Raw genomic sequence first — 57,671 nt, 5'->3', positions numbered from 1 at the left:
GAATCGCATTTGCACTCAAAAATACTGAAAATGTAACCTACAAAAAGCGACTTTGAAGAGCGCTAAAAATCGTCCGATCGTACCGCGCTGAAATCAGGTTTAAATGCTCATTTACCATTCGTAACCAACATTTTTACCTGATTTCGTCTTTTCAGATTTTTTTAAGCCGCAGTTCCTGATGCTTTCTTGCGGCTGTAAAAGTAATAGCCTGCACCACCACCGACAACCAGCAGCAACAGTGCAATTTCCATCACACCCAAGCCGCCGCCATGACTGCCGTGACCGCCACCTTTACCGACATTCAGCGGGATACTCACAACGGTTTTCATGTTGCCAGCACCATCGTCTCTTTCCAGCAGGATATTATATCTGCCGCGTTCGGTCAGATTGGTGGCAATCACAATAATTCCGGATTTATGAATCATCGGTGGCAAGTAATAATTGTCATGTTCCATGGCGCCATGCGTTGGATCCGCATGTTTGTCACCCACATGCGTACCGTGATCCATGCCTTCATGATCGGAATGATCCATACCTTCATGATCCGAATGATCCATTTCTTTTTCAGGCGCTTTCTGCTCAGCAGCGCCATGCTTGCCACCATGTCCGCCATGCCCTCCTCCGTGCCCTTCCAGAACGACCCGGACAGCCAGAGGCGTATCACGCGCACGCTGATCACGCGGCAATTCAATCGTCAAATTCACTTTACCGGGGCTGGGTAAGTTCTCGCAATAAGAGTGCATCGGCGGAATATTGCCTTCCGGAACTTCATAGGCGCTGAACGTCACCGGAAACTCCCCGGTATTAATCGTACAACCACCCGCATCATGATGTCCTTCGTGCGCAAGCATCAATTGTGCCTGCGCCGGCAATGCAAATAATGAAACCAGAACTGCACTGCCTAATTTTGTAGCCCAACCCGTTTTAGAACCTAACTTCATATTTTCTCCAAATATTCAAATAAAATAATCTATTAACCACCACACTATCGTATGCTCAGCTTTTCCGCCCGAACAATAAGCTCGGGATTGTATAACAAATAATTGAGAATATTAAATGAAACGAGCTTTATCCAATCTGCAATCAGCATCCGCTATAGTGCTGATAGCCGTTGGTCAATCAGCTCGATCCAATGCTTCACAGAAATCGCCGCGCCATTTTGCAGATGCGTCAAACAACCGATATTGGCGGTTGCAATTTGATCCGGTTGACCGGATTGGAGCGCGTCCACTTTATTCTTCAGCAATTGTTGTGAAAGCTCCGGCTGCAGAATGGAATAAGTTCCCGCTGACCCGCAACAAAGATGCGCATTAGGCACAACCGTCAAATCAAAGCCGGTCGCTACCAGTATTTGTTCAACTGTGCCGCGGATTTTCAGGCCGTGCTGCAGCGTGCAAGGCGAATGAAACGCCAATTTTGTTTGATTTCCGTCTTTTTTTGACTCGATCAATTTCTGCAACCTGTCTTTCTCGGTAAGCAGTATTTCGCTGATATCTTTGGTCATAGCCGAAATTGTCGCGGCTTTTTCCGCATATTCCCGGTCATGACTCAGCAAATGACCATAATCCTTCACCGTAACCCCGCAACCGCTGGCGGTCATCACGATCGCTTCGGCTTTTTCTTGCTCGACATACGGCCACCACGCATCGATATTGCGCCGCATGTAATCCAGGCCTTCCGTTTGCGCATTCAAATGAAAAGTCACTGCGCCGCAACACCCCGCTTTTTCAGCCTTGATCAGCGATATTCCCAGACGATCCAGCACCCGCGCGCAAGCTGCGTTGATATTCGGCGCCAGGGCTGGTTGCACGCAACCGTCGAGCACCAGCATGGCGCGGGCATGCCGCGCGGCCGGCCAGGTTTGAGCAGTACCCAGTCTTGCCGGGATTTTCTTCTTCAGACTGGATGGCAGCATGGGGCGCACCAACTGTCCCGCCTTAAACAGCGTATTGAACAGCAATGCATTAGGCAATACCTTGCGCAACGTAAAGCGCATGACCTCGGAATATAAATTGCGCTTCACTTGTTTCTCAACGATGCCTCGGCCAATATCGACCAGCGCGCCGTAACGCACACCCGACGGACACGTGGTTTCGCACGCGCGGCAAGTCAGGCAGCGATCCAGGTGCAACTGAGTTTTCTCGGTCACCGGCTGCCCTTCAAGCAATTGCTTCATCAAATAAATCCGTCCGCGCGGACTGTCCAGTTCATCACCCAAAAGCTGGTACGTCGGACAAGTGGCCAGACAGAAACCGCAATGCACGCAACTGCGTAGAATTTCGTCGGCTTCCTGTCCTTCCGGAGAATTCTTGATGAAATCGGCAAGCTTGGTTTGCATTTATAAATCCGGATAAAGTCTTCCGCGGTTAAAAATCCCCGCAGGATCAAATTGTTGTTTCAGCGAGCGATGAATGGTCATCATAGCCGGTTCTAGCGGATGAAACACCGCTTGGCGCGCTCTGTTGTTTCGAAACAATATTGCATGCCCGCCCGCATCTTTCGCCAATTTGCGAGTCGTTTCCACGTCTAAACCATCATCGCTCGATAACCAGCGTAAACCGCCGTTCCATTCCAGCAATTGTTTTCCCGGCAATGCCAGCGGCGCGGCGGTGGGTCGAACCGACAAGCGCCACAGCGGCTGGCCGGATTGGAAAAAACCGTGCGTTTGCTCTCGCAGTGATTGCCAAAATGCTTCACCATCCGCCATTTCCTCGCCGCCCAGCTTGACACGAGCAGCCCGCACCGTCGATTCCGCGCCGGACAGGCGCACGAACAATTCACCGTCGGCATGGCAAGTCGCGGAAACCGGCAGCGGTTTACCGGCCCATTGATTCATTTGCTCGATGGCCGCCGCTTCGTTCATTGAAAATTGCAGCGTCATTTCAGCCGGCGGATTCGGCAGCACTTTGAGCGATACCTCCAGTATCACGCCCAAAGTCCCTAATGCACCGGCCATCAAACGCGACACATCGTAACCGGCGACATTCTTCATTACCTGTCCGCCAAACCGTAAATCCTTCCCGGTTCCATCGAGTAGGCGCAAACCCAGCACAAAATCGCGCACCGCTCCGGCAGTGGCGCGGCGCGGTCCGGACAAACCGGCGGCAACGCAACCGCCAAGCGTCGCAGCCGCGCCGAAATGCGGCGGCTCAAATGCCAGCATTTGCCCATGCTGCGCCAATAATGCTTCGACATCCGCCAGCCGGGTACCGGCGCGCGCGGTCATCACCAGTTCGGTCGGTTCATAATCGACAATGCCGTGATACGCGGTGGTATCGAGGAATGCACTCGGTTGCACGGCTGGCGCGTTGCCATAAAAATGCTTGGTACCGCCGCCGCGGATTTGCAGCGGGGATTTGTTGTCCGCTGCGGTGCGAATGGTGTCCTGATACTGTTCGATGATTGCTTGCATGATTGTTAGAATCGCGGCAAATCCGCGAATTTCAGCTCGCCGTGGTGCACGTGCATCGCCCCCAGTTCTGCGCAACGATGCAGCGTGGGCACCGCCTTGCCGGGATTCAGCAGCCCTAATGGATCGAATGCCGCTTTCACCGCATGAAATAGCTGCAGCTCACCGGTTTTGAATTGAATGCACATTTGATTGATCTTTTCCATGCCCACGCCATGTTCGCCGGTAATCGTGCCGCCGGCATGGATGCACATTTCCAGGATTTTACCGCCGAATTCTTCGGCTTTTTCCAGCTCACCCGGTTGATTGGCGTCGTACAAAATCAGCGGGTGCAAATTGCCGTCCCCGGCGTGAAACACATTCATACACCGCAGTCCATATTGCTGCGACAACTGATCGATGCCGTGCAACACCTCCGCCAAGCGCTTGCGCGGTATCGTACCGTCCATGCAGTAATAATCGGGCGACACCCGCCCCGCCGCCGGAAACGCCGCTTTGCGTCCCGCCCAGAGCTTGAGCCGTTCGGCCTCGTCGCGGGAAGTGCGCAGGCCGGTCGCGCCGCTTTGCTGCATGATGGCATGAATACGCTCGATCTCATCGGCGACCTCCTCGGCGCTGCCGTCGGATTCGCACAGTAAAATCGCTGCCGCGCTCAAGTCGTAACCGGCGTGCAGAAATTCCTCGACCGCGTGAATGGTGATTTTATCCATCATTTCCATGCCGGCGGGAATAATCCCGTCAGCGATGACATTCGCCACCGCATTGCCCGCTTTCAGCACGTCGTCGAACGCCGCCATCACCAGTTGCGCTTTTTCAGGTTTCGGAATCAGTTTCACCGTAATTTCGGTGACAATACCGAGCATGCCCTCAGAACCCGTCATCAACGCCAGCAGATCGTAACCGGCGCTGTCCAGGCTGTCACCGCCGATCTCCAGACACTCGCCGCCGATGGTCAGCACGCGCAGTTTAAGAATATTGTGCACCGTCAGCCCGTATTTCAGGCAATGCACGCCACCGGAATTTTCCGCGACGTTACCGCCGATCGAGCACGCGATTTGCGACGAAGGATCGGGCGCGTAATACAAACCGTGCGGCGCAGCCGCTTCGCTGATCGCCAGATTGCGCACGCCGGGCTGCACCCGCGCGGTGCGCGCCAGCGGATCGATGGCAATGATGCGATTGAGCTTGGCGAGCGACATCAGTACGCCTTGCGCATGCGGCAACGCGCCGCCCGACAAACCGGTGCCCGCGCCGCGCGCCACCAGCGGCGTTCGGGTTGCATAGCAAAGCTGTAAAATTTTGACGATCTGTTCCTCGGTTTGCGGCAACACCACCACGCCCGGCAATTGCCGGTAAGCCGACAAACCGTCGCATTCGTACGGCCGCAAATCTTCGGCTTCGAACAACACCGCTTCGCGCGGCAGAAACGAACGCAATCGATCGGCTAGAGCTTGAGCAGACATGCAGTTATTCCGGGTGTTGGTGAATTTCGTGATTGGCCAGTTTTTCCAGCATTTTGACAATGGCGGAATTATCCCATGTTGCGCCGCCGTGCGCGAGACAAGCGGAAAACAATTCACGCACCGCCGCCGTGTTCGGCAGGCTCACGCCCAATTCGGCGGCGCTTTGCAACGCGATGTTCAAATCCTTGTGATGCAGCTCGATGCGAAAACCCGGTTCGAAGCGCCGTTCGATCATGCGCTGGCCGTGCACTTCCAGCGCCTTTGACGCGGCAAATCCGCCGAGCAGCGCTTGCCGCACCTTGGCCGGATCGACACCGGCCTTCGACGCGAACAGCAACGCTTCCGCCACCGCTTCGATCGCCGACGACACCACAATCTGGTTGGCGACCTTGCACACCTGGCCGGAACCAACGTCGCCGATACGCGCCACGCTTTTCCCCATCAACACGAGAATCGGCTGAATCCGGTCAAACACCGCTTGGCTGGCGCCGACCATGATTGTCAATGTCGCATCCCGCGCGCCGATATCGCCACCCGACACCGGCGCGTCGGCGTAATCATGCCCGAGTGCGTTCACCCGCGCGGCAAATTCGCGCGTCGCCAACGGTGAAATCGAACTCATGTCGACAATCACTTTGTTCCCGCCTGTCGAAGCCTGCAAACCGCTCGCTACGCCGTGCTCGCCGAATAGCACCTTTTCCACATCCGGCGTATCCGGCAGCATGGTGATGATAATCTCCGCCTGCTGCGCCACCGCCTGCGGCGAAGTCAAAGCGATCCCGCCCGCCGCGACCAAATCCGCCGGCACGCCGCTGCGCGACTGTAAAAACAGACGATGTCCGCCTTTGATCAAATGCCCCGCCATGGGCTTGCCCATGATACCGAGACCGATGAAACCGATAGTAGTCATAGTTGTCATTTTTTATTTAATAAATTTCGTACGATGGCGGATGGCGCTACGCTTATCCGCCCTACAACCCTCAAAAAATCAAACCCGCAGGGGCTACGCCCCTGCACCCCGCAAAGGGTAAAAGCACAAAGAACAAAGGTCAAAAATCCCTGGCGATCCGAAAACCCTGGAAAATATTTGAGACATCCAGGTAACTCCAGAAGCGATGGGCCGACCTCAGATTCTGAGGAGCATTGCTCCAAGAACCACCTCGAATCACACAACGATTGCAGTCGCCTCCATTCTTTTCCAGCCACGCCGAACCATCATCAGGCGCATTATCGTAATTATCATGCCAACAGTCCCGCACCAATTCCCACACATTACCAGCGGTATCATATAAACCAAACGTATTTGCCTTAAACGAACCCACCGGCGCAGTTTTTCGTTCATCCCATCGACTGCCACACCCAACGCAATTCGCGTTGCTCACTCCAATGTCATCACCCCACCAGTAGCGGGTTTGCGTACCCGCCCGTGCAACGTATTCCCATTCTGCCTCGCTCGGCAGACGGTATTTTTTACCAGTTTCCACGGATAACCATTCGGCATAAGCTTTTGCATCAAGAAACGTCACATTGATCACCGGTCGTTTACCGCGTATCCAGTCATGGTCATCCGGCAATTTGTGACCGGTCGCCTTAGCAAATATATCGTATTCGTCGAACGTCACCTCGTATTTACCGATTTCAAAGGCGTGGTCGATATTGACTTCGTGAACTGGCCGCTCACCCAAATCACCATCATTGGAACCCATCAAGAATTTTCCGGGTGGGATGCGTACCATTTCCGGCTCAAACGGCAATCGAATAGCACGAGAATGTTGACTGGCATGTGAATGTTTTTGGGGATGTTGGATACCCGGGATTTTATCCAGTGCCTTTATCAATTTCTCGGCATCCGCATGAAAACGATGATCGGTGATTTCAATCGCTTGGCGTCGCGTCAACGGTCCCAGGCATTCGGGCAGTTGCGTCGATTTCGGCATCGTGGCACCACCCACCAGCACCGGGATGACGCGGATACCGCGTTCGAGCACTGCGGCAATTTCGAGCCGCACCCAATCATCGGGATCGTCCAAGCGCCGCTGCCCGTTGGCATCGGTGATATCCAGCCAGTGCTCGCCGATCAGCACCACCGCCGCTTGCACGGCTGCCAGTTTGTCCTCGATCACTTGATCGAATACTTCACCCGGTTCGATCTGGTCGATATCCATGAACACATGATCATAGCCGAAATGACCGGCCAGGCGGTCGTACAGCCGCCCGGCATACGGTGCGCTATCCTTGCGGCGATAGTTGATGAAAATTTTGGCCATGAAACGATTCGATCGGATATTTTTTCAAAGCGCTCATCATACTGGCAATCGATTTTGCCGGTCAAAAAATGCGCTGCGATCTTTTAACCATCACATCAACTGACGGTGGAAATACCTTGATTTGTTTCAATGAATGGTTGTGCCATCGTTCAAAACCTTGTAAATTTGACCCCTGTGGGTCACGCCACTTTTTTATAATTTCATTGATTTTATGCATAAAAATAAATTTTCATACCTGCGTGACGGCCTTGCCTACGGTTTTTGCGCCAGTGTTTTTCTGTTAAGCGGTTGCCAGACTTTCAGCACGCATCCAACACCGCCTCCCGCCCCCCGGGTTCAATCGCTGCCGATGCCGGTTGCCAGCCATGAGTTCAGTTTCGATGCAACGCGCGACGATGTCGTCGGCGCCGTGCAGATCGTTACTGCGGATCAGGAAGATACGTTGTCCGACATCGCGCGGCGGTTTAACGTCGGTTATGAAGAAATCGTCAGCGCCAATCCCGGTGTCGATCCGTGGTTGCCGAAAGCCGGTACCCGCGTCGTCGTGCCGACGCAGTTCGTGCTGCCCGATGCGCCGCGCCAGGGTATCGTCATCAATTTGGCTGCAATGCGGCTGTTTTATTTCCCGAAAGCCAAGCCCGGCGAACTTCAGCGCGTGATCACGCATCCGGTCGGCATCGGCCGGGTGGAGTGGAAAACGCCGATGGGCGTGACCCGCGTTGCATCGAAGAAAGCCAATCCGGCATGGATCCCGACACCTTCGATCAGAAAAGAGCACGCCAAGAACGGCAACCCGTTACCCGCGATCGTGCCGCCGGGACCGGATAATCCGATGGGCACGCATGTGTTGAAACTCGATTGGCCGAACTACGCCATCCACGGCACCGACAAGCCGCCGAGCATCGGCTTGCGCGGCAGCCACGGTTGCGTGCGCATGTACCCGGAAGATATCGTCGGTATTTTTAACAACGTGCCAGTCGGCACGCCGGTCCGCGTGGTGAACCAACCGCGCTTGCTCGGCTGGCGTGGTGATGATTTGTACCTGCAAGCTTATCCGGCTCTGGAAGACGACAGGCGCGATCACGGTCAGTTGCTGAAAAAATCACTGCGCACCGTGCGCACCACCGCCAAAGCAAAACGCAACGCCCGGCCGCAAGCAAAAATCAATCAGGCTTTACTGGCGGAAGCTTTAGCCAATCCGCGCGCAGCCGCTGTGCCGATTACGCAATCCGAAATAACGTTGCAAGCCTATCTCAATCACGCCAAGCTTGTGCAAAACACGCTGCCGTTCAACGCTACCTGGGACGGTAATAGGGAAGGACAATTGACGGCAAGTCAGGTATTGGAGATGGCCAGCGAAGAGCCACGGCAGATCCGCTGACGTTTCCCTGCTGAATGAGCGGTGACACCACTTCCCGATGCAAACGATCGTACGATTGCGCAGCGTCCACACGATACGATTAACGCTGCGCAACGAATACGGCAAAATACTGAATTCCCGCGATCAGCTTACCCCTTCGCACGCTGATTTGCAGTATAAATCAAACAAAGTTTCCATGACCTTGATGGCTTCCTTACTCGCCAGCGTGTAATAAATATATTTGCCTTTGCGTTCCGTTTCAACCAAATTCTCTTCGCGTAACACGGTCAATTGCTGAGACAAAGTCGGCTGATGTATCCCCAGAATTTCCTCCAGTTCCCCTACATTCCGGGTTCCCCTGCTAAGCTCGCACAGAATCAGCAATCGATCCTCATTAGCCAGAATTTTCAGCAAAGCGCATGCATCCGAGGCTGACGCATGCAATGCTGCCATATCGTTTAATACCGGTTGTGTTTTCATATTTAGTTATCATTATGATAGTAATTATTAACGAGACCACGAATCCTACAATGACTGCAAGGGCATTTATGCTAATTTATTTTCAGGTGATTGTCAGTAGAATCTTACCGATGTTTTTTCTCGACAATTTCAAAAATCCCCATACCCAGCAACATTGGTATTAAAAATACAAAAATCTCCGTTTTTCCGGACCCGGCCAGCACCAGCGCCGGTCCCGGACAAATGCCGGCAATCCCCCAGCCGATACCAAATAGGAAACTCCCTAATAACAAACGCTTGTCAATCTTTGCCGCAGCAGGCAATTGCATCGGCACCCCGAGAAAGCTGGTTTTCTGCCTTTTTGCCAAAGCAAACGCAACGGAACCGGCTGTAACAGCGCCGCCCATTACCCAAAGCAGCGAAGCATCCCAGTCGCCCGCCACATCCAAAAAGGCCAGAACAATGGCCGGGTTGACCATCCCGGATAGAATAAGTCCCATGCCAAACACAAGACCCGCCAGCAACGCCGTGATCATCATCATGTTATATCCTCACTTTAATCCCATGTTAAAACCACACGTGACGCATCCAATAAACCGTTGCAAAACCCATGGTCATAAAAACAACAGTCGCTGCAATCGATCGCGGCGATCTCCGCGATAAACCGCAAACACCGTGACCGCTGGTACATCCGGAACCCAGCCGTGTACCGTAACCCACCAGCAAGCCAGCCAGCGCTAACATACCGTAACCGGCCTCGATCTTTATTTCCGGCAGAATCCAGAAAAGTTTCCAAATGGCCACGGACAGAACAAGCCCTGCTATAAAGGCTACCCGCCAGCCGATGTCGCCTTTCGGCATCCGCAACAACCCGCCAACAATTCCGGAGATACCGGCAATGCGCCCATTAAAGAGCAATAACACCGCAACCGCCAAACCGATTACCGCGCCACCGGCGGCGGCATGCCATGGCACCGATTCCAATAAAATATTCACAGTCAGCTCCTCGAAAACTATCAGTCAGTAAGAATATGGACTCGCCATTTAGCTATGATTGATATTGGTATATTTCAATATATACTATCAATTATTGGAGTAATAATGAATCTTTAAATGATGCCGGTTATTTTAAAATTCCAATCGGCTTGATTCGAACCATCATTACACGGCCTAGCCATAAAAAATACCGGCACATTCGATTCGTATCGGCAATTCAAACTTGCAGCGACACGAAATTGCCTCGCCGCTGATCGAATCTCGCCGCCAGAAACCGTGTGCCGACCGAAAACCCGCCGTTTTCTTGCCGTGTATGCGTGACTTCCGCCACTGCTTGAAAATTGGGAGCGTCGATTTTGATAATATCGCTTCGATCCAGCATCACGTTCGTCAAAAAACGAATTCCGGCAGGCGACAAATCTTGAAAAATGCCCTGACATGGCCTCCCCGGCCAGAACAAATAAAATGTCAATTCCCCCCGCACATTGATGCGGGTCAGCATTCGATAGGGTGAATCCAGTTGGTCTTGCTGGAATGCCGCCAACGGGCTGGAGCACTCCAGGCAATTGCCGCTTTGATAAAAGCCGGTCTGCGATACATGCGGCGTTTTACAAAAAGAGCAGTAATGCGTGATCACTGCCTGATAAGGTTCGATTGCAGATTGCGCGGGTCTAAAAAAATTCGCAAACAACGCCGGAAGCTGATCTTTTTTGATTTCCATTTCCTTTTTGGCCGCCTGCCACATATCGCCGGCCAATAACGCGTCATAATGTTTGCGCGATGCCGGATTGGATAAAATCCGGTAGGCCTCATCAAGCATGGCATGATCGTGCGGTGAATTCTTTCTTAAAGCCCAGTAGCTTGCGGTAATTGTGGTTATTGGCGCATCCGCCTGCACCTGCAAAATCCGGTAATAATTGCGCTGCTTAAAATTCGCAGTCCCTTCAGCACGCGAATTTTCCGCATCCGGATTCACCGCCGCGGCACCCAACGCTCCTTGGCTCAGTATCCGGATATGGTAGCGCTTCAATAATTCGCGGTCATATCCGGCGCGCTTATCAGGATCCCGCAAGGTATCATAAGCAATCTTCAGCAGATCGGCATTCCAATCCGCGCTTTCCAGATCCGGATGTGTTTTAAGCTTATGCATCAGCATCCGGTAACTCTCGCTAATCACCGCCATTGGCGCATCGGGCTGCACATGAAGAATGCGATAATAATTGCGCCGCTCAATCATGATAGCTGGAAAAAATGGATCTCGGGTTTATCGGCAAGTGATTCTATTACTAAGTCACTTCCATTGTTTATCAATGGCTTGCAATGATAATCGAAAGTTTATTCACAGTATATAGGCATCTGCATTCTATTTGCGTGATTCGCACCCCCTTTCGTCGGCAGGACAGGGATAAGCAGGATTTAATGCAACATTCCGCTACTACCGGGCCTCCATTCAAAATGGCGTTTTCCCAACCTTCAAAATACCGGCAAGAACTATTTTTAATCCTCAATTCAGTCCGGCGCCAAACATGTTTTACTGTACCCGTCACCCTATCCCTGAAATATGGAGGTTTGTTATGCACGGCAAAAAACTCTCTGCCGGAAAACTTGACGGTGCTCAATCCGATGATACCGCTATCGTCGACGAAGGTGTCTTAGCCGATGGCATGATTCCCGACAGCAGGATCGTGAAACTGATCGATGAGTTGGAAATCAGCAGTGATGATTGCGGTGGAGAAACATCATCCGGGATCGCGCAAAACCATTTAAAACCGGATCATTTCAACGATCAATAATCTTTTCAGATCATGATTTCCTGAGTCACGATCACCGGTTTCAGGAAAAGTCCGCACACACGCAATTACGCCCTTGTTTTTTAGCGCGATATAACTGCTGATCCGCGTTGGCAATCAACTCATCCAGTAACACATAATCGTCTTGATTGCTTGCAACGCCAAAACTAGCGGAAATTGCAAGCTTTTCACCTTTCGCGGATGACACTTGCATCGAGCCGATTTTGTTACGCACTCTTTCCGCAATAGTCACGGCGTCTTGCAATCGTGTCTCCGGTAAAAAAATCAGAAATTCCTCGCCTCCCCAACGGGCCAGAATGTCGCCGCTTCGAGCTTCTTTTTGCAAGGCTTCCGCTAATTTCACTAAAACCCGGTCGCCCAAGGCATGGCCGTAACTGTCATTGATGAGTTTGAAATCGTCGATATCCAACATGATGACCGACGTATTGCTTTTACTGCGCAAGCTTATGGACCAGATCGGCTGTACATATTTATAAAACGAACGCCGGTTGTTCAAATTTGTCAGCAAATCAATTCCGGCCATTTTCTCGGCAGCCAGTTTTTCGCCTTGTGTGATATTGAACCGCGCCGCAAGCGCAAGCGCCAGCAAAACTGCATCGAGTGTCATACCGATATCCGCAGCGCGGTAGGTCAACTCGCTAAACGGAATAACGCCCCACACGGCATTGGCCGTAATAATGCCGCCGCATATTGTAAGAATCGAAGCGATCAAGAAATATTTCGCAAATTCATTGCCGATCCGCAGCGAAACTATTCCGAGAATGACCGCTGCCACATAGAAACTGAAGATGAAAACAATCGATATCAATAAGGCAATAACCAGTTCGTCAAGCAGCATCGCTACCAATACCGAGACACAAAAACCAATGCAGCCAATGACAATAAGACGATACAGGCGCGGCCAAGTCTGTTTGATATCCAGAAACTGCAGCATGAATGCAAATCCGCCAGTGGCGCCCGCCGCCATTAGAATGGCACTGGCCCAGCGCTGCCAGAATGGAGATTCCGGCCACAACCACTGATAACCGTGACCGGTATAAGCCAGATTCAAAGCGATAAAACTCAACAGGAAGATCGAATACAGCAGATACGTGTTAATGCGCAAACCGACATACAGCACCAGATTGTATGCAACCAGCGCGAGAATGGCGCCGTACATCAAGCCGTAGCTATAGGCATCCAGCAAATCCTTGTTTGCCAGTTGCCCGGCATCGGTAAAGTAAATAGGGAGAACCATCGCATCATCCGCTTCCACGCGAATCAGAACCAAAGTCTCGCCGTGAGTGAATGCATGTTCGATTACGAAGAAACGGTGATCGACCGGCCGTTGCGCAAATGGCAGGCTGTCTCCGGTATGGAAACTGTTGACCAATTGCGCTTCACGCAAAAAAAATACATCGATTTTATCCAGCCAGGCATTTTCAACTAACAGCTTACGCGCCATCGGCTCCGGCTGCGCATTGATGATTTCTAAAGCAAGCCATACCGGCCTTGCTCCAATACCGAAATTCATCACCTCGGATTGCGATGGCCTGAAGCGGCCGCTCTTGAAAGCGCGGAGCGCGTCGTGCACGTTAAAATCGCTGCCATCAGGCTGAAATATTTGAATATATTGACCGATCGCCGCAGGATATACTTCAGTCGCTTGAATGGCAGCCTTGGCGCTCAAACTTGAGATCATCGCCACAAGCGCCAGGCTTAGCAGCAGGAATGTGCGTTTCATGAAAGATTGAAATAGGACCGGAACAATAAAAAGCTATCTAATCGCTGAATCAACAGGTTAATCAAACAACCCCATAGACAAAACTGGCGGTGGATCATTCGAGAAGCCATACGAAAAAAATCCTAATACAATTGCACATCTTCACCAAGACCAGTAAAAATTGCAACCACAATTCATTTTTTCTTATCAATCATGAAACCGATAAAAAACAAAAGAAAAAGTATTCCCGCACAACCGACGCCAGTCATCAGCAAACAACGGCCTGATTTGACCGCCCGAAGCATGAGAACGGCGGTACTTGCCGCCACCCTTGCCTTGCTCGCGATCATTTGCCACCGTCTGGGTCTGATCGATTACCGTGCGGCTTTGTTAGGACTCCTTCTAAGCGCCGCCAGCGGATTGTTCGCGATTTTTTTTGGGGCAGTCGGAACCTGGCGCGCCAAGCAAGCCAAGGAACCGGAACTTGCCGCAACGCTTGGCGGCTCGACGCTTGCGTTATTGATCGTGGTTCCGCTGCTTGCAACCGTTTTGACCGGTATTGGCAAGCCGATGATCCATGATATCTCCACCGACTTGCAAAATCCCCCTGAATTTATTGCCATTCCAGCGCTTCGATCAATCAGCGACAATTCGCTGGACCGTTCCGATCCGGAAAACTTGATCAGTCTGCAACAAGAATATTACGCCGATCTGAACACGTTATTCATTGACCGGCCCTTCGAGCAAGTATTCGAGCAAGCGGTTATGCTGGTAAAACAACGCGGCTGGGAAATCGCTTCGGTATCTGCCGCCAATGGCCGGATCGAAGCGACCGACACCACCCTTCTGATGGGATTTAAAGATGATGTGGTGATTCGGATTCAAACCGAAGGCAATCGAACACGCGTTGATATGCGATCCGTTTCCAGAGCCGGCAAAGGCGATCTGGGCGTAAATGCTGAACGTATCCGGTCTTTTTTGGCAGCACTGAAACAACAACTCTCATGATAAAGAAACGTTAACAGGCCGTTGAAAAACGTTGGCAGCCGATACAAGGCAAAAACAGGCGAAAAAGCGCAGTTTATGCGGTATAAATGAGCATTTTAAGCTTGTTTTTAGCACCGTAACGGCAACGCAGATAGTTTTTCAACGGCCTGTTAAGGAATCAAATGCCGAATACGCAATTGGCTTGAACAATAATGGTATCATTAGCCGCATTGCATTTCCGGTTCGATCGGATTGCAAGCAATACCCGAAAAAACAATGCGAAGCTGATCAATCATGCAATAAGAAAGATCCATACCGGTCATGATAACCATCGTTCTATTGTAGCTATCGAATGAAATCTCGTATGTTGAACAGACCCGCTTTCAGCAAGCCGGTTTATCCATTTTTATGAATTTACTGCTAGTTGCTCTAATCCCCTTTGCCGGAGGCATTTTTATCGCTTCCATCTCACGCTTCGGCCGCTTGTACTCAGCATGGGGCGCCGGTGCTGTAACGTTACTTGCGCTGGCTTTTTTATACCCATCAATTGCCGATGTTTTTGCTGAGCAAACAGTCACACAACGCTGGCGCTGGATACCCATGCTTGGGTTGGATCTCGCGTTCCGGCTCGATGGATTGGGCCTGCTGTTTTCCTTGCTGATCCTCGGTATCGGCATACTGATTATTATCTATGCGCGATATTACTTATCCGAGCGCGATGACATGGGCCGGTTTTATGCATATCTGATGATGTTCATGGGCTCCATGCTGGGTATCGTTTTATCTGAAAACGTCATCCAATTGTTGATTTTTTGGGAATTGACCAGCTTATCGTCTTTTCTGCTCATCAGTTACTGGCAGCAGCGGCATGAATCCCGCAGTGGTGCACGCATGGCATTGGCCGTGACCGGTGGTGGCGGACTGGCTTTGCTGGGCGGTTTTTTGTTGCTGGGAGAAATCTGCGGCAGCTATGATTTGTCTGTGATTCTGGCTTCCGGCGATAGCATCTCGCAGCATCCATGGTATCTGCCGATGCTAATCCTGGTTCTACTGGGCGCATTCACAAAATCCGCGCAATTCCCGTTTCATTTCTGGCTGCCGAATGCGATGGCGGCTCCCACACCGGTATCCGCCTACTTGCATTCAGCCACCATGGTAAAAGCAGGTGTGTTCCTGCTGGCTCGCTTGTATCCGGCTTTATCGGGCACACCGGAATGGTTCTGGCTGGTCAGCATGACCGGTTTGGCAACCCTGCTCATCGCCGCCTACATTGCCATGTTCGAACACGACCTGAAAGGATTGCTCGCTTACTCGACGATCAGTCACTTGGGTTTAATCACTTTGTTATTTGGCATGGATACGCCGCTGGCGGCGGTAGCAGCGGTTTTTCATATTATCAATCATGCCATTTTCAAAGCATCTCTGTTCATGGCCGCGGGAATTATCGATCATGAAGCCGGTACACGCGATATGCGCCGCCTGCGCGGGCTATGGCAATTTATGCCGCATACCGCATCGCTGTCTATGGTAGCTGCAGCTTCCATGGCCGGTGTTCCGTTATTCAACGGTTTTCTTTCCAAAGAAATGTTTTTTGCTGAAACACTGCACCATATCAATCACCCGTGGGGTTGGTTGATGCCCGTCGCAGCTACCCTCGCCGGTGTTTTCGCCGTAGCGTATTCGTTGCGGTTTATCCATGCGGTGTTTTTCAGCGGCGCACCGGTCGATCTACCGAAAACGCCCCACGAACCGCCCCGTTGGATGAAAGTGCCAGTGGAGCTGCTGATTGCCTTATGCCTGCTGGTCGGGATGCTGCCGGCGCTTACCGTTGAACCCATCTTGGGTGTAGCGGCTATGGGAGTCCTGCAGGGCCCGCTCCCCGATCACGACCTCGCAATCTGGCACGGTTTCAATCCGGCGGTATGGATGAGTATCATCGCGCTGACCGGCGGTATCCTGGCTTACTTGGGACGCAAACCGCTGTCGGTGTTGCATGATCACATGGGAAGCCGTATTGATTTCAAGTTATTTTATAATTCCCTGATTGATTGGCTGTTCCGGACCGCCAGTCAGATAACCCGATTCCTCAATGCCAATTCTTTGCAACGAATGGTGCTGGTGTTCATGCTTTTCATCATGGCGCTCGGAGTAACCAGCTTTATTGATAGCCCATCCGCTTTAACTGGCGATCGCCAATTGTTATCCATGGATGCCGTCAGCTTGCTAATAACCATTATCTTGATTATCGCGGCGCTTGGAACCGTCATCATGCACCGGCAACGCCTGGTGTCGTTGATCTTGCTGGGTGCGGTTGGTTTGGGCGTAGCGCTGGTTTTTATCAAATTTTCTGCGCCGGATCTGGCCTTAACGCAGTTATCCGTAGAAGTGGTGACTATTGTGTTGATGCTGCTGGCGCTCTATTTTTTACCGCAATATTCACCCAAAGAATCCAGCAACCCGGCGCGCTACCGTGATGCTCTAATCGCGATAGCAGCCGGCACCGGTGTGAGTTTGCTGGTATGGGCGATATTAACCCGGCCTTATCAGACGATTGCGGATTACTTCCTGGAAAACAGCATGCCCGGCGGCGGGGGCGCCAATGTCGTAAACGTCATTTTGGTCGATTTCAGGGGTTATGACACACTGGGCGAAATCACTGTACTGGCATTAGCCGGATTGGGCATCTATGCAATGCTGCATCAGTTGAAGCTATCCGGTGCGGAAGCAGATCAGCAAGGACGTTCCTGGGATAACGACATGCACCCCCTCATCATGGCATCATTTGTGCGCTTGCTGCTACCACTGGCTCTATTGGTGTCGGTGTATATCTTGTTACGCGGTCACAATTTTCCCGGCGGCGGATTTATTGCCGGGCTGATTACTGCAGTGGCATTGATCATGCAATATCTGGCCAATGGCGTTAGCTGGGCGCAAGCACGTTTGACCGTCAACATGCACACCGTGATTAGCGCCGGCTTACTGATCGCAGCGTTGACAGGTCTGGCAAGCTGGGCATTCGATCATCCCTTTCTGACCTCTACTTTCGGTCATCTGAATTGGCCGGTAATCGGAGAATTTGAGCTGGCTTCAGCCATGGCCTTTGATTTGGGCGTTTATCTGGTTGTTGTCGGCACCACGCTGCTGATACTGATTTACTTGGGCCTTGTTCATAAAGAGAGTCATACGACTCACGTCAGAAAGAGAATCCGTTAATGGAAGCACTGGTATCGATATTGATTGGAACACTCACCGGTTGCGGTGTTTATTTGATTCTACGGAATCGCACGTTTCCGGTTGTTTTGGGCTTAACGTTTTTATCTTATGCAGTGAATCTATTCTTACTGGTAATGGGCCGGCTTACAATCGGCAAACCGCCAATCATTGCAGAAAATATCACGGAATACGCGGATCCGTTGCCGCAGGCATTGGTACTCACCGCCATCGTAATCAGTTTTGCCATGACTGCCTTTGTCATCGTGCTATCCCTCAAGGCGTATCTTGAAATGGGAAACGATCATGTCGATGGAAAACATAAATCATGATCAGTCATATTGCGATTCTCCCCGTTATCTGGCCGCTATTGATGGGTGCGCTATTATTGTTGCTGCAGAAACAGGGTTTGCAAACGGTACGCGCCGTGAGTATTGCGTCGGTCAGTATTCTGACAGTTCTGGCGGGGTATCTGCTCAATATTGTCAATGATGGCGAGATTCTGGTTTACGAACTCGGAAACTGGCCGCCGCCTTTTGGCATCGTTCTGGTTGCAGACCGCTTGGCCGCCTGGATGCTGCTTATTACAGCGCTGGTTTCCGCGTTTGCGCTACTTTACGCAATCCAAGGCACGGATAGCGATGGTCCGCATTTTCACGTGTTATTTCAGTTGCAATTATTCGGTTTGAACGGTGCGTTTCTTACCGGTGATTTGTTTAACCTGTTTGTATTTTTTGAAATTCTGCTGCTTGCCTCTTATGGATTATTGCTGCATGGCGGCGGGCGGCTGCGCACGATAGCCGGATTGCATTTTGTCATCATCAATCTGGTAGGCTCTACGTTGTTTTTATTTGCCGTAGGTACGCTATACGGCTTGCTGGGAACGCTAAATATGGCTGATCTCGCCGTTAAGGCCGCCGGAGCCGTTGACGACGATGTTGCGTTGATTCGCGCGGCGGGTTTACTGCTTTTCGCCGTATTTGCGCTTAAAGCTGCCTTATTACCGCTTTATTTGTGGCTGCCGGCTGCCTATGCACATACCACGGCACCGGTTGCCGCCTTATTTGCTATCATGACCAAGGTTGGAGCTTACAGCATTTTGCGGGTTTATACCCTGATCTTCGGTTCACAAGCCGGCAGCGTTGCCGACTTGATCGCTCCCTGGTTACTGCCATTGGCCCTGGCAACGCTTATCGCGGGCGTGCTCGGTGTTCTGGCAAGCACGCATCTACGGCAGCAGATCGCCTATTTGGTGATTGCATCGATCGGCACGCTGCTCATTGCTTTTGGTATCAATACCCATACCAGCATCGCTGCCGGGTTGTTTTATCTGCCTCATTCCACTTTTGCAGCGGCGGCGTTCTTCTTGCTCGCCGATATTATCGCTACGCGCCGGTCAGAGATGAGCGACCGGTTCGAACCTGGTCCGGTAATTGCGCATCATCGAATTACCGGTGTTCTCTTTTTTATTGCCGCGATCCTGATCGCGGGACTGCCGCCGTTATCCGGCTTCGTCGGAAAGCTGCTGATTTTGCAAGCAGCAATACCCCATGCCGCTTTGCCGTGGATTATGGGCGCCATGCTGATTACCAGCTTACTCACGATCATTGCGCTGGCACGCAGCGGCAGTATGCTGTTTTACCGCGCGCAATTACCGCAAGCACCCCATACCGCCGGTGGCGATGACGGTAGCGGTTCTCAGCATATTTTAACCCCCGGTTTCAGCGGCTTGGCGATAGTAGTTTGCTTGCTGGCTTTATGCGTGGTTTTAACGATTGGAGCCGGTGCTGTAAGTGAATTTGCATTGGCTACGGCCAATCAGCTGTTACAGCCTGAAGACTACGTACAATCCGTATTAGGCACTGCAAGATGAAAGCGCGCTCCCGTTTTTTGCCTCATCCAATCTTATCGCCGCTATTGGCTGGTCTCTGGTTATTACTGACAAACAGTATTGCGCCCGGGCAAATTCTTCTCGGATTATTGCTGGGTTGGGCAATACCTTTATTGACTCTGCGTTTCTGGCCGGAACGAATCACCATTCGTAAGCCATTCGCTTTAATCCGGTATATCGGTGTGCTGTTGTACGATATCATCGTTGCTAACTTTACCGTCGCGCGATTGATCCTGGGCAATCCGGACCGGCTCAAGCCGGTTTTTATTGAATTGCCCTTGGACTTGACCTCCAGTCTGGCTATCGGTCTACTCGCCAACAGTATCACGCTGACACCCGGAACTGTATCGGCGCGCCTGTCTGAGGATCGTCGCTATTTATTGGTTCACGCGCTCAACGAAAACGATCCGGATAATCTGATTGTGGTCATTAAGCATCGCTATGAACGTCCATTAAAGGAGATTTTCGAACAATGCTAGATTTCGCAATTACCGTGGCGTTTGGATTCGTGGCGATAGCTGTCGGCATGTGTTGCTGGCGCCTGCTGCGCGGCCCCAGTACGCCAGACCGGATTTTAGCGCTGGATACTTTATACGTGAACGCCATCGCATTATTAATGCTGCTGGGAATACATCTGGGCAGCGCGCTGTTTTTTGAAGCAGCGTTGTTGATCGCTTTAATGGGTTTCATCGGCACGGTCGCGCTATGCAAGTATTTATTACGCGGCGATATTATCGAGTAAGCTATGCTGGAATATTTTCTATCATTTTTGATTCTGACCGGTGCTGCCCTTACATTCATAGGCTCTCTCGGTCTTTTGCGGTTAAAGGATTTTTATATGCGTCTGCACGGACCGACTAAAGCAACAACTTTGGGAGTCGGCAGCCTTTTAATCGCATCGGCGGTATTTTTCAGCAGCCGCGATGCCGGCATCAGCCTGCACGAAGTTTTGATCACACTATTTCTGTTTATTACTGCACCAGTAAGCGCGCATTTGCTTGCCAAAGCAGCACTTCATCTGAATCTGCACTCGCACGCAAGAATACCTGTCAATCCGGCGCGCCCGGTAGAAGATAAAGATTCGGAAATTGCCGGTGCTGGCTCAACCGCGCCCGCGAAAGAAAACAGCTCAACTGATATGAGTTCGCCACATAAACCTGTCTGATTTAATCAAAATGACTGCAGATGAAAGCAGATCGGCAAGCAAGCACCCTGTTTTGTATGTGGCGCAATTTAACGCTGCAAGATAAGCCTGCCGATCAACTCATAGCGAAGGGATTTTTTCGACTGGATCGGATGGCCGGGATTTTGGCTCATCATCAAACCAGCGGTAGAGCATCGGCATCACCACCATGGTCATCATGGTTGCGGTTGTCAGACCACAGATCACCACAATCGCAAGCGGTTTCTGAACTTCCGATCCCAGTCCGGTGGCTGCGAGAAACGGCGCCAGGCCGAGTACCGTGGTAGCGGCGGTCATCATCACCGGACGGAAGCGCTGCGAACAGGCTTTTCTAACGGCTTCTTCCACACTGAATCCTTTCTCGCGCAATTCACGCACAAACGAGATCAGCACCACGCCGTTCAGAATCGATGTACCCCACACCGCAATAAACCCCACCGAAGCCGGAACGGATAAGTACTGACCGGTAACAAATAAGCCAACCACGCCGCCGACCGATGCAAACGGCAATACCAGATAAATCAGTACCGCCAGCTTGACTGAGTTGAACAGCATGAACAACAGAAAAAATATCGCCGCCAAGGTAATCGGCACAATCACCCCAAGTGTCGCCATCGCGCGTTGCATGTTTTCAAATTGCCCGCCCCAGACGAAATAATAACCGGATGGCAATTTAATTTCTTTTGCAGTCCGTTGCTGCAATTCTTCAACAAACCCGCCCATATCGCGGCCGTAGACGTTAGCGCCGACGACTACGCGCCGCTTGGCGAATTCTCGCGAAATGATCGCAGGCCCGTCGACCACTTTGATGTCGGCTACCGCACTAAGCGGTACTAGTGCGCCGCCTTGCGCCATACCGTTTTGCGCTGCCGCATTGACCGGTCTCAATAACAGATCCTTAATCGCTTCAACGTCATGCCGGAAATGTTCGGGAAAACGCAACAGCAGCGTAAAGCGCCGTTCGCCTTCAAAAACCTGCGTCACCGCTTTACCACCGATCGCCGCGGAGATTAATTCATTGACATCCGACACGTTGATACCGTGGCGTGCAATAGCGCGCCGGTCGATGTTGATGGTCAATTCCTGTTGGCCGGACAAGCGCTCAATACGGATATCCCTGGCGCCGGGTGTCGATTTGACGATACGCGCGACTTGTTCGGAGAGTTTGCGCAGTTGTTCCAGATCGTCGCCAAAAATTTTGATCGCCACTTGTGAACGCACACCGGTAACCATTTCGTCGACACGTTGCGCGATTGGCTGCGATAACACGATATTCACACCCGGCAACACGCTGAGCGCCTTACGGATATCCTCTTCGATTTCATCCTGAGTGCGGCCCGATCCTTCCAAATCCAAATCGGCAATCGGGTCGGATTCGTTTTGCGAAGCGGGATCAGCGGGCGTATCACCGCGCCCGAGTTTGGAAACCACCGATTTCACACCCGGCACGGCAGCAACCAGTTTCATCGCTTCGGTTTCCAGCTTGATCGCTTCTTCCAAAGAAATCGACGGCGCGCGAATGATCACCGGCGTGGTAGCGCCCTCCTTCATAATAGGAATAAAGGATGTTCCCAGGAACGGGAATAACACGAAAGCGCCCATCAAACAGGAAATGGCAATGATCATGGTTTTTTTCTGGTTGCGCATGGCCAGATTGAACACACGCAAATAAGCGCCTTTGAGCACGGCAACGATTTTGGTATCCTGCTCGCTGCCGCCCTTGAGGAGGTAATCGCTCAATACCGGGGACAGCAGCAACGAGACAAATAGCGCAACCAACAGCGAAATGGCAATGGTAACCGCCAGCGGACTGAAAGTTTTTCCTTCCATGCCTTCCAGCGTCATCAGCGGCAGAAATACCAGGATGGTCACGAAGACACCGAAAATAACCGGCGTACCCACCTCTGAAACGGCATCGACGATCACCTGGAACTTGGATTTTCCGGTATCTTTCGCTTCGCCAAGGCGTTGGTAGATGTTTTCCACTACAACCACAGTCGGATCGACCATCATGCCTAAGGCGATGGTCAATCCGCCCAATGACATTAAGTTGGCGGGCATGCCGTAATAATTCATCACCATAAAAGTGACCAGCGGGGTGATAATGAGCGTAAAACAGACGACGATACTGGTACGGACAGTACCCAGAAAAATCGACAACACTACGATCACCAGAATCAACGACTCCATCAAAGTACTTTGCACCGTCGATAAGGCGCCGTCGACCAAATCAGTGCGATCGTAGAACGGTACGATTTGCAAACCATCCGGCAGTATTCCGCGCTCATTAATCTCGGTCACCTTTTCTTTGATGCGTCCGACAATTTCCTTGGCATTGCCGCCGCGCAGCATCATCACAATACCGGCGACCGATTCGGTATCGCCGTTTTTAATGCTCGCGCCTTGCCTTACCTCACCGCCAAAAGTCACTTCGGCAACGTCACGCACGTAAACCGGAACACCATCCATTTCGCGCAATACAATGTTGCGGATGTCGTCCAAGGTAGCGATCAAACCGACGCCACGGATCAAATATTGTTCATAATGCAAAGCCAGAATATTACCGCTGGCGTTAGCGTTGTTACTGGCCAAAGCGCGATCCACATCGGTCAATGTCAAATCATAATGCCGGAGTTTATTAGGGTCGGCATAGACTTGATATTCCTTGACATGCCCCCCCATCGAGTTGATTTCCGCCACACCGCGGATCGCGCGCAGCATCGGACGCACCACCCAGTCTTGTATGGTGCGCCGTTCCATCAGTTCTTCGAACGTCAATGCGCGCTTACCGTCGTCGGGATGTTCAATCGTATATTGATACACTTCGCCCAAACCGGTTGAAACCGGACCAAGAACCGGGGTAATGCCTGGGATCAAACGCGGCGTCACGTCGATAATACGCTCCATCACCAATTGCCGCGCAAAGTAGACATCGGTTTGATCGGTGAAAACCAGCGTAATCAAAGACAATCCACTCTTGTTCATGGAGCGCATTTCGACCAAACCCGGTAACCCGGTCATCGCGATTTCGACCGGAACCGTCACCAGCCTTTCCATTTCTTCGGGGCTGCGGCCGATCGCCACGGTCGCGACTTGCACTTGAATATTGGTGACATCGGGAAATGCATCAACGGACAAATTCTTCGCCGCGAAGCCGCCAGCCACGCAAAGCATGATTCCGATGATCAGAACCAGCAAACGCTGGTTTAACACGGCTTTTACAATAGCGGACATGGTAATTATTCCAATTCAGCAAGCTTGCGCTCGCTATCCAAATGAAAAGCGTTATCCAGCACAATGTGATGGTGGATCGTCAATCCGGCAAGTACCGGGCGGAAATCCGCCACTTCCGGACCAAGCTCTACGGGCACCCGCTGAAAATGATTGTCTCCAGTTGCAACAAAAACATAATCCTGGTTTAACTCACGCACCACGGCTGCTTCCGGCACCACCAGGGTTTTCTGCTGCGAGTCGGTAATGTGCATATTCGCCAGCATATCCGGTTTTAATTTGCGTTCCGGATTTTCCACCATGACACGGGTCATCACCGTGCGTGTTAACCGGTTCACCGTATCGGAGACAAAAATGATGATACCGTCAAAATCGGCATCGCCGATTGCCGGCACATTGATTTCCACATGCTGATTCAACCGTACATCGCGCGCGATCTGCTCCGGCACATCGCCGACTACCCACACATGAGAAAGATCTGCGATTTGAAAAAGCGCATCGGCGGGCTGCACCACTTGCCCGACGATCACGTTACGAGCGATCACATAACCTTCCCGTGTCGCTTTGATATCCAGCCAAGGCAGTACTTTTCCCTTTCGCCTCAGCTCTTTCAATTCCACATCCCCCATCCCGAATAACCGCAGTTGATCGGCTGCTGCAGCCAATTCTGCCTGCGCAATCTCGGCATCGGATTGACGTCTCTCCACTTCTGCCAACGGAATGGCGTCAGCTGCCAACAGATGGCTTGCCCGTTCCAAAGCTTTCGTAGTGACAACGACTCGAGATAAAGCACGTAAAAAAGCCAATTGAGAATTCGTCAAATCCGGACTGGTAATCCGCGCCAGCGGCTGACCAGGTTTGACATAGTCGCCTAAAATGACAAATAGTTCGATGATCCTTCCGGTAACATAAGAACCGATTTGCGCGGTTCTTTCTTCATCGACTTGAACCCGGCTGGGCACCAGTATTTTGTCGGTAAGATCGACCAGAGACGGGTTGCCGATTTTTAACCGGCTAAGCAATTCCGGCCGCACTTCAATCGTGTTAATGTCCCGCTCTTCATCAGATTGCCGGGAAACTTGTCCGTCGTCTTTTCCTCCGCAAGCGGATAGCCACAATGCCGCTAACAACGAGCCGACGATTATCGGGTTGATTTTCATTCTGGAACTAACTCCTTAGGATAATGGGCGCGCAGGCGATCGATTTCGGCTGCTGCTGCGTGAAGATCGAAACGGGCTTGCAAGGCATCGAACAGAATTCCCCGGAGGATCCGCTGCGAATCGAGGAACTCGATCAAACTGCGCTCGCCGAATTTATACGCTGCTTCGGCGACCCGAACCGCATTCTCCGCTTCCTTGATCAAACCGCCGTCAAACATCGCAACCCGTTGCATAGCAATTTGGTAAGCCTGCCAGGCTGCTTCGAATATTTGTCCGATTTCGTAACGGCGATATTCAAGCGATTCGCGGATTCGTGCGGAATCGTGAATTGCGGTATCGATTTCACCCTTACGGCGGTACCAGATCGGGATTCTGACGCTCAAACCGGCAGTGTTGGAGTGAAATTGCTGGTCCTGATAATTGGAATACATCACGTTCACCGACGGCAAAATCGAGGCTCGCTCCTGGCTGATACGTTGATTGGCGCGTTCTTGCTCGGCTTCCAAACGCACTACATCCGGATTGACTTTGACCACTTGCTGACGTAGATCGTCGAGCAATGGTAATTCAATCGGGTCTTTGAGCGAACCTTTCACTTGAAAATTGGCGGGTAAAACTCCGGCTGTAAGCTGCATCAAAAAAACCTTAGCTCGTTCTGCATTCAGCCGCGCCGCTTCCTTGCGATTGGCCGCACTCTGCAGCTCGGTATCGGCGCGAATCAGTTCAAAGCGGGCTACTTCGCCATGCTCCACATTGGCCGCAATACGCTGCCGGACAACGTTCAATAAGTCGTAGATCGATTGTTCCAGCTCGGCTTGATCTTGCCGCAATAACAACTCGTAAGCACGGACGCGCAGCAGCGCCGCCAGATCGGTGCTGACTTGACCTAGGCTGGCTCGACTGGCGTCGACGATGGCTTCCGAAGCGGCGATACGGGCGTTACGCATGTACGGATTTTCGATGGGCTGAATCACCGTGACCGATCGCTGATCATTGGAAGGTCCCGTCAATTCAACCGGCAGCCGTCGATCCATCGGTCCCATCATAAACATCACTTCAGGATTGAGATAAGCCGTAGCGGCGATAACGCCGCCTTTCGCCATACCCACTTGCGAGCGCGCCGCGAGGACTAAACCATTCGCTTGCAAACCCAATCGCTGTATCTCTTCGATGGTATAAAGCACAACCGGCCCTTGCGGTACACCTGCCGGCAACGGCACATCCGATTTAGGTAGCTCACTTCTGAACGGCGCCATGGATGGCGTTACTTCTCGAACGGACGGTGATGACGATTCAGGTTGTCTTAATGAATCCGCCCCTAAAGGAAGAGGAGCCATCGGTTGCGCTACAGTGATCTTTGATGCGATTATGACAATTAAGCCTAAAAACAGATGCTTAAATAAATAAGTTTGCATAACATCCTTTGAAAAAACTATGATGCTCTTCACATTCTCTTCACACAAAATAAGCTGATCATCATATATGAAATCAACAATTTCATAGTATTAATATCAGCTTAAATAGGGTCTTTTATCGTTGCTTAGAAACAACACATGAACTTCGGAAACAATGGCCCAGCAAAAATTGCACTGGATTTAAACAAACGAAACCTGAACGTTTGCTGAACAATGACACCAATCCGATATGAACCTCAGACTTAGCCGCAATCGCTTCTCAAAAAGATTATCATTAACAATCATGGTATTAATGATTACATGGCTAGTCATTGGCATTTCCTGGCGTTTGTATGAATTACGCGACAGCGATACGGAACGGGGAGCGATTACGAACGGAACGGACAAATTCGGCAATCATTTTTCTCGAACCGTTTATCTTGATCAAGGTTGGTCAGCAGCCGATAGCCTATGGTTCTATACCGTCACACAAGGCTCCAATTTATTGCCGTACAGCTTTTTCCTGGTATTAGAACAGCCCGGTTCGTCTGAGTTATTCCGTGACGATAGCAGCATGGATCGTTACGGTTATCTGCCGCAGCGGCCAACCGCCAGCAATCCGGATGGCCTTCCTGCCGGTATGGTGCGTGACGAATATCAAGGTAAAGCTTATATGGGATTCACTTGCGCGGCTTGCCACACCACTCAGATCAATTATCAAGGCACTGGCATTCGCATCGACGGTGGCCCTGCAAATTCCGATATGGAAACCTTCATGGTTGATCTGGCAACCGCCATGCAGGTTACATTGGAAAACCCTGAAAAACGTGACCGCTTCGTGGCTAATGTATTGAAACACGGCCATTACAACAACGCCAACGATATCCTGGCCGATCTCACGAAATACGCGCAGCGCATTAAAACATACACCATTGTCAACTCCCCGCGAGATAGCAAGCGTCCGCTGACGCGTTACGGCTACGCCCGGCTGGACGCGTTTGGCCGTATTTATAATCGTGTGTTGGAACATATTATGAGCGCGCAACAACTGCGCGAATTGCTGGCTGACATTCTGTCCGAGGATGAACTGACAACGGTTATGTCCAATGTTGAACCGGTTTTAAGCAGCCATGATCGCGATCACATCATTGAGAAAATTCAAGATTATCTGACCAGCAAGCAACTCATCCGGTTACGCAACAAAATCTATAACCCAGCCGATGCACCTGTCAGTTATCCGTTCCTTTGGGATATTCCGCAGCATGACTATATCCAATGGAATGGCCGGGTTGATAATAGCGGATTAGGACCTATGGCTCGCAACGCCGGACAAGTCATTGGCGTTTTCGCGACATTGGATTGGCAGGAAAAGGACGGCTTCACTTTATCTTCGGTATTAGGCGGACAAGGATTCGGTTCTAAACATATCGACTTCCAGTCCTCAATCGATATCCGCAATCTGCGCCGGGTGGAAAATCATTTGCGCAAATTAACTTCCCCGTCATGGCCTGAGCATATCCTGCCTGCAATTGATAAAGTACGTATGGCTCGAGGCGCGGAAATTTATTCGGAGTACTGCGCCGCCTGCCATAGCCTTATCAAGCGTAACGACCCGGAACGGCGGATTGTCGCTAGAATGATCTCGGTTCATTCGGTTGGAACAGATTCAAAAATGGCCACAAACGCCATAGGCTTCGTCGGCTATAGCGGCATCTTAAGAAATCAGTATGTCGGCGTCAGCACAGGAAATATCTTATTGCAGCAACAAGCGCCTGCTGTGGCATTGTTAACGGCGGCAACCCGCAACGTCGTGACCACTCCCGATAGCGATAAATGGATTATCCGCCGCTGGCTGGAGCGGTCTTTCGATTTTGCTTACACCTTTTTTGATAACGAAGTGCAATCATCGCTGAAGAATGGCTACTATACCCCCGACAGCACCGTTTCTCCTTTTGCATCGGCAATGGCCTATAAGGCCCGGCCTCTGAACGGTATCTGGGCTACCGCGCCTTATTTGCATAACGGTTCTATTCCAACGCTATATGATTTGTTATTGCCGAAAAGACGTCCCGGCGATCCTGCTGACGGTGAATATCGGCCGGACGAATTTACGGTCGGCTCGCGTGAATTCGATCCGGAAAAAGTTGGTTTTAAGACATCAGGATACCCGGGATTTTTATTCCGCACCCATATTTGGGGCAATTATAACGAGGGCCATGAGTATGCATCCGGACGGACACCGCTACCTGACGGTTCCATGCTTCCAGCTCTGAATAAAGAACAACGATTGGATTTGATTGAGTTTCTTAAATCGCTTTGATGAATTTACAGAAAATGACTTGATTTGCCTCAGCGGGGTAGATTTTTGAACAGCGATCGCGCTTTCCATTGATGCAGTAGCAACGCTAAGATCCAGTTTCCTAAAGACCATACGACTTCTGCTTGTTCGATTGTTTCTTCAACAGTGTCTTCGAGAGAAATACTTTTTCCAGCAGGAATAATTTTGAGCCGGTTATTAGCCGCAAAATCCATAATGAACTGATAATGCGTTTTGTTGATAATGCTTAACGAAGTTCGCACTCGAACAGCAATCTTGCCCTCGTAGATTACCGGTTGCGCATAATCGGAATACTCCCAGCGCCCCTTGTCGTTATAGCTTGCAAGCGCTCCGCAAAGCCTTTCCGACCAATCGCTGGGCCGGAATGTCCGCTCTTCGGAAGTGATTCCTAAAATCAGCCATTCTTCTGTCATTATTTTCATAGTCAATACACATAGCATCTAAGAAACTTGAAAGGAAACGGATTTACCTGAAATTTCCTTTTAAATACGCATATTTATTTCGGCAATATCGGTAAAATATTTATAGCGCTTAGTGAGCGAAACTAAACCTGGAATTAATCAAGAAAAATAAAATCTGATAACCACCTTGCTACAAAATTGAGCGGGCGCGTTCAAACCCGGCTGAGAAGAAATCTTGAAAAATAGCTAGAATGCCCAATAGACGTGTCAATTTTTTAATTTCATCGCATTCATCCATGAACGTGGTATCTCGAACTTTCAGTCATTTCAGATTCGTCATTACCCTAGCCTCCGTTACCTGGCTCAGTGCATGCGCGAATCTTCCTTATTATGCGCAAGCGGTCGACGGACATCTGGAAGTTCTGCGTCGAGCGCAACCAATCAGTACCGTTATCGAAAATCCGGATACCGATCAGAATTTAAAAAATTCGCTAACTAAAATCGTTCAATTGCGAAAATTTGCGAGCCGTGAATTGAAATTGCCCGATAACCGGAGTTACACAAGCTATGCAAATTTGGAACGTCCTTTTGTTGTCTGGAATGTTTTCGCGTCCCCTGAGTTGTCTCTTCAGCTCAAAGAATGGTGCTTTCTGAAAGTTGGCTGTGTTAATTACCGTGGCTTTTTTTCTCAAGCCAAGGCGGAACGCTACGCGGAAGAACTCAGGAATGAAGGCTATGATGTCCACGTCGGCGGAGTCCGCGCCTATTCCACGTTGGGCTGGTTCAGTGATCCGGTGCTCAATACTTTCATCAGCTATTCTGAAATAAATCTGGCACGGTTGATTTTTCATGAGCTGGCGCATCAAGTTGTTTATGTGCCTGGCGACACCGTCTTCAACGAATCTTTTGCAACGGCGGTCGAACAAGAAGGCATTAAACGCTGGTTCGCTCATAGCGGTAATGTTCTGCAACAATCCGCATTAAACGCCCGGCGAGAACGGGAAACAATTTTCACCGATCTGATTTTCAAACATCGCAAGCACCTACAAGATTTATTCCAATCGGATCTCAGCGAAGCAGAAAAGCGCGCCGGGAAAGCACGGATATTCGATGAATTGCGAACAGAATTCGCTGACTTGAAAACAAATGATCCGGAACTCAGTCTCTATGATTCATGGTTCTCCCAGCCTTTGAATAATGCATTACTGGCGACGGTTTCGATTTATTCTCAATTGGTGCCGGCATTTCAGGCAATTCTTGTACAAAGCGACCAGGACATGAATAAATTTTTTGATGCCGTCACAAAAATCAGTAAACTTCCCAAAGAAGAAAGAAATTCTGTCCTACAGAGAGCTACTGAAGACCACCGGCGATGGACGATGGTCGAACGTTAACCCCCGCTTCTGCCAATCGGGGACCGCATTTTGGCAGTTATCGCATAACTCATTGAAGGAACTTAATGTCTGAAACGACCGAGCATGCCCCCGCTCCACCTGGCCCGGTATCCTTTTGGGAAGCATTCCGATATTGGCTTAAGCTCGGTTTCATCAGCTTCGGCGGGCCAGCCGGCCAAATCAGCCTGATGCATCAAGAATTGGTCGAACGACGGCGTTGGATTTCTGAACAACGCTTTATGCATGCGTTGAATTATACGATGGTATTACCCGGCCCGGAGGCTCAGCAATTGGCGATTTACATCGGCTGGCTGATGCATGGCACTTGGGGCGGAATTGTTGCCGGCACGTTATTTGTATTACCGTCTCTGTTCATTTTAATGGCTCTGACATGGATATACTTAATTTACAGCGAGATTCCAGCGGTTGCCGGAATTTTGTACGGTATCAAACCCGCGGTAACCGCCATTATTATTTTCGCAGCTTATCGTATCGGTTCCAGAGCTTTAAGGAACAACCTATTGCGTATTATCGCAATATTAGCTTTTATCGCGATCTTTGTTTTTGATCTTCCCTTTCCTTACATCGTGTTGTCGGCTGGTTTGATTGGCTATACCGGCGCTCATTTTATGCCGGATAAATTTCAGGCCGGCAAGCACGCTATCGATTCAAGCCATCGCTACGGCCCCGCAGTAATCGATAACAATACACCGGTTCCCGAACACGCTCGCTTCAAATGGAGCCGTTTCATTGTCTTTGCGTTGACCGGACTCTCAAGCTGGTTCGCAGTAATGTCTCTGTTAGCCGTTCAATTTAACTGGGATGGCACCTTGACACAAATGGGTTGGTTTTTCACCAAAGCAGCCTTAATGACATTTGGCGGCGCTTATGCAGTCTTGCCATATGTTTATCAAGGAGGCGTCGAGCACTACGCTTGGTTGAGCGCAGCACAAATGATCGATGGATTGGCTTTGGGTGAAACAACGCCGGGACCGCTCATCATGATTGTTGCTTTTGTAGGATTCGTCGGCGGCTGGACAAAAGCGCTCTTTGGAGGGGATTTACTGTATCTGGCAGGTATTGCCGGTGCAATTACTGCAACATTTTTTACGTTTCTACCGTCTTTTCTTTTTATCTTGCTGGGCGCTCCCGCAGTCGAAGCTACCCGGCACGACATCAAATTCACAGCGCCGCTGACCGGCATCACCGCGGCCGTGGTCGGCGTTATTGTGAATCTGGCGGTTTTCTTTGCTTACCATGTTCTCTGGCCAAACGGTTTTGGAGGGTCATTTGAATGGTTTTCGGCCGTGATCGGTATCCTGACATTCTTCGCCTTATTCAAATTCAAAGTTGGAATTGTGACCGCCATCTGCGCCTGTGCAACTGTAGGATTTGGGTATTCCATTTTACTAACACATATCAGTTGAAACCGGATTGTAAAATCCATTTTCATCCGATATCGAGCAACCCGCACGGCTCACGACATTAAAGAAACTTAATTTTAATTCGTTAATTAGCGATACTTATGTTGCTATCAAAAGAAAATGGCTTTATCGATTAATACAAATTTGGGTGCGCTGAATACTTCACGGTATTTGTCGGCAACCACCACGGATCTTAGCCGCTCCTTAGAGCGGCTATCATCGGGTATACGTATTAATAGCGCTAGAGACGATGCGGCCGGTCTTGCGATTTCAGAGCGAATGACTGCTCAGATACGTGGCTTGACTCAAGCCACCAGAAATGCCAATGATGGAATTTCGATGCTGCAAACAGCTGATGGCGCATTGACTTCCATGACTTCCTCGTTACAACGTATCCGTGAATTATCCATCCAAGCTGCCAACTCAACCAATAGCCTTGCCGACAAGAAAGCGCTTCAAGAAGAAACCAATCAGCTGATCCAAGAATTAGAAAAGGTTTCGACGACCAGCATCTTTAACGGCGATAAAATTTTCGACTTCTCTGGAAGCAGTGTTCTCGGCGATTCCAATCAGCTAGCGGTAGTCTACGGACTGCAGTACGGTTGGCTCGAAGAAGCGGAAAATATGATACAGCAGTATTTTGGAATTTCTGCGGATGGCGCTGATATGAATATCGAACTGACGACTTTCACCGACGGCGCCGGTGGTACTGCGGCCCGGGTTGTCGGTTCAATACCCGGCACTTACACGGGTAAAGCAACGGATGTTAAGCTCCAAATTGATATGAGCGATTTTACACCGCCTAATTTGCCAAACGGTGGCACTGCGCCATTCTACAACGATCGTATTATTGCGCATGAAATGGTGCATGCCGTGATGTACCGCAGCATGAATATCGGTTCAATGTTCAATCCAGTAGTCGATCAAACCTGGTTTCTGGAAGGTGCCGCCGAATTTATTCATGGCGCCGATGAACGCTTGCAATCCTCGATTAGTAGTGTCGGTATCGGTGGTGTCATGGCTAGAGCCGCGACTTTTGGTTCAGCAGGCGCAGCGTGGGGAGGGTCATCGGATGATTATTCCGCCGCTTATTCAGCAGTCCGTTACTTGCACCAAGTCATCAAAGATAACGGCGGTTCCGGTATCAGCGATGTTATGGTTTATTTGAACCAGAATCAAAGCGCCACCTTAAACGATGCCATCAGTGCCGCTACCGGCGGTCTGTATGCAAACGCCGACGCTTTTAATGCAGACTTTGTTGCAAATGGCGCAGCCTATATTGCAAGTATGAACCTTACCGACAGCGATACTGGAGCAATTGGCGGTTCAAATGCCGATGGCGGCGCCGTTAAAACTGCGGAAAGCATTGTCGTTGATACCGGTTCACGTGGCGGAACCAATCCGACCAGCGGATTCAATGAAATCTGGGAAGACATCGAAACAGCAGCAGCCGGAAACAACAAGCGTTTGCAAGTCGGTGCAAATAAAGCCGACACCCTGGATATCAGCATGGGTGCAGTCAACACGGGGGCACTCAGCATTCAAGATCTGGATTTGATCAACAATGCCGGATTTACGACTTTTAAAGTCGATCTGGCGCTCAATCACATTAACGAAGAGCGGTCGAAAATCGGCGCACAATTAAACCGTTTGCAATCAGTCATTACCAATAATCAAACCAGCATAGAGTCCACGACTGCTAGCAAGTCACGAATACAAGATACCGACTATGCAGTTGAAACAACTTCGCTCACAAAAACACAAATCATGCAACAAGCTGCCACTGCGGTACTGGCGCAAGCAAATTCTTCGCCGCAAATGCTATTAGCGCTGCTTTCTTGATTCACCCGTTTTCGGCATCCCGCCCTCTGTATCCAGAAATTTTCTAACACTCAATCACTTAAGCATAAAGTAGATTACTTGTCATGTTTGAACTGATACACTGATTATTGTATTTCAGATAAATCATGCGCTGGGCTGTTGATCGCGTACAGTTTTTATCTCACTGATGGATAGGAGATTAATCATGACAAATATTAATTATAAAAGACGTCAATTCATACAATACGCAGCAACAAGCACACTTGCCGCAGCAATCCCGGGATCGAGTTTTGCAAGAACGCAAGGAAGCAACATGACACCCAATCCTTCGTTCAAAGCCGATGTAGAAATCGCACTGAATGCTCAAACTGCCGATGTTGCCATTTTACCCGGCCCGCTCACGCATGTTCTTAAATACACCGGCAAACTGCTCAAAGGGCCTGCATCAACGCTCAGAGAGTTGCCAGGCTATTTAGGTCCGATCATCAATTTTGAGCAAGGTCAGAAAGTCCGAATCTATTTTAGCAATCAATTGCCGGAACCATGCATTACGCACTGGCACGGCATGCATGTTCCTCAGCCGATGGATGGTCATCCGATGTATGCCATTCACCGGGACGAACAGTATCTTTATGAATTCGAGGTAACCAACCCTGCCGGAACCAATTGGTATCATTCGCATACCCACGAATTAACCGCACCGCAAGTTTATCAAGGCTTAGCGGGGCTTATCACGGTATCCGATGAAAATGAACGGAAATTAGGCCTGCCCAGCGGCGAATTCGATGTCCCGCTGATTATTCAGGATCGCAGCTTCTCCAGCAATAATCAACTTCGCTACATTCTCGGCATGCACCAAAGAATGCGGGGGTTTCATGGGGATGTCATTCTAGTGAACGGACAGAAAGACTATACCATTCCGGTGAAAACCAGAGCCTATCGCTTGCGCATTCTGAATGGATCAAATGCGCGGATTTATAAACTCGCATGGAGTGACGGCACCCCGATCACTGCAATCGGAACCGACGGCGGTTTACTGGAAAAGCCGCAAAACTTACCCTACGTGATGCTTGCCCCCGCTGAGCGCGTAGAATTATGGGTTGATTTTAGCGGCCGCAAACCAGGTTCTGACATCACATTGCAGAGCCTGGCTTTTGGCGATTCCAGTTCTCATATGGGAGGCGGCGGCATGCGAGGAGGGATGCGCCGTGGCATGGGAGGCGATGGAATGGGCATGATGGGCGCTCCCTTTGGTCAGGATGAAGCAATCACCATCGCAAAATTCCAGATCACCGAGCAGATCAGCGATTCGCCGAAGTTACCGGAAACATTAATCCCCATGCCTCGTTTCACGCTTCAGGATATCACTCACCCTGACAAAGTCGTTCCAATCGCCATCGGCATGCGGCACATGTCGTTCCAGCTAAACGGCAGAACATTCGATATGTACGACTACATGGAATCCGAGCAAATTCCGGTTAATTCCATTCAAAGAATTAAGATATTTCATGACAATCGGGGAATGGGCGGTGGCATGCGCCGCGGTGGAGGCATGGGGATGGGAATGATGATGTCGATGCCCCACCCCATCCATTTGCATGGCCAGCAGTTTCAGATCCTCTCGCGGACGCAAATAGATCAGAATAGCGGATACGAAACTGTGAAACACGGTTTTATCAACAGCGGTTGGAAAGATACCGTTTTGGTAATGCCGGGAGAAGAAATTGAGATTATCAAGCCATTCAATGATTTCAAAGGCTTTTTTCTTTACCATTGCCACAATCTCGAACACGAAGATATGGGTATGATGCGAAATTTCTATGTTAGCTGAAGTGTAAGAACTCTCAAAATTTCTCTTCAGCTTATCATATTGTGTCGCAATTGCCCGATACTGTTTTGGCCGGGCAAAAGCTCCACCAAATGCCGGTATCTGTATAAGATCCAATCCATATCCTCATTACCCTCCACCGAGTTGCGCTTTCCCGGTATTACAACCTGAGCTCCTTGCTTCGTTATCTGCTCGCGTATACACTCACTGTCATAGCCCTTGTCCGCAACAATCGCCTTCGCGTCAGGCGACCTGGCAATCAAATTAGGTGCTGCGGAGCAGTCATTGATTTCTCCGCCGGTGATTTCAAACTCAACTGGCAAGCCATGACCATCGACCGCAAAATGGATCTTTGTGGTATTGCCCGCATGGCTTTTCCCGATGGCTTGCGATTGTTGGCCTGCCGCTCCCGCACTATGCTGGTGTGCCTTGGCATAGCTGCCATCAATAAATTCCCACTTCCAATCCGGATCAATAGTCAACGCCTTGAAAATCCTTAACCATTTGCTGCTAAATGACCAAGCGTTGAATCTTTTATAGATGGAATTCCAGCAACCGAACGCCTCAAGCAGATCTCACCACGGGCAACCTACACGCATTCGATACAGCATGCCTTCTACTGTCATGCACAGATTGCGCTTGTTATAAATTGCTTCTTGAAGCAGAATCTTCTCCAGCTTCGACCAAAACTCATCATTGAGCATCAATCGGGGCATCACAAACTCGTTTTATTGGTGGTATAGGAACCTCAATATTACGAGTTTGTTTCTTTCTATGAAATACTTATCTCTAAATGTCAACAGATTCTATAGTGTGGCAGGAAGGAAATAACACAGGACAAGTGTACTACTTAATCAGTAGTAATATCCTATATATTTCCCATCCGATTGGACTTATCTTCTTGATAGATATTAAACAACCAGTTTCTAATTTTTCAGTTTTTTAATATCGGCAGAAGGAAACTAGCTTCTGTAATTATAAAATTCTCAAAGGGGGCAATACATTATGCGTACTTTAATGATTATGAGTTTACTTGCTTTGACAAGCAGCCCGGTTGCCGCTGCGTCTTGGCAAATTGGTGATAACGATGGATATGGCATCGGCATTTGTGACAATTGTTCTCATCCATTTAATGGTTCTACAGCAAACTTTGATGGTAGAAGTGCAGCGGAAATGGCAGCAACCGATGGTGCGCAATATACTGATACCTATAGCACCACGCATCCCGGTTACAGCCCACATGGTTCTGAAACTGTAGCTACATTCCATTTCACTGGACTAGGAAGCGGATGGGCTTTAGGTCACTTGGAAATTGATATGGCTGATTTCCAAGCAACTGCGTTTGGCCCAGTCATAACAACATTTAATGGCATCGTTCAAGATTTTTCGTATAACGATGGTTTCCCGAATACGCTGATCCATTACTATACATTGACGGGCGCTGTGCTTGATTCAATCAATGCCACGGGAGAATTGACAATTGTTGTTGACCGCAACGCATCAGTAGATTTTTATGGTTTTGACTATCTAAAACTAAGTGATGTAGCAGCACCAGTACCAGAACCCGAAACCTATGTCATGTTATTGATGGGTTTAGGATTATTGGGATTTTCATTACGCAATAAAAAACTAGCTTAGCAATAACCCCAAAACTGCCTGGTTTTACCGGGCAGTTTTCATTTAACCGTTTGTATCCGGCATTACCTCAATCAGCGGAAAGCAAGTTTTTCTCAACGTTTCATACTGAATCACTACTCGTTGCACGTCTGCGGCAAGTTCCCAAAGATCCTGTTCAATCTGACCGGGAAGTCTGATTCTTTCGGCTTCGTCACAGGAGATTCTGGCACTCTGAGTTTCTTTTATTGCTCCAGCGGCACGATCTGCACAGTTCTGGGCGTCGATCCACAGCCCGCGAATACCAGCGAAATTATTATTAAGAGACCTTTGCAAAATGACGCAAATTTGCCATTTCAGAGTAACTTCGGATTAATCTGTGAAGAGATTGGTTAGTTGTAGTCATTTTTTCGCAAATAAGCCAAGAATAATATGAGAGAAACACTGATTAATAAGTACACGAGCGGACTGCCTTGTTGCGCGGCACTCGCTCCCTCGCCTATCTGATTGATTTGTCTCGGTCACTGCGTTCCGTGCGCCTCGCCCTTCATCGCATTCGCCGAATTAATCAGCGCTTCCTTGAAAGAACTTAACGCGAAACAAACTTAAACAAGTCCATTCAATGACGCCATCAATCGTTTAAAGCGGGGTTCTCCCGGAGATAGTTCGTTTGCCGCCGTAAGGCTGTTGCGCGCTTCCTCAACGAGGTCGGGTGCGGAGCCGTTTTTTTGTATATAGGCAATAATTACATGCGCCAAATTCAATAATACCCGTACATTGGCCGGCATTGCGGCACGAGCTTCGCGCATTGCACCAAGCGCTTCTTCGTATTGTCCTTTACTAACCAGCAATACCCCGCGATTCATCACGAGCATCGCTTCCTGGCGGGTGGATTCGATTAGTTGGCTGCCTTCCTCTTGCATCCCGGCTTGCTCGAATATTTCTGAAACATCTTTATGCAAAGCCGTGTTCTCCGGATTATTCTTGATTTCGCTTTGCAACAATCGAATCGCTTTTTCCTTATTCCCAGCAACAAGCAATAAATGGGCGACTTCCAGCGATTCCTCGCTGGTTAAAGGACGCTCATCTTGGTTGGGCAATGATTGATCCAACTCTAAAGCGATCTGCGCGGCTTTCTCCACGTCACCGCTCTGATGGTGAATTATTCCCGTTGCAGCCAAGGCCCTGCGGCGAACATCATCACCGTTAAAATTCTTGGTAAGCTGTCCCAACACTCTCAGTGCTTCATCAGGATTTTTCTTTGTGCCGCATACTTTGACCAGCCCAAGATAACTATCCGCTTTCTTCAAAGCTGAGTTTTCACCCAGTGCAATACTTTTACGGAACGCACGTTCGGCATTTTCCAGCTTTCCAATTTTTAAAGATAAGCTCCCCAAATTCTGTTGCCGCATTACAGAATTGGGTGACAATTTGGTTGCGCGTTCCAGCACATCATTCGCACCTTCCAAATCATCCATCGCCTGTAGCGTTTGCGCCAGGAGATCATGGGCTTCGATATACGCCGGATTGAGTTCGATGGTTTCCTCCAACAGGGTCTTGGCTTGATCCCATTCATTCTTTTTGAGAAAAATTCTTGCCAACGCTACCTTGCTCCATGGTAACTCGCGCTTTGAGAGAATTTCTTCCAACAAATTCTGGGCTCGATCCAGCTCTCCCGTCATCCCTAGTAAATTGCATTTCGTGCGCAGCAAATCGAAGGTATTCGCCTTATCGGACACCAGCTTTTGATCACATAAACTCAATGCTTCATCATAATTCGAGCGCTTGATCGCCTGGTGAATCTCGGCAAAAACTTTCTTTCTCACCCAGATCTTTTCCAGCCGTGTGCATAAACTCATTTCCGTAACCGGCTTAATCAAATATGCATCGGGTTGAAATTCCGCCGCACCGGTAACAGCTTCCGCGGCTTTCTCGGCGGAAATCATTACCCACAAACAAGAAGAATCCACAAGCGAAAGATACTTCGCTTCCTCAAGCACTTGCTGACCATTTTTTCCCGCACCTAATACTAGATCGCACAAAACCACATCAAATTGCACTTTCTTCAGTATCGCAATGGCTTCTTCTCCCGTCGCAACCATATGCATTTTCTTAACATCAGCACCGAGATTGCGAAAAATATCGCGCAAGATTGTACGCATCTCCTGATAGTCATCGACAATCAGAATATTCTTTCCGGATAGATTCAAACTAACGGGAGAAAAATTGATAGAGCTCGTTATCATGGTTTCAGATCTTGAAATTTATTAAGGAAGAAACAGGAGAAAGCAAGCACCTTTCATAGGACCGCCGTTTTCCAGCTTCAATTTCCCGGACACCCCCTGATTTCGATGCATCCGCGCAACCTTGTCCGAAAAATAAAAACCTAATCCAGTGCTATTTTCCAAAGAATCTACGCGGTGCATTGAATCATAGCTGTCCTGCAGCATTGCAGCCGGATAGCCGCGTCCATTATCCTCCACGCGCAGCAACAATTGCCCATTCTGCTCTTCGGCGGCAATGCGAATACAATCCCGGGTATAACGGATTGCATTATTGATGGCATTGCCGACAACCGCATTGATCAGATCCTCGTCAAAGTACCAATGCAACTCCGGATCTACATGAGCTTCCAGGGTAATTTGACGGAACTGCAGCAAATCGGAATATTGCGCAACGATCCCAGCTATAAAATCTCTTAAACTGACATATTGCACATCAAAAGGATAGACTCTTTGGCCGACTTTATAGAGCGTCAACAATTGAACCAGGTGATTGTTAACGCGTTTTGCTTCGGCATTCACTCGCACCAGTTCAGCATGCGCGGCAAGTTGACTTGCATCGGCATTTGCCAGCGTTTTTTCCAGGCTGTTCAATAACAGGCACACCGAATTTTTCGTATCGTGAATCGAAGAAACCAGGAAATTCATCAGATCCGGTTCAACGGGGAGGTTACCCGTGTCCGGGTTATTGTTCTCAGATAGGCTCATTTTGATATGCCGCAAACCAGCGTCCTCATCATTTTTCTTACGCAACTTAACGGCAAGGCACCCTGAATCTGTAGTTTTACAATCAAAATCAGAGAGTTCTATGGCAAACGATAAACTACTCCACGTTTCCTAAGATCGTTCAGAATTTGAATACCACCCTGAACAACCGTTTCGGGTTGCGGGTGGTTCATTTCTGCGGCTACTTGATGCAACAACGTCAAACCGGATTTGGCGGCATTCTCACCGGCCAAATGCAGCAAGCGCCCTGTTATTTTATTAATCTCAATAAATTGCACATTAAAATCCTGATCCCGGTAAACGATCAGATTCGTCTTTGATGCGTCAGCTCTATCGGGCTGAAAATCCGGAGTTATCCGGTGGACAGGAAACGAGTAGCCGAGTACCCATGCCAGCGGCGAAATTGCCGGAACTCCCTCCAGTAAATCGCCAGCAGAATCCGTTGCGACTTCCGTCATGCTTTCATCGAAGATAGCAAGCGCGAGTTCCACCCACTCATAGTGCGCCAATTCAAACAGAAAAGGCGGATCATCAGCACAGGGTTTCCGCTCGGATTCGAGGTATTTCAGAAACTCCCGGGGTATCTCCGGAAACAACGGGGTATGCGACACATGATGGGCGAAATAATCCCGGATGAGTGCATGCCAATGGCTATCGGGCATAATCTTCCGTAACACAGGAAAGGTATTGGCAATTAAATCCTCCACGTTGTTATAAAACAATTCGCAGTAGATTTTCATGCGCCGTTCCTCCACACCTTGTGGATGCGGTTTCTTTTCCGGGTCACGAATGTGCGCTGCAAATGCATATTGCTGCCGCACAAAATCCGGCCGGTCAGGCGTGTTGTAAGTAACCGCCGGTTTCATTGCGCCATTTGGTTTGAAGAGAATGAATCGTTGCTACTTCACGCAACAAATCGGCAATCGGTGGAATATTGAAATCACGCTCAAGCAAGGTTGGAATAACCCCCAAACGCTGGTAGGTTTTATCGAGTAATTGCCATACCGGATCGATGACATCGGCGCCGTGCGTATCGACGATCAGATCGGCTGCTTCCTGATAGTGTCCGGCCACATGAAGATAGCGGATACGTTCCGCCGGCAAGCGCAGCAGAAATGCCTCGGCATCGTAGTCATGGTTGACACTGTTGACATAAATATTATTCACGTCCAACAGCAAGTCGCAATCGGCTTCCTGCAATACCGCATTGATGAAGTCGGCTTCCTCCAGCTGCTTTCCAGGCGCCGCATAATAAGAAACATTCTCGATTGCGATACGTTGTTCAAGGATTTCTTGAACGCGCCGGATCCGGCTTGCTACATAAAAAACCGCTTCTTCGGTAAACGGGATCGGCAGCAAATCGTATAAATGACCGTCATCGCTGCAATAACTCAAATGCTCGCTGTAAGTGCGGATATGATGATCTTTCAGGAAACGCTTGAGCTTGTGCAAGAAAGCTTCGTCAAGCGGTGACGGGCCGCCGATCGACAACGACAGTCCGTGGCAGATAAAAGGAGATCGCTCGGTTAGCTGTCGAAATTGGTGGCCGTACCGGCCACCGACACCAATCCAGTTTTCCGGAGCCACTTCCCAGAAATCGACGGATTGGGTGGCCTGATCCGTCAGCGAACTCAGCATCGAACGCCGCAGACCCAGGCCTGCGCCATGAACAGGAAATGATCGGCTGCTCATGGGTTGCATTGGTTACTTTTTAGAAGAACCGCATTTGCCTTCGCCGCATTTACCTTCTTGTTCGGCCTTCTTACCGCCGCATTTGCCTTCCATGTTTTGCTTCATCTCGGTTTTGCCGCCACACTTGCCTTCGCCGCATTTACCTTCCATATTTTGTTTGGATTCTTTACCGCCTTCTTGCGCCGGTTTATTGGCGCTGCTGGCATCGGCCAGTTGCATGTAACCGCCGGATAATTCATTCATCGCAAACGGATTGGCGCTGCTATCCGCCAACAAATCACCGGCACCAAGACTGGTGACCAATGCAGCACTTACTGCGAGTGAAACTGGTTTAACTGATTTTTTCGACATCTTTTATCTCCATAAAAAATTAAAACAACGACAATCGATGATGATAACGCCGAATTAAAACAAAGGAAACGCTTATCAATTCACCGGGCAAGATGAGATGCAAGGCGGATGAAGCGCAAGGAACGAGATATATCAATGCGATAGACAAGTTTCCGAGCACCGCCCAACGCAGCAAATCGCTTGCGCAGGCAATTAATCAATGCTTCCCTATCCTATCTTTCTTTTTTTGAATGCGCCTCTCTGATAAACTCAGCGCTTCGAAAATTATTATAAAAATACGCCTGCTAACTTAAGGAGTTCCGAATGTTTGACAAACCTAACCAGATTATTTTTTACATCAACATCGTCATGCTTGCCTTTGGTGTGTTCGTCGCACTGGCGACCGATTTCATAGCGATCGGATTGATTTTTGCTCTTTGCGCCGCGCTGCTGATCGCCGACCAAATCAGACAAAACAAGTTTGCATTTTCCATCTCGGATTTAAGAAAAATACTGACCGTGCATGATACCTGCGGAAAAAAAGCAACTGTGACACAAACACAAATGACCACCGCATGCCATAGCGATAATTCAGAATACTGGTTCAAAAATATCCGCGCCATCGGCAGCATCAGCAATTTCCGCATCAATAATGGCGATCCGGCTGAACAAAGAAAAGAAAACGACAGCTACCATGTCTGCATGAAATTCCCGCCTGAGTTGAAAGTGATTGACGGTTCCGATTTAACTTTAACGTATCAATGCGAAGGTGCTTTCACCCAAAACGAAGGCATACTGTCGCATGTCGTCGACGACGATACGCAACGCTTGCACATGGCCGTCGAACTGCCTTCAGGACGCGCCGTTGCAACCGCGCGCTTTTTCTGCATCGATAATGGCAAGGAAGAAGCGCTATTGCCTCCCGTAATCTCCGGAAACACAAAAATCGAGGCCGATATCGAAAATCCTAAAAGAAGCGCCGAATACTGTTTGCAATGGAAATGGGAAGAAGAAGGTCTGCTGAAGAAAGTCAGTTGCCTTTTTTAGATTGTCTTCCCTATCCAATTACACAGTCACAAAATTAAATCACTCAGACCAGGCTGGATTGAAAAATCCAGCCTGCAGTTACCACACCATTGCCCACTACTAGCATCAATAACTCAAGCCATTGAATCTCCTTAAAGCCCTCGCCGCGGTCAGCAGCATGACTTTCGTGTCACGCATCCTCGGTTTCGTGCGCGACATCCTGATCGCGCGGATTTTTGGCGCAGGCATGGCAACCGATGCTTTTTTTGTTGCGTTTCGCATCCCCAACCTGCTGCGGCGGCTGTTCGCCGAAGGGGCTTTTTCGCAGGCTTTCGTTCCGATCCTCGCCGAATATAAAAACACCCGCACGCATGAAGAAACCCGCAGTTTGATCGATCACATCACAATGCTGCTCGGCGGCGTGCTGTTCCTGGTGACAGCCCTTGGCATTATCGCGGCACCGTTCATCATCTACGCCAGCGCGCCCGGATTCTCCGCCAATCCGGAAAAATTCGATTTAACCGTGCAACTGCTGCAAATCACATTTCCCTATATTTTGTTTATTTCTTTCGTGGCGTTGGCAGGTGGCATCCTCAATACTTACGGGAAATTCAATGTACCGGCCATCACCCCGGCGCTGCTGAATTTATCCTTCATCGGTTGCGCATTCTGGTTGACACCCTTGATCGATCCGCCGGTTCTGGTGCTGGCTTGGGCGGTTTTTATCGGCGGCATTTTACAGCTGGCGTTCCAGATCCCTTTTTTGTTGAAACTCAGATTAATGCCGCGTATCCAGTTCCGCAATCCAGATACCGGTGCGTGGCGTGTGCTCAAACTCATGGGGCCGGCGATTTTCGGCGTATCGGTCAGCCAGCTCAGCCTGTTGATCAACACCATATTCGCTTCGCTGCTGGTGACCGGCAGTGTTTCCTGGATGTATTATGCCGACCGGTTGATGGAATTCCCTGCCGGTCTGCTCGGCGTCGCGCTTGGCACCATTTTGCTGCCGTCGCTGGCAAAACATTACAGCACCAACAGCAACGACGAATATTCCCGGCTGCTCGACTGGGGCCTGCGCATGACCATGCTGTTGACGCTACCCGCCGCACTGGCACTGGCATTGTTATCAGTACCGCTGATTACCACCCTGTTTCATCACGGCGCCTTCACTGAACACGACGTGTGGATGACGCGCGAGGCGTTGGTTGCATACAGCGTCGGCTTGCTCGGCATCATCCTGGTGAAAGTGCTCGCACCGGGATTCTATGCCCGCCAGAACATCAAAACTCCGGTCAAAATCGCGGTCGTCACCTTGATCGCCACGCAACTGATGAACCTGATTTTCATCACGCCGCTGCAGCACGCCGGGCTGGCGCTGGCGATCGGACTCGGCGCTTGCTTGAATGCAGGATTGTTGTTTTACCAACTGCGTAAGCAAGCCATTTACCAACCGCAACCCGGCTGGCTGGTTTTCTTTGCCAAAATACTGCTGGCGCTGGCGGTCATGGGCATCGTGCTGTGGTTCACCGCCGGCAATGACGCAACCTGGCTGACCGGCTCGGCATTGTCCCGCGCCACGCAACTCAGCGGCGTAGTATTAGCCGGTGCCGCCAGCTATTTCACCGCGCTCTGGCTGCTCGGATTCCGTTTGAAAGACTTCACCCAGCGGCAAGCACTATAATCAACTCAGATATTGTCATTCGCCCGTCAGCTTTTTTGACTCCCGCTGCCCACCAAGAGTACTACGCAATACCTGCAAAGCTGCTTGGGGCTTTTGCCTCAAGCAACGAAGCTTCATTACCATTTGAGAAAACTCCGCCCATGTAAGCAAGTTTGTGGTTCTGAGTCATCTTTCATCTCATCTGACCGCATCGTTTCCGCTTTTCGTCAGCGCCCGGCAAACACCCAATCTGCTCTATATACAGCCTTGTAATTCGTCCTTTATTCGTTTACTCTGTCTCAACTCAGCGAGTTGCATCATTCTGACAAGACAATTCTCAAGAAACTCTCCACAATCCTTAAGACCAGGAGATGTAACATGGCAAAAGTTCTCGTTCTCTATTACAGCATGTATGGTCATATCGAAATTATGGCCAACGCGGTAGCTGAAGGTGCACGCAGCGTCGAAAATACCGAGGTTGCCGTTAAGCGTGTCCCCGAACTCATGTTGGAAGAAGTGGCGCGAAGGGTCGGTGCCAAGCTTGATCAGCCAGCACCCATTGCGACCGTTGATGAGCTGCCAAATTATGATGCCATTATTTTCGGTACGCCTACACGCTTCGGCAATATGTGCGCGCAAATGCGCAATTTTTTGGATCAAACAGGCCGGTTATGGCTTAACGGCGGACTGATTGGTAAAGTGGGCAGCGTGTTTACCTCTACAGGCACGCAGCATGGCGGACAGGAAACCACAATTACATCATTTCATACCACCTTGCTGCATCACGGCATGATCATCGTGGGCGTTCCGTATTCCTGCCAGGAAATCATGAACATGAGTGAAATCACCGGCGGCTCGCCCTATGGGGCAAGCACGTTAGCCGGTGGCGATGGCAAACGCCAGCCGTCAGATAATGAAATAAAAATTGCGCGCTTTCAGGGCGCTCACGTCGCGCAAGTGACCAGCAAACTCGCCCGCTGACGGGAAGCGTGGAGAAAGGTGATGCTCGCACTTTCCCGCACTTTCCAATCGTAGAAGTCTCAAACGATGAACCCAAAATCACCAGCGCTTTCGCCCGTTCTGTTTTTACCCCACGGCGGCGGTCCGTTACCTATTCTCGGTGACAAAGGACATGAGAAAATGGTTTCTTTTCTGCAGGAAATCACTGGTGAACTGGGCGAACCATCAGCGATTTTAGTCATCAGCGCACACTGGGAAGAGGAACAAGCAACGATAACCAGCAGCGGCCATCCCGAAATAATCTACGATTACTATGGATTTCCTGCCGAGGCTTACACCATTCAATATGCGGCGCCGGGCAATCCCGGGTTGGCGAAGGAAATTCACGCGTTGTTAATGGCAAGTGGTATACCGGCAAAACTCGACGAGCAGCGCGGTTTTGACCATGGATTGTTTGTGCCGCTCAAGCTGATGTTTCCGCAAGCCAGGATTCCCTGCATTCAGCTATCGTTACTCAAGAATTTAGATCCGGGAAAGCATATCGCGCTTGGAAAAGCTTTAGCATCGCTACGCGAGAAAAATATTCTGATTATCGGTTCCGGCATGTCATTTCATAATTTGAAAACATTCTTCTCTAACAATATCGATAGCAGCAAAGAAAATGAAGGATTTGATCACTGGTTGATTGAAACATGCACCGATCCGGCGATTTCATCCGAAGCGCGCGAAAAACGATTGATCGAATGGGAAAAGGCACCGTTTGCCCGGTTTTGTCATCCGAGAGAAGAGCATTTATTGCCCTTGCATGTTTGCTATGGTATCGCTTGCACCGGTTCTTCCATGGCAAAGGTTGTATTTAATGGGCAGATTATGGGGAAAAAAGTGACGAGTTTGCTGTGGCAGTAGGATCATGGAATGGAGAATTAACATGAAAAAAGCAAAATTGGCAAATTGCATATTCGGCTGTCTAGTTGCAATCATTGTCACGATAAGCAACGCATGGCCGGCACAAGATGAGAAAAACAATCCCGGATTTGCTTGGAAGGATGGCGCGGAAATTTACGCCAAAATCTGCGCGTATTGCCATGAAGCGCAAGTCGGGCCGAAAATTCGCAATCGTGAACTTCCCGCAGCCTACATCCGCGCGGTCGTGCGCAATGGAAATCGCGCCATGCCGGCCTTTCGCGCTGCAGAAATCGATGATGAGTCATTAGTCAAACTGGCGGATTTCATTTCAAAAAAAGAAACGCAGCATTAAGGAGGTCACATTTTATGGATGAAACACGGCGTAACCTCATCAAAGGCATGCTCACCGGCGGAACGTTGCTGGCGCTGGGAATTCCTGGCATAACCCAAGCAGCTCCAGCTACCTCGACCCTTTCAGACCATGCGCGCAATTGCCAGCTCCTGCTGGGCAACACCGCCATCGGCGAAGCATTTGCAACTGGTGCGCGAGCCGCTTGTGCTCACTATGGTCATTCCGGTCAAAACACTTTAGCTACATTTCAGCTCGGGGATGAGTTGTTGATCAGCCCCCAACACATTGCCGATCTTTTGACGCGATCACACAACATGCGTTGGGTTGCCGTCATGGATTACGCCCATGCAGCAATTTTTACGGAACTGGTGCGAAATGCTGACGGACGCTTGCTGGCCTTGGGTTCGCATGTATCGGGATCGAGCACTGATGCTGCGCTATCGCTGCGGCATCGATGGACGACAGCCTCGCCAGCCTACAGTGCGGGCGGCTTGCTGGCGTCCACGCTGGTTCAAAATGGACGCAGTTTTTCGATTGTGGAAAATTTTCTGAAAGCATCCTTCCCTGAAACAGGATTGACGGAGACGTTGTTACCACAATTTTCTTCGTATGAATTGACTGCTCAGCCAACCACCCATTTACATTGCGCCGGTTTACCTGCGCCAGAAGCCAGCCAATTAGTGGGTTGGGAAACATCAGCAAGCTGGGATTCTTTAGCGTCTCGACCGGTTGCCTCTTTTATTGAACACCCGTCACTCGGGAATTGGATCGAAGCCACGGGTTACGCGGTGGTGGCGGCTGCGTTAGGGATGGGAATACACCAAGAAGCTTGTGCTCAGCGTGCTTTCGTGCATCTGCCGGGTAATCGCAACCTGGATCATGATGGCTTGGCGGGAAAACAGTTTGTTTCATTTGTCATCGACGTGTAGGGAGAACACAGCATGGCCAGTCAATATATCGCATTGCCCAAAGGCGTATCGGAAAAAAACTTCGATGCGGCCATCCGTGATTTTCGCAAGGTCCTGGGCGATACTTCTGTACTCACCAGCGCGGAACAGCTTGCGCCTTATATCAAGACCATGATGCCGGTTCCTGATGCCGACCATACGCCATCCGCGGCATTACTGGCCACCACCGTCGAGCAAATCCAGAAAATCGTGGCAATTTGCAATCAATACAAAGTACCGATCTGGATGATCTCCACCGGTAAAAATCTAGGTTATGGCTCGGCTGCCCCGGCAGAACGGGGTCAGGTGGTGCTTGATCTCAAGCGCATGAACCGCATCATCGAAGTGGATAAAGATCTGGCCTTTGCCTTGGTTGAACCAGGTGTCACCTATCAGCAGCTCTACGATTACATCAAAGAACACAAATTGGGTCTATGGCTATCCATGCCCGCCCCTTCCGCCATCGCCGGGCCGGTGGGTAATACGCTGGATCGTGGCGTGGGTTACACGCCGTATGGCGAGCATTTCCTGTTTGCCTGCGGCATGGAAGTGGTGTTGGCGAATGGCGAGGTATTGCGCACTGGCATGGGTTCGATGCCGAATTCCAACACCTGGCAGGTCTTCAAATGGGGATATGGCCCCTACTTGGATGGCATTTTCACGCAATCGAACTATGGCATAGTGACTAAATTCGGTTTTTGGCTGATGCCTGAGCCACCGGCATTCAAGCCGTTCGTCATCCAATACCAACACGAAGAAGACATCGTGGAAATCGTAGAAACGATCCGGCCGCTGCGCATCAGCGGGGTCATTCCCAATGCCGTGGTCATTGCCCATGCGCTGTATGAAGCGCCGGTAAAAGCCAAGCGGAGCGATTATGTATCCGGACCCGGTTCAATCCCGGATGAAGCTGTCTACCGGATCATGAAAGACCATAAACTGGGAATCTGGAATGTATATGCGGCGCTCTATGGCACGCAGGAACAGATTGACGTGAACTGGAAAATCGTGACACAGGCATTCGGTCAATCCGGCAAGGCAAAAATTCTGACGGAGCAGGAAGCGGCGGATGATCCTGCATTTGCTTACCGCGCCAAGCTCATGCGCGGAGAAATGACGTTGACGGAATTTTCGCTGTATAACTGGCGCGGAGGTGGCGGGTCGATGTGGTTTGCGCCGGTCTCGCAAGCGCGCGGCAGTGAAACGCTGAAACAAATGGCGCTGACCAAGCAAATATTGGCCAAGTATGGACTGGATTATTCCGGCGAATTCATCGTCGGCATGCGGGATATGCATCACATCGTCGACGTGCTGTACGACAAGACCGATCCTGAGCAAACGAAAGCGGCCTATCAGTGTTTCGACGAACTGTTGACGGAATTTTCCGCGCGGGGGTATGGCACTTATCGCGTCAATACCGCCTTCATGGACAAAGTCGCCGAAACCTATGGCCCGGTGCAGCGGAAGGTGCACAAAACGCTCAAGAAAGCGCTGGACCCCAATGGCATCATCGCGCCTGGGAAGTCAGGCATACGCTAATTTTGTCCTGAGCAAGCATGAAATAACGATTCCAAAGCGGAGGTGCACGTGAAAACAATCAAGGCAGCCGTTGTCCGCCAGCCAGGCGGGCCTTTCCAGATAGAAGAACTGGTACAGGATGAGCCACATTTTGATGAAGTGCGCGTGCGCATTGTAGCAACAGGAATGTGCCATACCGATATGGTCGCGCGCGATCAGCTTTATCAAGTGCCGCTTCCCATCGTGCTGGGACATGAAGGATCGGGGGTAGTCGAGCAAATCGGCAGCAATGTGAAAAAAGTCGCTGTTGGCGATCACGTGGTGCTGACTTATATGTGGTGCGGTCACTGCAAGCCTTGTTTGAATGGTGATCTGACTTATTGCGAGCATTTTTATGCCTTGAATTTCAATGGCGCACGCGAAGATGGCAGCACGTCAACCTCTACAATCGGTAACACTGCGGAACCCATTCACGATCATTTCTTTGGGCAATCGTCGTTCGGCACCTTTGCGCTGGTGCATGAGCGTAACGTCATCAAAGTACCCAACGATGCGCCTCTGGAGTTGCTCGGCCCGCTGGGCTGCGGCATTCAGACCGGCGCGGGAGCCGTGATAAATGCACTCAAGGTGAGTCCGGGCAGCAGTTTCGCGGCTTTTGGCGGCGGCGCAGTAGGGCTCAGCGCCGTGATGGCGGCACGGGCCGCCGGCGCCACGACCATCATCTCGGCGGACGTGGTTCCTGCGCGCTTGGCTCTGGCGATGGAACTCGGAGCCACGCACACCATCAACAGCCGGGAAACCGATCCCGTCGAAGCGGTTCGTAAAATTACCGGTGGTGGCGCTGATTTCGCGCTGGAATCCAGCGGACGACCGGCGGTGCTACGTCAGGCCATTGATGCGCTGGCGATCCGGGGAACATGCGGCATTGTCGGCGCGCCGGCGTTGGGTACCGAAGCCAGCTTCGATGTGAACGGTGTGATGACGACGGGCAAGCGCATTATCGGCATCATTGAAGGCGATAGCAAACCCGATCTTTTCATTCCGGCGCTGGTTGAGCTTTATCAGCAGGGAAGATTTCCTTTTGATAAGCTGGTGAAATTTTATTCTCTCGATCAAATCAATCAAGCCGCCGAAGACAGCGAGAAAGGCATCACGATTAAACCGATTATCCGGCTAGAGTAAAAAATTTATCAACTTTCCTTCGAATATCTTCAACTGGATTTTGGGTAAAACAAACAGGAAGAATACATTATGGAAAATAAAAAAGAATCTCCACCGCCTTATTCAAATTTCGATCAGCTATTGATCAACGGTCAATGGCGGCACGGCAGGGGAACAAGGGTTTTACAGGATCTGAATCCATACGATGGCAGCACGCTGGTTGAAATCCCCCATGCCAATCGCGATGATATGGATGAAGCCTATCGTGGTGCCGCCAAGGCGCAGCTCGCATGGGCGGCATTACTGCCGGGCGAGCGCGCAACCATCATGCGTCGCGCGGCACAGATCATGGAAGCGCGGCGCGAAGAAATTGTGTCATGGATCATTCATGAGTCCGGCGGCACGCGCATCAAAGCCAATCTGGAATGGAATGCCGTGCATGGCGTACTGCTCGAGGCAGCCACGTTGCCTTATTTGGTGGAAGGCCGGATTCTGCCCGCCGATATTCCCGGCAAGGAAAGCCGCATGTACCGTAAACCCGTCGGCGTTGTCGGTGTGATCAGTCCTTGGAATTGGCCATTCCAGCTCACCGCTCGCTCCGCAGCACCCGCGCTCGCGGTCGGTAATGCTGTCGTGGTCAAGCCAGCCAGCGATACTCCGATAACGGGCGGATTGCTGTTTGCAAAAATCCTTGAAGAAGCAGGATTACTTCCTGGCGTACTCAGCGTTATCGTGGGCGCAGGCAGCGAGATTGGCGATGCCTTTGTCACTCACCCTATTCCTCGCGTCATATCGTTTACCGGCTCAACGCCCGTTGGCCGCAATATCGCAAAGCTAGCGGCTGAGGGCCCCATGCTAAAGCGGCTTGAGTTGGAGCTGGGCGGGAATGGCCCGTTCGTGGTATTGAATGATGCCGACTTGGAGCAAGCGGTGGAAGCTGCCGTGTTTGGTAAATTTCTTCACCAGGGCCAAACCTGCATGAGCGTTAACCGCTTCATTATCGAGGATCGGATTCACGATGAGTTCGTGGAACGCTTTGCCGATCGTGTGCGCCAATTGAAAGCAGGTGATCCGGATGCGCCTGATACGATGATCGGCCCCATTATCAACCAATCCCAGTTGAATGGTCTGCAACAACGGATTCACAATGCCATTTCAGCAGGGGCGCATCAAATGGTGGGTGGCGAAGCGCAAGGATTGGTACTTCCAGCGCATGTATTTTCTCAAGTCACCAATCAGATGCCGCTGGCGCAAACCGAATCATTCGGCCCTATCGCGCCGGTCATACGCGCGCGCAATGAAACGGATGCGTTGAATATCGCCAATGACACCGATCTTGGGTTGGCTGCCGCGCTGTTTACGCAAGATGTCGAACGCGGTCTTCGATTCGCACAACAACTCGAATCAGGCATGGCGCATATCAATGACCAGCCGGTTAATGATTTACCTTACAATCCCTTCGGTGGCGAAAAAAATTCAGGCATCGGTCGCTTCAATGGCGCTTGGGCTGTTGTAGCGTTTACGACTGATCAATGGATCAGTATTCAGCATACACCGCGTCATTATCCTTTCAATGCGCAAACCATCGCGTAATTTAACTGGAATGTACAGACAGATTTGTAAGTGGTGCCACAGGGCTGGCGCTAGGCTCGATCAAGCGACGCCGCTTGCGGCAGCGATGGCAAGAGCGCCAACTATCAAACAATAATTGATAATCGCGCGCTTCCAGGGAGTTCATATAACGAAACTTGCCAATAAGCTGTTCTCTTAATGAGATGCAGATAGAGAAGCATCAAGAGCAACTACTTTCAGTAAAATCTTTCCATTCATAGGAATTTTTATTATGATCCGCAAAACATCATCAGCGTTTTCACTTGTCGCATGACTGGATCATTACCCGGTTCGCTGAAAAACGGGCTCAAAATGTTCATTTGATTTTGCATAAACGGTACTTCCCCGATAGATTAAGCTCTATCAGCTAGAGAGGATTAAGTGATATGTTCAATTTAGGTTCCATGCTCAATCTGGGTTCGACCGATCCGGTCATCGGACGGGCGAATACGATCGTATCCTGTCCGGCGGCTGAGTTATTCCGCTTTCTCGGGGACGGTTTGTTCGACAATTACCCGAAATGGTCGCCGGAAGTCAAGGAGCTGGAGCAGTTGACGCCGGGGCCGGTCCGGCTCGGTACCGAAGGCCGACAGGTTCGCGTCGATCAAGGGCGACGTTCGGAATCGAAGTTTAAAATTTCAACCTTCGAGCCGGGCCAGCGCATTACGCTGGTTGGCGTATCCGATCCATTCCGCTGCACTTACGAGTTGCAGGAAATCAATCCGTCGCAGTCAACCAAGCTGACATTTTCGTTCGAGCTGCTGGAAATTCTGGCGATTATGCGGCCTTTTGAAGGATTGGTTCGCGTCGCCATCAAAGACGGCGCGGAACGCACGGTGCAAAACATCAAGCGCTTGGTCGAAGCGGAAAAATCATGAGAGCGCTAGCCGTCTCCGGATGTTTTGTTTTACGCGATAACTGTTTCATAAACCGGATAGGATCAAAGGAGCACTGATGACACAAAATACTTCTCCCAATATTCCAATACCCCGCGTCGATGATCGTCCGGTATGGGACGTGGTGTTCGCGGTTTATGGTTATCCGGCTTTATTGCTGGCGCATCGGCTCAAAGTCTTTGCTTTTCTGGCGGATAATCCACGTACGTTGACGGAGATTTGCGATGCGCTCAATATCAAGCCGCGCCCGGCGGAAGCCATACTGACCGTCGCGACTTCGCTGGGTTTCTTGTCGCTACAGCAAGGACGTTATGCGCTCACTGCGGTATCAGAAGAATATCTATTGCAGACGAGTCCCAATTATTTCGGCTTTCTCTGGGATTTGATGATCGACAATTATCAGGTCTGTTCCTTCACCAGCCTGGAAAAAGCGATTCTGACCGATTCGCCGCAGACATACGGCGGAGGCAGCATTTATCAATCGCACGAAGAGCAGATTGAGTTGCTGCATCGTTTCACCAGCGGCATGCACAGCATGAGCATGGCTTCAGCGCTGGTTTGGCCAGGAATTCTGGATTTTTCTCAGCACCGCATCATGCTGGATATCGGCGGCAGTTCCGGCGCGCATTCGATCGGCGCGGCTTTGCGATTGCCTGATCTGCAGGCGATTGTTCTGGATTTTCCTCCGGTATGCGAAGTGGCCGAAGGATACATTGTTGAATATAACCTGCAAGAGCGCATTAAAACCTGCGGCGCGAATATCTGGAACGATCATTGGCCGTCCGCCGATCTGCATTTCTTCTCCAATATGTATCATGACTGGCCGCCGGAAAAATGCCATTTCTTAACTGCAAAAAGCTTCCGGTACCTGGAATGCGGCGGACGTATCGTGATTCATGAAATGTTGTGCAACGACGATAAGACCGGCCCGTTTGCACCGGCGGCGTTCGGCATGATGATGATGGGCTGGACCGAGGGCAAGCAATATTCGGGATTGGAATTATCGGCGATGTTGCAGGAAATCGGCTTTACCGACATTCAGATTCACAAGGCATTCGGTTACTACAGCATCGTGACCGGCCGAAAACCTTGAGCTAAATTAACGGCCGGTGTCGATCTGCCCGGCCAGATCGTTTGCCAATGCCATTAATGTTGGAGCGTTTTCCAATTCGTCCAAAAACCGCTGCGGAATCGCCGATAACCCCGCTTGTGCCCCGGCCAATGCGCCGGTAAGGATGGCGCGCGCCTGATTCTGCCCGCCACCGTTGACCGCATGCAGTACCGCGGACTCAAAATCGCTGCGGAAGCGGGATGCCAGATAATACGCGGCAGGCAGTTGATGATAAATGGCGCACGGCATCCCGTACACCACCGAAACTTTCCACGCCGGTTCAATTGAAATCGCCGGATCGGCGGCCGCCGCCGCGATGCACGAAGGCGTCAGTAACGCATCCGGCGACGCGAAGCGCCCGGCGCGCGGCGGATCGGGATCTCCCGGACGCGGCGGCTGCAGATCATCCGCCGTGACGGCATGAAACGGCAACTGCCCGGTTTTAACCAATTGCATCAGTTTGCTGGACAAGGTTTCGTCCAGCGCGTGTCCTTGCACCAGCATACCCAGCACAGCGGCATAAGCCACCGTCATCGACAGCACGGTATCGTCGATTTGCGTCAGGCGTGTGTTACCGGCAACAGCGACAGCCAATCGATTGGGTTGCAACGCGTAACGGACGGCAATTGCCAATGTGCGCTCGATCGCTTCGGTGGTGTCGGCATGTCCGCCCGTTTGCCCCCACGGCAGCCGTTGTTCCACCCGGCAGCGCCAGGCATGGCGGATCGACTGACTGGTATAGCCGCCCGGCCCGCAGACCGGTGTTCCATCGAGTAACGGAAAAAGCACTTCGTCCAGACGGCGGCAGAAATCGGCTTCATCGTAGCCGTTGTGTTCGACGAGGGAATGCAGCATCAATGTGAGGATGAACCCGGCTTGCGACAGTTGACCGGCTTTGCAGCCGCTATGATAGCGGTTTGGTTTGGGGTCGGTGTAAGTAGTAATCCAATCACCGTAATCGCGGCGCATTTGCGCGAGATCGTAATACCAATGCGGACCGAGCGCCAAAGCATCGCCGATGAAAGCGCCCATGACCGCGCCAGCGGCACGATCCCGGATCGCGTTGTTTATCATTACTTTTCTCCGGTGGAATCCGGTTAATCGACTGCTAACCGGGTTTGAATCGCAGCACTAAAACAGCACAGCAGCAGTCACCGCCGCGCTGCAATCAAGCACGCTGGTTTTTATCGTTCTGAATCAGCGCGTACGCCGAATGGTTATGGATTGATTCGAAGTTTTCCGATTCGACAACATAAGCATCGACACGGTCATCGTGATTGAGCACTTCAGCGATGTCCCTGACGATGTCCTCGACAAACTTTGGATTGTCGTAAGCCCGCTCCGTCACATACTTCTCATCGGGACGTTTCAGCAAGCCGTACAATTCGCAGGAGGCATTCATCTCGGCAATGCGGATAATGTCTTCGATCCACACGAAACTATTGGTACGCACCGAAATGGTCACGTGCGAGCGTTGATTATGCGCACCGTAATCGGATATTTTCTTGGAACACGGACACAAGCTGGTCACCGGCACCTGCACTTTCATCGTGAAAAAATATTCACCGCGTTTAATCTCGCCAATGAAGGTCACTTCGTAATCCAGTAAGCTTTTTACTTTGGAAACCGGCGCCGATTTATTGATGAAATACGGAAAAGTCATTTCGATATGGCCGGAATCCGTTTCCAATCTTTCGACCATTTCCCGCAAGATAATCTGAAAGGATTCAACCGATATTTCCCGTTCGTGGCCGTTGAGAATTTCGACGAAACGCGACATGTGCGTTCCCTTGAAATTATGCGGCAAATTCACATACATATTGAAAACCGCGATGGTATGCTGCACGCCGTCGCTTTTGTCCGCCACAACGACTGGGTGGCGGATGGCTTTGATTCCCACCCGGTCAATCGCAATACGCCGGGTATCGGGTGAACTTTGCACGTCGGCAATCGGTAAATCTATTTCTTTATTCATGTTTTATCTCCTGTGCGGCGAGGCCGGATTCATTTACCGCCGGATCTGATGATTCACCGATCCCGGTAAAGTTATGCAGGTATTATTGCGCGCACTGATTGAATGATTCCACTCTTGTCTAATCCGCAGTCCGCCAACATCTGCGCATGATCGCCTTGATCGATGAAAACATCCGGCAAACCGAGCTGCAGCACTTCGACCTTAATCCCCTGGCTGTTGAGCGATTCTGTCACGGCGCCGCCCGCGCCGCCCAGCACGGTATTTTCTTCCACCGTTACCAGTAACTCATGACTCGCCGCCAACGATGCAATCAGATCATCGTCTAACGGCTTGATGAACCGCATGTTAGCAACGGTCGCGTTCAATTCCTCGGCGGCTTGCAGGCATGGCGTCAACATGCTGCCGAACGCCAGCAATGCGATTTTTTCGCCCTGACGCCGCACTTCACCGCGTCCGACCGGCAATGCCTGCATTTCCTTTTGAACCTCAACACCCGGTCCGGTTCCGCGCGGGTAGCGGACTGCCGATGGCGTATCGAGTTGAAACGCAGTATACAACATCTGCCGGCATTCATTTTCATCCGCCGGCGCCATCACTGTCATGTTGGGAATGCAACGCAAATAGGACAAGTCAAAACTGCCGGCATGCGTCGGTCCATCCGCGCCGACCAAACCGGCCCGGTCAATCGCAAATACCACCGGCAGATTCTGAATTGCAACATCATGAATCAGTTGATCGTAAGCGCGCTGTAAAAAGGTCGAGTAAATCGCGACCACCGGTTTCAGCCCGTCGCATGCCGCACCGGCGGCAAAAGTGACGGCATGTTGCTCAGCAATGCCGACATCGAAATAGCGGTCGGGATATTCCTGGGAAAACCGCACCAATCCGGAACCTTCCCGCATCGCCGGGGTAATTCCGATCAAGCGTGAATCCTGCGCCGCCATGTCGCATAACCAATCACCAAATATCTGAGTATAAGCCGGTTTGCCACTCGCTTTCGTGACGATGCCTTTCTTCGGATCGAACTTGCCGACCCCGTGATACAAAATCGGATCTTCTTCCGCCACCTTGTAACCGGCGCCTTTCCGGGTCACTACGTGCAAAAATTGCGGACCGTCCAGCTCCTTGATGTTATTCAGTGTGGTAACCAACACCTCCAAATCGTGACCATCGAT

At 50.5% G+C, this 57,671-nt stretch carries 48 protein-coding genes and 2 pseudogenes (1 of these 50 only partly in view); 26 read left to right on the top strand and 24 right to left on the bottom strand.

Annotated features, from left to right (window positions below; genetic code table 11):
- Positions 1 to 161 precede the first annotated feature (161 nt).
- The 6 genes from RBH92_RS02200 to RBH92_RS02175 form a co-directional block, all read right to left on the bottom strand.
- Complete coding sequence (locus tag RBH92_RS02200; RefSeq protein WP_307933073.1) at positions 162 to 941, bottom strand: hypothetical protein; 780 nt, start codon at positions 939 to 941, stop codon at positions 162 to 164.
- Between the two features lie 152 nt (positions 942 to 1,093).
- Positions 1,094 to 2,338: a glycolate oxidase subunit GlcF gene (gene glcF / locus RBH92_RS02195; RefSeq protein WP_307933072.1), complete on the bottom strand. Its 1,245-nt coding sequence runs from the start codon at positions 2,336 to 2,338 to the stop codon at positions 1,094 to 1,096.
- The gene (gene glcE, locus RBH92_RS02190) at positions 2,339 to 3,412 is read right to left on the bottom strand and encodes a glycolate oxidase subunit GlcE (RefSeq protein ID WP_307933071.1); all 1,074 of its coding nucleotides are present in this window, start codon (positions 3,410 to 3,412) and stop codon (positions 2,339 to 2,341) included.
- A 5-nt stretch (positions 3,413 to 3,417) separates the two neighbouring features.
- Positions 3,418 to 4,872 (bottom strand): FAD-linked oxidase C-terminal domain-containing protein, encoded by a 1,455-nt coding sequence (locus tag RBH92_RS02185; RefSeq protein ID WP_307933070.1) that lies wholly within the window; start codon positions 4,870 to 4,872, stop codon positions 3,418 to 3,420.
- Positions 4,873 to 4,876: 4 nt separating this feature from the next.
- Positions 4,877 to 5,791: a 2-hydroxy-3-oxopropionate reductase gene (locus RBH92_RS02180; RefSeq protein ID WP_307933069.1), complete on the bottom strand. Its 915-nt coding sequence runs from the start codon at positions 5,789 to 5,791 to the stop codon at positions 4,877 to 4,879.
- A gap of 130 nt (positions 5,792 to 5,921) precedes the next feature.
- A complete protein-coding gene (locus tag RBH92_RS02175; protein WP_307933068.1) occupies positions 5,922 to 7,139 on the bottom strand; it encodes an SUMF1/EgtB/PvdO family nonheme iron enzyme in 1,218 nt (405 codons plus the stop codon).
- Between the two features lie 211 nt (positions 7,140 to 7,350).
- Between RBH92_RS02175 and RBH92_RS02170 the strand changes: the two genes are divergently transcribed.
- Positions 7,351 to 8,520, top strand: a complete 1,170-nt coding sequence (locus RBH92_RS02170; protein ID WP_307933067.1) for a L,D-transpeptidase family protein — start codon at positions 7,351 to 7,353, stop codon at positions 8,518 to 8,520.
- A gap of 123 nt (positions 8,521 to 8,643) precedes the next feature.
- On the opposite strand, the gene RBH92_RS02165 is transcribed toward RBH92_RS02170, so the two are convergent.
- The 4 genes from RBH92_RS02165 to RBH92_RS02150 all read right to left on the bottom strand — a co-directional run bounded on the left by RBH92_RS02165 (position 8,644) and on the right by RBH92_RS02150 (position 11,191).
- Positions 8,644 to 8,979: an ArsR/SmtB family transcription factor gene (locus RBH92_RS02165; RefSeq protein WP_292922711.1), complete on the bottom strand. Its 336-nt coding sequence runs from the start codon at positions 8,977 to 8,979 to the stop codon at positions 8,644 to 8,646.
- Between the two features lie 104 nt (positions 8,980 to 9,083).
- Entirely contained in the window at positions 9,084 to 9,500 is a 417-nt protein-coding gene (locus RBH92_RS02160) for a DUF6691 family protein (protein ID WP_292922713.1), read from the bottom strand.
- 25 nt (positions 9,501 to 9,525) lie between these two features.
- Entirely contained in the window at positions 9,526 to 9,954 is a 429-nt protein-coding gene (locus RBH92_RS02155; RefSeq protein WP_307933066.1) for a YeeE/YedE family protein, read from the bottom strand.
- Between the two features lie 217 nt (positions 9,955 to 10,171).
- A complete protein-coding gene (locus tag RBH92_RS02150; RefSeq protein WP_307933065.1) occupies positions 10,172 to 11,191 on the bottom strand; it encodes a DnaJ domain-containing protein in 1,020 nt (339 codons plus the stop codon).
- A 337-nt stretch (positions 11,192 to 11,528) separates the two neighbouring features.
- Here RBH92_RS02150 and RBH92_RS02145 point away from each other — a divergent pair, with 337 nt between their 5' ends.
- Positions 11,529 to 11,747: a hypothetical protein gene (locus tag RBH92_RS02145; protein ID WP_307933064.1), complete on the top strand. Its 219-nt coding sequence runs from the start codon at positions 11,529 to 11,531 to the stop codon at positions 11,745 to 11,747.
- A gap of 40 nt (positions 11,748 to 11,787) precedes the next feature.
- Here the strand turns inward: RBH92_RS02145 and RBH92_RS02140 are convergent, their stop codons facing one another.
- The gene (locus RBH92_RS02140) at positions 11,788 to 13,488 is read right to left on the bottom strand and encodes a diguanylate cyclase (RefSeq protein ID WP_307933063.1); all 1,701 of its coding nucleotides are present in this window, start codon (positions 13,486 to 13,488) and stop codon (positions 11,788 to 11,790) included.
- A 192-nt stretch (positions 13,489 to 13,680) separates the two neighbouring features.
- Here RBH92_RS02140 and RBH92_RS02135 point away from each other — a divergent pair, with 192 nt between their 5' ends.
- The 7 genes and pseudogenes from RBH92_RS02135 to RBH92_RS02105 form a co-directional block, all read left to right on the top strand.
- Entirely contained in the window at positions 13,681 to 14,475 is a 795-nt protein-coding gene (locus RBH92_RS02135) for a DUF1499 domain-containing protein (protein WP_307933062.1), read from the top strand.
- Positions 14,476 to 14,862: 387 nt separating this feature from the next.
- Positions 14,863 to 17,667: a monovalent cation/H+ antiporter subunit A gene (locus tag RBH92_RS02130; protein ID WP_307933061.1), complete on the top strand. Its 2,805-nt coding sequence runs from the start codon at positions 14,863 to 14,865 to the stop codon at positions 17,665 to 17,667.
- Positions 17,667 to 17,996, top strand: coding sequence for a Na+/H+ antiporter subunit C (locus RBH92_RS02125; RefSeq protein ID WP_307933060.1), 330 nt, complete (start codon positions 17,667 to 17,669; stop codon positions 17,994 to 17,996). The genes RBH92_RS02130 and RBH92_RS02125 overlap by 1 nt, the downstream gene beginning before the upstream one ends.
- Complete coding sequence (locus RBH92_RS02120; protein ID WP_307933059.1) at positions 17,993 to 19,537, top strand: monovalent cation/H+ antiporter subunit D; 1,545 nt, start codon at positions 17,993 to 17,995, stop codon at positions 19,535 to 19,537. Before RBH92_RS02125 ends, RBH92_RS02120 begins: the two co-directional genes overlap by 4 nt.
- Entirely contained in the window at positions 19,534 to 20,034 is a 501-nt protein-coding gene (locus RBH92_RS02115) for a Na+/H+ antiporter subunit E (RefSeq protein ID WP_307933058.1), read from the top strand. Before RBH92_RS02120 ends, RBH92_RS02115 begins: the two co-directional genes overlap by 4 nt.
- Positions 20,028 to 20,297, top strand: coding sequence for a K+/H+ antiporter subunit F (locus RBH92_RS02110; protein WP_307933057.1), 270 nt, complete (start codon positions 20,028 to 20,030; stop codon positions 20,295 to 20,297). The genes RBH92_RS02115 and RBH92_RS02110 overlap by 7 nt, the downstream gene beginning before the upstream one ends.
- A gap of 3 nt (positions 20,298 to 20,300) precedes the next feature.
- A pseudogene (locus RBH92_RS02105) lies at positions 20,301 to 20,606 on the top strand (Na+/H+ antiporter subunit G); the annotation flags it as partial.
- A 213-nt stretch (positions 20,607 to 20,819) separates the two neighbouring features.
- Here RBH92_RS02105 and RBH92_RS02100 read toward each other — a convergent pair.
- The 3 genes from RBH92_RS02100 to RBH92_RS02090 are packed head-to-tail and all read right to left on the bottom strand — an operon-like array spanning position 20,820 to position 26,466.
- Positions 20,820 to 23,972 carry an efflux RND transporter permease subunit gene (locus RBH92_RS02100; protein WP_307933056.1) on the bottom strand — a complete coding sequence of 1,051 codons (3,153 nt, stop codon included), beginning with the start codon at positions 23,970 to 23,972 and terminating at the stop codon, positions 20,820 to 20,822.
- A gap of 5 nt (positions 23,973 to 23,977) precedes the next feature.
- The gene (locus RBH92_RS02095; RefSeq protein ID WP_307933055.1) at positions 23,978 to 25,129 is read right to left on the bottom strand and encodes an efflux RND transporter periplasmic adaptor subunit; all 1,152 of its coding nucleotides are present in this window, start codon (positions 25,127 to 25,129) and stop codon (positions 23,978 to 23,980) included.
- Positions 25,126 to 26,466, bottom strand: coding sequence for a TolC family protein (locus RBH92_RS02090; RefSeq protein ID WP_307933054.1), 1,341 nt, complete (start codon positions 26,464 to 26,466; stop codon positions 25,126 to 25,128). The genes RBH92_RS02095 and RBH92_RS02090 overlap by 4 nt, the downstream gene beginning before the upstream one ends.
- Positions 26,467 to 26,836: 370 nt before the next feature.
- Between RBH92_RS02090 and RBH92_RS02085 the strand changes: the two genes are divergently transcribed.
- Positions 26,837 to 28,843, top strand: coding sequence for a di-heme-cytochrome C peroxidase (locus tag RBH92_RS02085; protein WP_307933053.1), 2,007 nt, complete (start codon positions 26,837 to 26,839; stop codon positions 28,841 to 28,843).
- A gap of 29 nt (positions 28,844 to 28,872) precedes the next feature.
- Here the strand turns inward: RBH92_RS02085 and RBH92_RS02080 are convergent, their stop codons facing one another.
- Positions 28,873 to 29,283 carry a DUF3579 domain-containing protein gene (locus tag RBH92_RS02080; protein WP_307933052.1) on the bottom strand — a complete coding sequence of 137 codons (411 nt, stop codon included), beginning with the start codon at positions 29,281 to 29,283 and terminating at the stop codon, positions 28,873 to 28,875.
- A gap of 275 nt (positions 29,284 to 29,558) precedes the next feature.
- Between RBH92_RS02080 and RBH92_RS02075 the strand changes: the two genes are divergently transcribed.
- The 4 genes from RBH92_RS02075 (at position 29,559) to RBH92_RS02060 (ending at position 35,732) form a co-directional block, all read left to right on the top strand.
- Positions 29,559 to 30,656: an aminopeptidase gene (locus RBH92_RS02075; protein ID WP_307933051.1), complete on the top strand. Its 1,098-nt coding sequence runs from the start codon at positions 29,559 to 29,561 to the stop codon at positions 30,654 to 30,656.
- Between the two features lie 65 nt (positions 30,657 to 30,721).
- A complete protein-coding gene (chrA, locus tag RBH92_RS02070) occupies positions 30,722 to 32,083 on the top strand; it encodes a chromate efflux transporter (protein ID WP_307933050.1) in 1,362 nt (453 codons plus the stop codon).
- Positions 32,084 to 32,200: 117 nt separating this feature from the next.
- Positions 32,201 to 33,922: a flagellinolysin gene (locus tag RBH92_RS02065; RefSeq protein ID WP_307933049.1), complete on the top strand. Its 1,722-nt coding sequence runs from the start codon at positions 32,201 to 32,203 to the stop codon at positions 33,920 to 33,922.
- Positions 33,923 to 34,106: 184 nt separating this feature from the next.
- The gene (locus RBH92_RS02060) at positions 34,107 to 35,732 is read left to right on the top strand and encodes a multicopper oxidase family protein (RefSeq protein ID WP_307933048.1); all 1,626 of its coding nucleotides are present in this window, start codon (positions 34,107 to 34,109) and stop codon (positions 35,730 to 35,732) included.
- Here the strand turns inward: RBH92_RS02060 and RBH92_RS02055 are convergent.
- A pseudogene (locus RBH92_RS02055) lies at positions 35,727 to 36,445 on the bottom strand (IS5 family transposase); the annotation flags it as partial. The gene RBH92_RS02060 and the pseudogene RBH92_RS02055 overlap by 6 nt on opposite strands.
- A gap of 289 nt (positions 36,446 to 36,734) precedes the next feature.
- Between RBH92_RS02055 and RBH92_RS02050 the strand changes: the two are divergent.
- Complete coding sequence (locus RBH92_RS02050; RefSeq protein WP_307933047.1) at positions 36,735 to 37,367, top strand: PEP-CTERM sorting domain-containing protein; 633 nt, start codon at positions 36,735 to 36,737, stop codon at positions 37,365 to 37,367.
- A gap of 581 nt (positions 37,368 to 37,948) precedes the next feature.
- On the opposite strand, the gene RBH92_RS02045 is transcribed toward RBH92_RS02050, so the two are convergent.
- The 5 genes from RBH92_RS02045 to RBH92_RS02025 all read right to left on the bottom strand — a co-directional run bounded on the left by RBH92_RS02045 (position 37,949) and on the right by RBH92_RS02025 (position 42,394).
- Positions 37,949 to 39,589, bottom strand: a complete 1,641-nt coding sequence (locus RBH92_RS02045) for a tetratricopeptide repeat protein (protein WP_307933046.1) — start codon at positions 39,587 to 39,589, stop codon at positions 37,949 to 37,951.
- Between the two features lie 21 nt (positions 39,590 to 39,610).
- The gene (locus RBH92_RS02040; protein WP_307933045.1) at positions 39,611 to 40,333 is read right to left on the bottom strand and encodes a sensor histidine kinase; all 723 of its coding nucleotides are present in this window, start codon (positions 40,331 to 40,333) and stop codon (positions 39,611 to 39,613) included.
- A 98-nt stretch (positions 40,334 to 40,431) separates the two neighbouring features.
- A complete protein-coding gene (locus tag RBH92_RS02035; protein ID WP_307933044.1) occupies positions 40,432 to 41,217 on the bottom strand; it encodes an HvfC family RiPP maturation protein in 786 nt (261 codons plus the stop codon).
- Positions 41,186 to 42,043 carry an HvfB family MNIO-type RiPP peptide maturase gene (locus RBH92_RS02030; protein ID WP_307933043.1) on the bottom strand — a complete coding sequence of 286 codons (858 nt, stop codon included), beginning with the start codon at positions 42,041 to 42,043 and terminating at the stop codon, positions 41,186 to 41,188. The genes RBH92_RS02035 and RBH92_RS02030 overlap by 32 nt, the downstream gene beginning before the upstream one ends.
- A 12-nt stretch (positions 42,044 to 42,055) precedes the next feature.
- Entirely contained in the window at positions 42,056 to 42,394 is a 339-nt protein-coding gene (locus RBH92_RS02025) for an HvfA family oxazolone/thioamide-modified RiPP metallophore (RefSeq protein WP_292922754.1), read from the bottom strand.
- Positions 42,395 to 42,697: 303 nt separating this feature from the next.
- Here RBH92_RS02025 and RBH92_RS02020 point away from each other — a divergent pair, with 303 nt between their 5' ends.
- The 11 genes from RBH92_RS02020 to RBH92_RS01970 all read left to right on the top strand — a co-directional run bounded on the left by RBH92_RS02020 (position 42,698) and on the right by RBH92_RS01970 (position 54,503).
- Positions 42,698 to 43,420, top strand: a complete 723-nt coding sequence (locus RBH92_RS02020) for a hypothetical protein (RefSeq protein WP_307933042.1) — start codon at positions 42,698 to 42,700, stop codon at positions 43,418 to 43,420.
- A gap of 121 nt (positions 43,421 to 43,541) precedes the next feature.
- Positions 43,542 to 45,080, top strand: coding sequence for a murein biosynthesis integral membrane protein MurJ (murJ, locus tag RBH92_RS02015; RefSeq protein WP_307933041.1), 1,539 nt, complete (start codon positions 43,542 to 43,544; stop codon positions 45,078 to 45,080).
- Between the two features lie 357 nt (positions 45,081 to 45,437).
- Positions 45,438 to 46,040, top strand: a complete 603-nt coding sequence (gene wrbA / locus RBH92_RS02010) for an NAD(P)H:quinone oxidoreductase (RefSeq protein WP_307933040.1) — start codon at positions 45,438 to 45,440, stop codon at positions 46,038 to 46,040.
- 66 nt (positions 46,041 to 46,106) lie between these two features.
- Entirely contained in the window at positions 46,107 to 46,925 is an 819-nt protein-coding gene (locus tag RBH92_RS02005) for a DODA-type extradiol aromatic ring-opening family dioxygenase (RefSeq protein WP_307933039.1), read from the top strand.
- Positions 46,926 to 46,947: 22 nt separating this feature from the next.
- A complete protein-coding gene (locus RBH92_RS02000) occupies positions 46,948 to 47,277 on the top strand; it encodes a c-type cytochrome (RefSeq protein ID WP_307933038.1) in 330 nt (109 codons plus the stop codon).
- Between the two features lie 14 nt (positions 47,278 to 47,291).
- On the top strand, positions 47,292 to 48,206 hold the full coding sequence (locus RBH92_RS01995) for a hypothetical protein (RefSeq protein WP_307933037.1): 915 nt from the start codon (positions 47,292 to 47,294) through the stop codon (positions 48,204 to 48,206).
- 12 nt (positions 48,207 to 48,218) lie between these two features.
- Entirely contained in the window at positions 48,219 to 49,763 is a 1,545-nt protein-coding gene (locus RBH92_RS01990; RefSeq protein ID WP_307933036.1) for an FAD-binding oxidoreductase, read from the top strand.
- A gap of 48 nt (positions 49,764 to 49,811) precedes the next feature.
- Entirely contained in the window at positions 49,812 to 50,924 is a 1,113-nt protein-coding gene (locus tag RBH92_RS01985; protein ID WP_307933035.1) for an NAD(P)-dependent alcohol dehydrogenase, read from the top strand.
- A 69-nt stretch (positions 50,925 to 50,993) separates the two neighbouring features.
- Positions 50,994 to 52,496, top strand: a complete 1,503-nt coding sequence (locus RBH92_RS01980; RefSeq protein WP_307933034.1) for an aldehyde dehydrogenase family protein — start codon at positions 50,994 to 50,996, stop codon at positions 52,494 to 52,496.
- Between the two features lie 404 nt (positions 52,497 to 52,900).
- A complete protein-coding gene (locus RBH92_RS01975) occupies positions 52,901 to 53,392 on the top strand; it encodes an SRPBCC family protein (RefSeq protein ID WP_292922762.1) in 492 nt (163 codons plus the stop codon).
- A 76-nt stretch (positions 53,393 to 53,468) separates the two neighbouring features.
- Positions 53,469 to 54,503: a methyltransferase gene (locus tag RBH92_RS01970; RefSeq protein ID WP_307933033.1), complete on the top strand. Its 1,035-nt coding sequence runs from the start codon at positions 53,469 to 53,471 to the stop codon at positions 54,501 to 54,503.
- A gap of 6 nt (positions 54,504 to 54,509) precedes the next feature.
- Here the strand turns inward: RBH92_RS01970 and RBH92_RS01965 are convergent, their stop codons facing one another.
- The 3 genes from RBH92_RS01965 to dxs form a co-directional block, all read right to left on the bottom strand.
- A complete protein-coding gene (locus tag RBH92_RS01965) occupies positions 54,510 to 55,595 on the bottom strand; it encodes an ADP-ribosylglycohydrolase family protein (protein ID WP_307933032.1) in 1,086 nt (361 codons plus the stop codon).
- A 94-nt stretch (positions 55,596 to 55,689) separates the two neighbouring features.
- A complete protein-coding gene (gene folE2 / locus RBH92_RS01960; RefSeq protein WP_307933031.1) occupies positions 55,690 to 56,496 on the bottom strand; it encodes a GTP cyclohydrolase FolE2 in 807 nt (268 codons plus the stop codon).
- A gap of 71 nt (positions 56,497 to 56,567) precedes the next feature.
- Positions 56,568 to 57,671: the 3' portion of a 1-deoxy-D-xylulose-5-phosphate synthase gene (gene dxs / locus RBH92_RS01955; protein ID WP_307933030.1), read on the bottom strand. 741 nt of this gene lie beyond the right edge of the window; 1,104 of the gene's 1,845 nt are visible here — the last part of the coding sequence; its start codon lies beyond the right edge, outside the window; its stop codon occupies positions 56,568 to 56,570.

The organism is Nitrosomonas sp. sh817 (assembly GCF_030908545.1).
GTDB lineage: Bacteria > Pseudomonadota > Gammaproteobacteria > Burkholderiales > Nitrosomonadaceae > Nitrosomonas.
The sequence above is the reverse complement of the archived record's forward strand: the minus strand, read 5'-3'. Positions and strand labels throughout refer to the sequence as shown.

Coding starts and splice junctions, on each gene's coding strand:
- RBH92_RS02200 (WP_307933073.1), bottom strand. CDS start 941: ATGAAGTTAGGTTCTAAAACGGGTTGGGCTACAAAATTAGGCAGTGCA.
- glcF (WP_307933072.1), bottom strand. CDS start 2,338: ATGCAAACCAAGCTTGCCGATTTCATCAAGAATTCTCCGGAAGGACAG.
- glcE (WP_307933071.1), bottom strand. CDS start 3,412: ATGCAAGCAATCATCGAACAGTATCAGGACACCATTCGCACCGCAGCG.
- RBH92_RS02185 (WP_307933070.1), bottom strand. CDS start 4,872: ATGTCTGCTCAAGCTCTAGCCGATCGATTGCGTTCGTTTCTGCCGCGC.
- RBH92_RS02180 (WP_307933069.1), bottom strand. CDS start 5,791: ATGACAACTATGACTACTATCGGTTTCATCGGTCTCGGTATCATGGGC.
- RBH92_RS02175 (WP_307933068.1), bottom strand. CDS start 7,139: ATGGCCAAAATTTTCATCAACTATCGCCGCAAGGATAGCGCACCGTAT.
- RBH92_RS02170 (WP_307933067.1), top strand. CDS start 7,351: ATGCATAAAAATAAATTTTCATACCTGCGTGACGGCCTTGCCTACGGT.
- RBH92_RS02165 (WP_292922711.1), bottom strand. CDS start 8,979: ATGAAAACACAACCGGTATTAAACGATATGGCAGCATTGCATGCGTCA.
- RBH92_RS02160 (WP_292922713.1), bottom strand. CDS start 9,500: ATGATGATGATCACGGCGTTGCTGGCGGGTCTTGTGTTTGGCATGGGA.
- RBH92_RS02150 (WP_307933065.1), bottom strand. CDS start 11,191: ATGATTGAGCGGCGCAATTATTATCGCATTCTTCATGTGCAGCCCGAT.
- RBH92_RS02145 (WP_307933064.1), top strand. CDS start 11,529: ATGCACGGCAAAAAACTCTCTGCCGGAAAACTTGACGGTGCTCAATCC.
- RBH92_RS02140 (WP_307933063.1), bottom strand. CDS start 13,488: ATGAAACGCACATTCCTGCTGCTAAGCCTGGCGCTTGTGGCGATGATC.
- RBH92_RS02135 (WP_307933062.1), top strand. CDS start 13,681: ATGAAACCGATAAAAAACAAAAGAAAAAGTATTCCCGCACAACCGACG.
- RBH92_RS02130 (WP_307933061.1), top strand. CDS start 14,863: ATGAATTTACTGCTAGTTGCTCTAATCCCCTTTGCCGGAGGCATTTTT.
- RBH92_RS02125 (WP_307933060.1), top strand. CDS start 17,667: ATGGAAGCACTGGTATCGATATTGATTGGAACACTCACCGGTTGCGGT.
- RBH92_RS02120 (WP_307933059.1), top strand. CDS start 17,993: ATGATCAGTCATATTGCGATTCTCCCCGTTATCTGGCCGCTATTGATG.
- RBH92_RS02115 (WP_307933058.1), top strand. CDS start 19,534: ATGAAAGCGCGCTCCCGTTTTTTGCCTCATCCAATCTTATCGCCGCTA.
- RBH92_RS02110 (WP_307933057.1), top strand. CDS start 20,028: ATGCTAGATTTCGCAATTACCGTGGCGTTTGGATTCGTGGCGATAGCT.
- RBH92_RS02100 (WP_307933056.1), bottom strand. CDS start 23,972: ATGTCCGCTATTGTAAAAGCCGTGTTAAACCAGCGTTTGCTGGTTCTG.
- RBH92_RS02095 (WP_307933055.1), bottom strand. CDS start 25,129: ATGAAAATCAACCCGATAATCGTCGGCTCGTTGTTAGCGGCATTGTGG.
- RBH92_RS02090 (WP_307933054.1), bottom strand. CDS start 26,466: ATGGCTCCTCTTCCTTTAGGGGCGGATTCATTAAGACAACCTGAATCG.
- RBH92_RS02085 (WP_307933053.1), top strand. CDS start 26,837: ATGATTACATGGCTAGTCATTGGCATTTCCTGGCGTTTGTATGAATTA.
- RBH92_RS02080 (WP_307933052.1), bottom strand. CDS start 29,283: ATGAAAATAATGACAGAAGAATGGCTGATTTTAGGAATCACTTCCGAA.
- RBH92_RS02075 (WP_307933051.1), top strand. CDS start 29,559: ATGAACGTGGTATCTCGAACTTTCAGTCATTTCAGATTCGTCATTACC.
- chrA (WP_307933050.1), top strand. CDS start 30,722: ATGTCTGAAACGACCGAGCATGCCCCCGCTCCACCTGGCCCGGTATCC.
- RBH92_RS02065 (WP_307933049.1), top strand. CDS start 32,201: ATGGCTTTATCGATTAATACAAATTTGGGTGCGCTGAATACTTCACGG.
- RBH92_RS02060 (WP_307933048.1), top strand. CDS start 34,107: ATGACAAATATTAATTATAAAAGACGTCAATTCATACAATACGCAGCA.
- RBH92_RS02050 (WP_307933047.1), top strand. CDS start 36,735: ATGCGTACTTTAATGATTATGAGTTTACTTGCTTTGACAAGCAGCCCG.
- RBH92_RS02045 (WP_307933046.1), bottom strand. CDS start 39,589: ATGATAACGAGCTCTATCAATTTTTCTCCCGTTAGTTTGAATCTATCC.
- RBH92_RS02040 (WP_307933045.1), bottom strand. CDS start 40,333: ATGAGCCTATCTGAGAACAATAACCCGGACACGGGTAACCTCCCCGTT.
- RBH92_RS02035 (WP_307933044.1), bottom strand. CDS start 41,217: ATGAAACCGGCGGTTACTTACAACACGCCTGACCGGCCGGATTTTGTG.
- RBH92_RS02030 (WP_307933043.1), bottom strand. CDS start 42,043: ATGAGCAGCCGATCATTTCCTGTTCATGGCGCAGGCCTGGGTCTGCGG.
- RBH92_RS02025 (WP_292922754.1), bottom strand. CDS start 42,394: ATGTCGAAAAAATCAGTTAAACCAGTTTCACTCGCAGTAAGTGCTGCA.
- RBH92_RS02020 (WP_307933042.1), top strand. CDS start 42,698: ATGTTTGACAAACCTAACCAGATTATTTTTTACATCAACATCGTCATG.
- wrbA (WP_307933040.1), top strand. CDS start 45,438: ATGGCAAAAGTTCTCGTTCTCTATTACAGCATGTATGGTCATATCGAA.
- RBH92_RS02005 (WP_307933039.1), top strand. CDS start 46,107: ATGAACCCAAAATCACCAGCGCTTTCGCCCGTTCTGTTTTTACCCCAC.
- RBH92_RS02000 (WP_307933038.1), top strand. CDS start 46,948: ATGAAAAAAGCAAAATTGGCAAATTGCATATTCGGCTGTCTAGTTGCA.
- RBH92_RS01995 (WP_307933037.1), top strand. CDS start 47,292: ATGGATGAAACACGGCGTAACCTCATCAAAGGCATGCTCACCGGCGGA.
- RBH92_RS01990 (WP_307933036.1), top strand. CDS start 48,219: ATGGCCAGTCAATATATCGCATTGCCCAAAGGCGTATCGGAAAAAAAC.
- RBH92_RS01980 (WP_307933034.1), top strand. CDS start 50,994: ATGGAAAATAAAAAAGAATCTCCACCGCCTTATTCAAATTTCGATCAG.
- RBH92_RS01975 (WP_292922762.1), top strand. CDS start 52,901: ATGTTCAATTTAGGTTCCATGCTCAATCTGGGTTCGACCGATCCGGTC.
- RBH92_RS01970 (WP_307933033.1), top strand. CDS start 53,469: ATGACACAAAATACTTCTCCCAATATTCCAATACCCCGCGTCGATGAT.
- RBH92_RS01965 (WP_307933032.1), bottom strand. CDS start 55,595: ATGATAAACAACGCGATCCGGGATCGTGCCGCTGGCGCGGTCATGGGC.
- folE2 (WP_307933031.1), bottom strand. CDS start 56,496: ATGAATAAAGAAATAGATTTACCGATTGCCGACGTGCAAAGTTCACCC.